The 46,251-nt window shown below is 73.1% G+C and carries 42 protein-coding genes and 2 pseudogenes (1 of these 44 only partly in view); 19 read left to right on the forward strand and 25 right to left on the reverse strand.

Features of this window, described 5'->3' with window-relative positions:
• Positions 1-23, forward strand: partial view of a LysR family transcriptional regulator gene (locus ACFYOV_RS24775; protein WP_389090755.1) — the end only. Its footprint begins 862 nt before the window's first position; 23 of the gene's 885 nt are visible here — the last part of the coding sequence; its start codon lies beyond the left edge, outside the window; it ends in the stop codon at positions 21-23.
• A gap of 25 nt (positions 24-48) precedes the next feature.
• Here ACFYOV_RS24775 and ACFYOV_RS24780 read toward each other — a convergent pair.
• The 4 genes and pseudogenes from ACFYOV_RS24780 to ACFYOV_RS24795 all read right to left on the reverse strand — a co-directional run.
• A pseudogene (locus ACFYOV_RS24780) lies at positions 49-402 on the reverse strand (DUF4440 domain-containing protein); the annotation flags it as partial.
• Positions 403-472: 70 nt separating this feature from the next.
• Positions 473-2,605 carry a putative bifunctional diguanylate cyclase/phosphodiesterase gene (locus ACFYOV_RS24785; protein ID WP_389090757.1) on the reverse strand — a complete coding sequence of 711 codons (2,133 nt, stop codon included), beginning with the start codon at positions 2,603-2,605 and terminating at the stop codon, positions 473-475.
• Entirely contained in the window at positions 2,602-3,414 is an 813-nt protein-coding gene (locus ACFYOV_RS24790; protein WP_389090760.1) for an SAM-dependent methyltransferase, read from the reverse strand. Before ACFYOV_RS24790 ends, ACFYOV_RS24785 begins: the two co-directional genes overlap by 4 nt.
• Before the next feature lie 351 nt (positions 3,415-3,765).
• A complete protein-coding gene (locus ACFYOV_RS24795; protein WP_389090855.1) occupies positions 3,766-4,704 on the reverse strand; it encodes an SCO0930 family lipoprotein in 939 nt (312 codons plus the stop codon).
• 755 nt (positions 4,705-5,459) lie between these two features.
• On the opposite strand from ACFYOV_RS24795, the gene ACFYOV_RS24800 reads away from it, so the two are divergent.
• Positions 5,460-5,591, forward strand: coding sequence for a hypothetical protein (locus ACFYOV_RS24800; RefSeq protein WP_389090761.1), 132 nt, complete (start codon positions 5,460-5,462; stop codon positions 5,589-5,591).
• Positions 5,592-5,615: 24 nt separating this feature from the next.
• Entirely contained in the window at positions 5,616-6,380 is a 765-nt protein-coding gene (locus ACFYOV_RS24805) for a hypothetical protein (protein WP_389090762.1), read from the forward strand.
• Between the two features lie 158 nt (positions 6,381-6,538).
• Here ACFYOV_RS24805 and ACFYOV_RS24810 read toward each other — a convergent pair whose 3' ends face one another.
• Positions 6,539-7,036: a hypothetical protein gene (locus tag ACFYOV_RS24810; RefSeq protein WP_389090765.1), complete on the reverse strand. Its 498-nt coding sequence runs from the start codon at positions 7,034-7,036 to the stop codon at positions 6,539-6,541.
• A gap of 332 nt (positions 7,037-7,368) precedes the next feature.
• On the opposite strand from ACFYOV_RS24810, the gene ACFYOV_RS24815 reads away from it, so the two are divergent.
• Positions 7,369-8,037 (forward strand): class F sortase, encoded by a 669-nt coding sequence (locus tag ACFYOV_RS24815; protein ID WP_389090767.1) that lies wholly within the window; start codon positions 7,369-7,371, stop codon positions 8,035-8,037.
• Between the two features lie 28 nt (positions 8,038-8,065).
• Here the strand turns inward: ACFYOV_RS24815 and ACFYOV_RS24820 are convergent, their stop codons facing one another.
• Entirely contained in the window at positions 8,066-8,905 is an 840-nt protein-coding gene (locus ACFYOV_RS24820; protein WP_389090769.1) for a polysaccharide deacetylase family protein, read from the reverse strand.
• A 607-nt stretch (positions 8,906-9,512) separates the two neighbouring features.
• Here ACFYOV_RS24820 and ACFYOV_RS24825 point away from each other — a divergent pair.
• Positions 9,513-9,974 (forward strand): universal stress protein, encoded by a 462-nt coding sequence (locus ACFYOV_RS24825; RefSeq protein ID WP_389090770.1) that lies wholly within the window; start codon positions 9,513-9,515, stop codon positions 9,972-9,974.
• Positions 9,975-10,079: 105 nt separating this feature from the next.
• The gene (locus tag ACFYOV_RS24830) at positions 10,080-11,492 is read left to right on the forward strand and encodes an amino acid permease (RefSeq protein ID WP_389090771.1); all 1,413 of its coding nucleotides are present in this window, start codon (positions 10,080-10,082) and stop codon (positions 11,490-11,492) included.
• 18 nt (positions 11,493-11,510) lie between these two features.
• Here the strand turns inward: ACFYOV_RS24830 and ACFYOV_RS24835 are convergent, their stop codons facing one another.
• Positions 11,511-12,326, reverse strand: coding sequence for an alpha/beta fold hydrolase (locus ACFYOV_RS24835; protein WP_389090773.1), 816 nt, complete (start codon positions 12,324-12,326; stop codon positions 11,511-11,513).
• Positions 12,327-12,506: 180 nt separating this feature from the next.
• Between ACFYOV_RS24835 and ACFYOV_RS24840 the strand changes: the two genes are divergently transcribed.
• Positions 12,507-12,929, forward strand: a complete 423-nt coding sequence (locus ACFYOV_RS24840) for a MarR family winged helix-turn-helix transcriptional regulator (RefSeq protein ID WP_389090858.1) — start codon at positions 12,507-12,509, stop codon at positions 12,927-12,929.
• A gap of 37 nt (positions 12,930-12,966) precedes the next feature.
• On the opposite strand, the gene ACFYOV_RS24845 is transcribed toward ACFYOV_RS24840, so the two are convergent.
• The gene (locus tag ACFYOV_RS24845; RefSeq protein WP_389090776.1) at positions 12,967-14,121 is read right to left on the reverse strand and encodes a CapA family protein; all 1,155 of its coding nucleotides are present in this window, start codon (positions 14,119-14,121) and stop codon (positions 12,967-12,969) included.
• 212 nt (positions 14,122-14,333) lie between these two features.
• On the opposite strand from ACFYOV_RS24845, the gene ACFYOV_RS24850 reads away from it, so the two are divergent.
• From ACFYOV_RS24850 to ACFYOV_RS24860, 3 genes are all read left to right on the forward strand, one after another.
• On the forward strand, positions 14,334-14,882 hold the full coding sequence (locus ACFYOV_RS24850) for a sigma-70 family RNA polymerase sigma factor (protein WP_389090777.1): 549 nt from the start codon (positions 14,334-14,336) through the stop codon (positions 14,880-14,882).
• Positions 14,883-15,018: 136 nt separating this feature from the next.
• Complete coding sequence (locus ACFYOV_RS24855; RefSeq protein ID WP_389090780.1) at positions 15,019-15,540, forward strand: hypothetical protein; 522 nt, start codon at positions 15,019-15,021, stop codon at positions 15,538-15,540.
• A 152-nt stretch (positions 15,541-15,692) separates the two neighbouring features.
• Positions 15,693-16,343: a zf-HC2 domain-containing protein gene (locus tag ACFYOV_RS24860; protein ID WP_389090782.1), complete on the forward strand. Its 651-nt coding sequence runs from the start codon at positions 15,693-15,695 to the stop codon at positions 16,341-16,343.
• Positions 16,344-16,463: 120 nt separating this feature from the next.
• Here the strand turns inward: ACFYOV_RS24860 and ACFYOV_RS24865 are convergent, their stop codons facing one another.
• Positions 16,464-17,327 carry an Fpg/Nei family DNA glycosylase gene (locus ACFYOV_RS24865; RefSeq protein ID WP_389090784.1) on the reverse strand — a complete coding sequence of 288 codons (864 nt, stop codon included), beginning with the start codon at positions 17,325-17,327 and terminating at the stop codon, positions 16,464-16,466.
• Between the two features lie 134 nt (positions 17,328-17,461).
• Positions 17,462-19,549: a SpoIIE family protein phosphatase gene (locus ACFYOV_RS24870; RefSeq protein WP_389090785.1), complete on the reverse strand. Its 2,088-nt coding sequence runs from the start codon at positions 19,547-19,549 to the stop codon at positions 17,462-17,464.
• Between the two features lie 246 nt (positions 19,550-19,795).
• Here ACFYOV_RS24870 and ACFYOV_RS24875 point away from each other — a divergent pair, with 246 nt between their 5' ends.
• The 4 genes from ACFYOV_RS24875 (at position 19,796) to ACFYOV_RS24890 (ending at position 24,799) form a co-directional block, all read left to right on the forward strand.
• Complete coding sequence (locus ACFYOV_RS24875; protein WP_389090788.1) at positions 19,796-21,220, forward strand: lipase maturation factor family protein; 1,425 nt, start codon at positions 19,796-19,798, stop codon at positions 21,218-21,220.
• A gap of 312 nt (positions 21,221-21,532) precedes the next feature.
• Complete coding sequence (locus tag ACFYOV_RS24880; protein WP_389090790.1) at positions 21,533-22,591, forward strand: alpha/beta hydrolase family protein; 1,059 nt, start codon at positions 21,533-21,535, stop codon at positions 22,589-22,591.
• Positions 22,592-22,775: 184 nt separating this feature from the next.
• Positions 22,776-24,128 (forward strand): amidase, encoded by a 1,353-nt coding sequence (locus ACFYOV_RS24885; RefSeq protein ID WP_389090792.1) that lies wholly within the window; start codon positions 22,776-22,778, stop codon positions 24,126-24,128.
• Positions 24,129-24,370: 242 nt separating this feature from the next.
• Entirely contained in the window at positions 24,371-24,799 is a 429-nt protein-coding gene (locus ACFYOV_RS24890; protein WP_389090794.1) for a VOC family protein, read from the forward strand.
• A 15-nt stretch (positions 24,800-24,814) separates the two neighbouring features.
• Here the strand turns inward: ACFYOV_RS24890 and ACFYOV_RS24895 are convergent, their stop codons facing one another.
• Together ACFYOV_RS24895 and ACFYOV_RS24900 are read right to left on the reverse strand one after the other, a co-directional pair.
• Positions 24,815-25,297 (reverse strand): GNAT family N-acetyltransferase, encoded by a 483-nt coding sequence (locus tag ACFYOV_RS24895; protein WP_389090796.1) that lies wholly within the window; start codon positions 25,295-25,297, stop codon positions 24,815-24,817.
• Positions 25,298-25,348: 51 nt separating this feature from the next.
• Complete coding sequence (locus ACFYOV_RS24900; protein ID WP_107416040.1) at positions 25,349-25,522, reverse strand: hypothetical protein; 174 nt, start codon at positions 25,520-25,522, stop codon at positions 25,349-25,351.
• Between the two features lie 475 nt (positions 25,523-25,997).
• Between ACFYOV_RS24900 and ACFYOV_RS24905 the strand changes: the two genes are divergently transcribed.
• Entirely contained in the window at positions 25,998-26,471 is a 474-nt protein-coding gene (locus tag ACFYOV_RS24905) for a hypothetical protein (RefSeq protein ID WP_389090799.1), read from the forward strand.
• Here the strand turns inward: ACFYOV_RS24905 and ACFYOV_RS24910 are convergent.
• The 5 genes from ACFYOV_RS24910 to ACFYOV_RS24930 form a co-directional block, all read right to left on the reverse strand.
• Positions 26,450-27,925, reverse strand: coding sequence for an SDR family NAD(P)-dependent oxidoreductase (locus ACFYOV_RS24910; RefSeq protein WP_389090801.1), 1,476 nt, complete (start codon positions 27,923-27,925; stop codon positions 26,450-26,452). The genes ACFYOV_RS24905 and ACFYOV_RS24910 overlap by 22 nt on opposite strands.
• A 103-nt stretch (positions 27,926-28,028) precedes the next feature.
• Positions 28,029-29,426 carry a wax ester/triacylglycerol synthase family O-acyltransferase gene (locus ACFYOV_RS24915; RefSeq protein WP_389090803.1) on the reverse strand — a complete coding sequence of 466 codons (1,398 nt, stop codon included), beginning with the start codon at positions 29,424-29,426 and terminating at the stop codon, positions 28,029-28,031.
• Between the two features lie 374 nt (positions 29,427-29,800).
• Positions 29,801-31,021, reverse strand: a complete 1,221-nt coding sequence (glgC, locus tag ACFYOV_RS24920) for a glucose-1-phosphate adenylyltransferase (RefSeq protein ID WP_389090806.1) — start codon at positions 31,019-31,021, stop codon at positions 29,801-29,803.
• Between the two features lie 51 nt (positions 31,022-31,072).
• Positions 31,073-32,224 carry a glycogen synthase gene (gene glgA / locus ACFYOV_RS24925; protein ID WP_389090808.1) on the reverse strand — a complete coding sequence of 384 codons (1,152 nt, stop codon included), beginning with the start codon at positions 32,222-32,224 and terminating at the stop codon, positions 31,073-31,075.
• Between the two features lie 38 nt (positions 32,225-32,262).
• A complete protein-coding gene (locus ACFYOV_RS24930) occupies positions 32,263-32,973 on the reverse strand; it encodes a (2Fe-2S)-binding protein (protein ID WP_389090860.1) in 711 nt (236 codons plus the stop codon).
• A 339-nt stretch (positions 32,974-33,312) separates the two neighbouring features.
• On the opposite strand from ACFYOV_RS24930, the gene ACFYOV_RS24935 reads away from it, so the two are divergent.
• Positions 33,313-34,482, forward strand: a complete 1,170-nt coding sequence (locus ACFYOV_RS24935) for a DMT family transporter (RefSeq protein ID WP_389090811.1) — start codon at positions 33,313-33,315, stop codon at positions 34,480-34,482.
• Positions 34,483-34,511: 29 nt separating this feature from the next.
• Here the strand turns inward: ACFYOV_RS24935 and ACFYOV_RS24940 are convergent, their stop codons facing one another.
• Positions 34,512-35,774 (reverse strand): transglycosylase family protein, encoded by a 1,263-nt coding sequence (locus ACFYOV_RS24940; RefSeq protein ID WP_389090813.1) that lies wholly within the window; start codon positions 35,772-35,774, stop codon positions 34,512-34,514.
• A gap of 448 nt (positions 35,775-36,222) precedes the next feature.
• Between ACFYOV_RS24940 and gndA the strand changes: the two genes are divergently transcribed.
• Positions 36,223-37,662, forward strand: coding sequence for an NADP-dependent phosphogluconate dehydrogenase (gndA, locus tag ACFYOV_RS24945; protein WP_389090816.1), 1,440 nt, complete (start codon positions 36,223-36,225; stop codon positions 37,660-37,662).
• Between the two features lie 475 nt (positions 37,663-38,137).
• Here gndA and ACFYOV_RS24950 read toward each other — a convergent pair whose 3' ends face one another.
• From ACFYOV_RS24950 to panD, 3 genes are read right to left on the reverse strand one after another with little or no spacing between them, the layout of a single operon-like run.
• On the reverse strand, positions 38,138-38,890 hold the full coding sequence (locus tag ACFYOV_RS24950; protein ID WP_389090818.1) for an aspartate/glutamate racemase family protein: 753 nt from the start codon (positions 38,888-38,890) through the stop codon (positions 38,138-38,140).
• Between the two features lie 20 nt (positions 38,891-38,910).
• Positions 38,911-39,255: a GNAT family N-acetyltransferase gene (locus tag ACFYOV_RS24955; RefSeq protein WP_389090820.1), complete on the reverse strand. Its 345-nt coding sequence runs from the start codon at positions 39,253-39,255 to the stop codon at positions 38,911-38,913.
• Between the two features lie 36 nt (positions 39,256-39,291).
• Positions 39,292-39,711, reverse strand: a complete 420-nt coding sequence (gene panD / locus ACFYOV_RS24960; RefSeq protein WP_389090822.1) for an aspartate 1-decarboxylase — start codon at positions 39,709-39,711, stop codon at positions 39,292-39,294.
• Between the two features lie 302 nt (positions 39,712-40,013).
• Between panD and ACFYOV_RS24965 the strand changes: the two genes are divergently transcribed.
• Entirely contained in the window at positions 40,014-40,376 is a 363-nt protein-coding gene (locus ACFYOV_RS24965) for a hypothetical protein (RefSeq protein WP_389090824.1), read from the forward strand.
• A gap of 226 nt (positions 40,377-40,602) precedes the next feature.
• Here ACFYOV_RS24965 and tgmB read toward each other — a convergent pair whose 3' ends face one another.
• The 4 genes from tgmB to ACFYOV_RS24985 all read right to left on the reverse strand — a co-directional run bounded on the left by tgmB (position 40,603) and on the right by ACFYOV_RS24985 (position 45,400).
• Entirely contained in the window at positions 40,603-41,721 is a 1,119-nt protein-coding gene (gene tgmB / locus ACFYOV_RS24970; RefSeq protein WP_389090826.1) for an ATP-grasp ribosomal peptide maturase, read from the reverse strand.
• On the reverse strand, positions 41,721-41,966 hold the full coding sequence (tgmA, locus tag ACFYOV_RS24975) for a putative ATP-grasp-modified RiPP (protein ID WP_389090828.1): 246 nt from the start codon (positions 41,964-41,966) through the stop codon (positions 41,721-41,723). Before tgmA ends, tgmB begins: the two co-directional genes overlap by 1 nt.
• Before the next feature lie 97 nt (positions 41,967-42,063).
• Positions 42,064-42,282: a hypothetical protein gene (locus ACFYOV_RS24980; RefSeq protein ID WP_389090830.1), complete on the reverse strand. Its 219-nt coding sequence runs from the start codon at positions 42,280-42,282 to the stop codon at positions 42,064-42,066.
• Between the two features lie 202 nt (positions 42,283-42,484).
• Positions 42,485-45,400 carry a BTAD domain-containing putative transcriptional regulator gene (locus tag ACFYOV_RS24985; protein WP_389090833.1) on the reverse strand — a complete coding sequence of 972 codons (2,916 nt, stop codon included), beginning with the start codon at positions 45,398-45,400 and terminating at the stop codon, positions 42,485-42,487.
• Between the two features lie 116 nt (positions 45,401-45,516).
• Between ACFYOV_RS24985 and ACFYOV_RS24990 the strand changes: the two are divergent.
• A pseudogene (locus tag ACFYOV_RS24990) lies at positions 45,517-46,086 on the forward strand (non-reducing end alpha-L-arabinofuranosidase family hydrolase); the annotation flags it as partial.
• Positions 46,087-46,251: the final 165 nt, after the last annotated feature.

Genomic DNA, 46,251 nt, shown 5'->3' on the forward strand with positions numbered 1-46,251 from the left:
AGCGGATGCTGCGGGAACGATGACCCGGACGAAGGTCTGTTCGACGTCCGGCGGCACCGGGGCGCCCTGGTGGTGGTACATGCGCCGCCCGGTCCGCTCGTCGCGCCTGCGCCACAGGGAGGTGCTGCGGGCCCGGCGCCCGTCGAAGCAGGTCTCGTACGTGAGGTGCACCAGGCTGGGGGCGAGGAGGACGCCTGTGATATCCGGCGCCTCGTGGACCGGGCCGTCCGCCGAGCTGCCCGGGCGGTCGGGCAGCCACGCGATCCTGTCCTCGTAGGCGTGGCGCCGGCCCGAGGCGCCCACCTCGGTGAATTCGGGGTCCAGCAGCCGCGCGACCTCGGTCCGGGAGGAACGCACGACGGGGTCGAGGAGGCGCAACTCGCCCCCGATCGCCGCTCTCACCTCTTCTCCCCGTCGGTCACCCGGGCATGATCGCCCACGTCCCGCCGCTCCCTCGAGCGGCCGTCGGCCGTCACCGCGTCGCGTCCACCAGGGCCAGCTCGTGCAGCCGGTCCGGGGGGCCCGGGCGGGCGTAGTACCAGCCCTGGGCGGTGTCGCAGCCGAGGACACGGAGCTGTTCCGCCTGGGCGCCCGTCTCCACGCCCTCCACGGTCACCGCGAGGTCGAGGCTGTGGGCGAGCGAGACGATCCCCTCGACGATCTTGAGGTCGACCGGGTCCGCCGGGAACTGCTGCATGCTCTGGGTGAAGGAACGGTCCAGCTTCAGGACGCTCACCGGCAGCCGCCGCAGATTGGCGAGGTTCGAGTAGCCGGTGCCGAAGTCGTCCAGCGCTATGTCCACGCCCATCTCGGCCAGTCGGCGCAGCGGCTTCAGCAGGTCGTCGTCCGCGCCGATCAGCGCCGACTCGGTGACCTCCAGGCACAGCGCGTCGGGGGTGACACCGCTGCGCTCCAGGATGTCGACGGTGTCCTGCACCAGCCCGGGATGGGTCAGCTGGCAGGGTGAGAGGTTGACGTTGATGCGCAGCGGGCCCTCGCAGCCGTGCCGCTCCCGCCACGCGCGGGCCTGGCGCACCGACTGCTCCAGCACCCAGCGGCCCAGCGGCACGATCAGCCCGGTGTGCTCGGCCAGCGGGATGAACCGGTCCGGGGACAGCACCCCGTGCTGCGGATGCAGCCAGCGCACCAGAGCCTCGGCGCCGCGGACGCTGCCGTCGCCGAGGTGCACCAGCGGCTGGTACTCGATGAAGAACTCGCCCCGCTCCAGCGCCGCGGGCAGCGCCGTGGTGAGCCCGTGCCGGGTGATGGCACGGGCGTCGGCCTCCGGGTCGGCGAGCTCGAAACGGTTGCCGCCCGCCGCCTTGGCCCGGTACATGGTGATGTCGGCGCTGCGCAGCACCTCCGCGGCGCTGCGCTCCCCCGCGGGTCCCTCCACGATGCCGATGCTGCCGCGCACGGTCAGCTCCCGCCCGTCGATGCTGATCGGGGCGAGCAGCGCGTTCATGATGCGGCCGGCCAGCTCGTCGACCGTGCGGGGGGTGTCGGGGCCGGTGGTCAGCGCCACGAACTCGTCACCGCCGAGCCGGGCCACCATCTCGCCGGGCGCGGTGGCGCAGGACTGGAGGCGGTCGGCGACCTCCACGAGCAGCCGGTCCCCGGCCGCGTGGCCGAGGCTGTCGTTGACGGTCTTGAAGCCGTCCAGGTCCAGGTAGCACAGGCCGAACCGCCGGCCCTCGCCGGCGCTCAGCGCCTTCTCCAGACGCTCGAAGAAGAATGTGCGGTTGGGCAGGCCGGTGAGCGCGTCGTGGGTGGCCTCGTAGCGCAGCCGCAGGTTGAGCAGGCGGCGCTCGGTGGTGTCCTCCATGAGGGCGAGCTGGTACTGCGGGTTGCCGTCGGCGTCGCGCAGCAGGGAGACGGTCAGATTGGTCCACAGGACCGTTCCGTCGGGGCGGTAGAACGCCTTCTCGAGGTGGTAGTGCTCGCGCTCGCCGCGCACCAGTTCCTCGTAGAGCCGCCAGGTCTGCGGCGCGTCGTCGGGGTGGGTCCACTCCATGACGTTGCCGCCCATGGTCTGCGCGGTCAGGCCGAACATGCGCCGCAGCGCGCCGTTGACCTGGAGGATGTTGCCCTCCAGGTCGGCGATGCCGATCCCGATGGCCGCGCCCTCGAAGACCGCCCGGAACCGGGCCTCGGTGGCGTGCAGCGCCTGCGCCACCACGCCCTGCGCCCTGAGCGCCGCCTGCGCGATGGCCTCCTGCTCGGCGAGGGTCCGCTCGCGCAGCGCCTGCGCGAACCCGGCGGCCATGGCGTGCTGGAGCCTGGCGCAGCGGGTCCGCAGGGTCTCGCGGTCGCCGTCCTGACCGCAGTACAGGACGAGGTAGGCGTCCACGCAGTCCAGGGTCCGGCAGAGCGCCTCGGGGTCGGTGCAGTGCGCCGTCACCAGGGCGGCGCCGACCGCCCGGCCCGCCTCCGCGTCGAAGGCCCGGGCCACCAGCGCCTCGCTCAGCGTGCGGGCCAGCGGCAGCAGTTCCCGCTCGAACTCGGGCCGGGTGGACGAGGTCGAGGTGACGGGGAACACCGCCCGGCTCCAGATCGTCGCGAAGCGGCGCAGTCTGTCTTCCGGCCCGTCCGGTTCCGCGCTCACGCCTTGTGCCCCACGCCCGCGAAACCGGAGAAGGCGTACGGGTCCTCGTCCTCCGGCGCGGTGTCCGGCCGCCACCGCGGCATCGGCACCAGTCCGGGTTCCACCATGTCGTACCCCTCGAAGAACCGCGCGATCTCCTCGCGCGAGCGCATGATCAGCGGATTGCGGATGTCCTTGTACACATCGACCGCGCCCCCGGCCCGCTCCGGCGGCAGCGGGATTCCCTCGTACGAGGCGTGGGTGAGTACGAGCATGCTGCCGGGCGGGAGCGCCTCGCGCAGTTCGGCCACCGCCGTATAGGGGTCGTCCGCGTCTTCCACGAAGTGAAGTATGGCAACGAGAAGCAGTGCCACCGGCCGATTCGGCTCGATCAGCCGCCGTACCTCGTGACTGTTCAGGATTTCCTGGGGCTTTCGGAGGTCGGCGGCCACGATGTCCGCCTGGTCGTTGCCCTCCAGAACCGCCTGGCTGTGCGCCACGGCCACCGGGTCGTGGTCGACGTACACCACCCGGGCGGCGGGATCGGCGGCCTGCGCCACCTCGTGGACGTTGCCGAAGGTGGGTATGCCGGAGCCTATGTCGAGGAACCGGGTGATGCCCCGGTCGACCGCGAAGCGCACCGCGCGGTGCAGGAACGCCCGGTTGGCCTGCATGATCTTGGGCAGTCCCGGCATGAACTCCATGGCCCTGCGGGCCGCTTCCCGGTCGACCTCGAAGTTGTGCGAACCGCCCAGGTAGTAGTCGTACATCCGGGAAACGCTCGGCACCGTGATGTCGATGCTCCGTGGGGCCCAGGCGGGACGTTCCATGTATCTCTCCAAGGCGTAGGCGATCCGGTGTTCGAGCAGAGGCTACTGATCGCCCGCCAATGGGGCGACCTGAAACGGAAATTGACCATCCGTTCCCGGTCACTGCCACTGGCACGTGCCGAATTGGCACCCTGCGGGGACGCCACGAGAAGTGGCCGAGGCATTCCGGAGAGTTCCGACACGCGGAGAAGTACACGGCTGACTGCGGGGAGAAGAGGACAAGGGGAGAAGAGCGCCGGAAATTTCCTGAGTTCCGGTGAACCACGGCAAAACGGTCCGCCCCTCCGCAGGCTTGCGGAGGGGCGGACCCGGGTCGGCGGTGCCGGAGTGGACGACACCCTGGGGAGGTTGCTACTTCTCCGGCGCGCCGACCGGCTTTCCGTCGGGCCGCACGGCGAACCACGTGCCGCCGACGCCCTGACCGTTGGTGTCGCCGGCGGCCTTGTCGCCGGCGAAGGTGTAGATGGGCCAGCAGTTGATCGTCTGCTGGGCGGCTCCGTCCGGGCGGGTGAAGGTCATGTAACCCTTCTTCTGGATGCCCTCGGTGTCCGCGAAGTCGACCGGTGACACCACGGGCCACTTCTCCAGGCAGGCGCCGGTGCAGGCGGAGACCGGCTTCGGCCAGGCCTCGTCCTTCATGAACCGGTACACGGTCATGCCGTTCTTGTCCACGACGATCTCGCCGAGCTCCGGGTCCTGGCGGGTGGACAGCCCGGGCTGGTCGGCCGCCTGCGCCTTCTTGCCCTCGGGGTTCAGCGCGTACCACTTGCCGCCGACGCCCTGCCCCTTGACGTCGCCGGCGTTGACGTCCTTGACGTAGCGGTAGGCGGGCCAGCCGCCGATGGTGAGCTGCTTGGTGCCGTCGGCCCGGGTGACCTCACCGAGCAGTGAAGCGTCGATGCCCTTGCCGGCCTCGGCGTCGTCGGCGGGCACCGGCGGCCAGGTCTTGGCGCAGTCGCCGTCGCAGTTGGACTTCGGCGGCTCGGCGGCGTCCTGGTCGAAGCGGTACAGGGTCAGGCCGAGACCGTCGGTCACCACCTCGCCGAGTTCGGCGTTGGTGGACACGGCCAGCTTGCCCGCGGCATCGGAGGGGCCGGTCGAGGCCTGCGCCCCGCCGGCCTCCTCCTTCTGGGCCCCGGCGTCGATGCCCGCGTAGTCGCCGGCCCCGGCCGTGGCCCCCACGTTCTGGCTGCCGGGCTGTGCGGGAGTGTCCTGACCGCACGCCGTCGTCAGGGCCAGCACCGCCGCGGCGCTCGCCACGAGTGAGGCGGTCCGCCAGGAGGTCTTCATCGTCAACTCCAGATCATCGCAAGGGTGTTGCAGCGCCCTGCTGTGCCGCCGCTCGACGATGGGTACGCACGGGAGCACCGGTTGTGTTCAACGGCGGCCCGAATTCTTTCCGGAACCCGTCACTCCTGAGGGCGCCGTCCCGCACATCCGTCCCCCCTGCAGGACCGGCGGGAGTGCGCGAGTCGAACCGGGACCCGCCGGTAGTACCCCCTTCGGGGCAATCACCCCGCTCCCGGGCATGGCCCGGTGGCCGACGCCTCATGATCCTCGTCGTGCAAGGACTCGTACCGCCCCGATCCGCCCTTGCCGTACGCGCGTTGGCCGCGGCGGCACTGACCTGGGCGCTCGTCGGCGCACCCGGCGCGGCGGTGGCCGACGCCTGCGCCTACGCCTCGACCGGGCCGGACGGCATCCAGGCGGTGGCGGTCGCGGGAGACGTCGGCACGCCGCTTCCCCCTCCGTGCGGGACGCCCCCGCAGACCCCCCCGCCGACCCCCACGCCGGTCCCCACCCCGACGCCCACCCCGACGCCCTCGGCCACTCCACCGCCCCCGAGGCCCACCCCGACGCCGCCCCCGCCACCGCCCCCGGAGCCCGGCCCCACGGCGGCACCCGAGCCGCCGCTCCCTCCCCGCCCGCCCGCGGCCCGCCCGGCTCCGCCCCCCGCCCGTCCGGCCCCGCCTCCACCGCGCCCGGCACCGCCACCGGCCCGGCCCGCCGCGCCCCCTCCCCCACCGCGCCCCTCCGCGACGCCCGTGCACTACCCGCGGTACCGCTCGGCCGCGCCGCCACGGCGGCCCTCGGGCGGCGCCACCGCACCGCTCACCTTCGTCCTGCTCATCACCACGCCCGCGGTGGTCGCCGTCGCCGCGCTGCGTCCGCGCTGACACTCGATCGCCCTGGAGGCCCTCTTGCCGGAATGGCTTGTTCTCACCCTCGCGATGCCGGCCGCCTGTGCCGTGGTGGTCGTCATCACGCTCCTGCGGCACCGCAGGGCGGCCGACGACGAGGATCCCAGCGAGACCCCGGACGTCATCGAGTACATGACGATGTGGATCGGTGTGGTGTACGCCATCGTCCTGGGGCTGGCCATCGCCGGGGTCTGGGAGGGACGCGGCGCCGCCCAGGAACAGGTGCGGGCGGAGGCCGTGGCGCTGCACGAGATCACGGAGCGGGTCCGGGTCTATCCGGCCGACGTACGGGACCGCATCCGCGACGATGTCAACGCCTATGTCGGACATGTCGTCCGCACCGAGTGGCGGACCATGGCCGACGAGGGGCGCGTCACCGAACGCGGCACCGCCCTGCTGGACCGCGTCCGCCGGGACGTCACCGACTACGAGCCGCGCACCGACTTCGAGGCGCAGGCGTACCAGCCGCTCGTCGACCAGGTGGCCGCCGCCGACCAGGCACGCAGCGCCCGCGCGGAGTCGACCGGCAAGACCATGCCGGGGGTGGTGTGGTTCGGGCTGATCACCGGGGCCGTGGTCACGGTGGGGATGATCTTCGCACTGCAGATCCGGCGCACCCGCAGGGAACTCGTCCTCGCCGGGGTGTTCTCGGCGCTGATCGCCTTCCTGCTCTTCCTCATCTGGGACTTCGACGCACCCCACAGCCGGGGCATCGCGGCCTCGGCCGACCCGTTCCTGCACCTGTTCCCGCACCTCGGGGGCTGACGGGCCCGCGTGCTCCCGCACCTCGGGGGCCGACGGCGCGGCGCCGGTGACCGCCCGGCGCGTCACCCGTCACGGCTTCGCCCCGGACCCCGCTTGCGGGTCCGGGGCGAAGCCCGTCGTCAGGTGCGAAACGGCTTGCGTGTGAGGGGGACGTGGGCTCAGATCCGCTTCTCGGCGCGGCGGCGCATCCAGAAGAGACCGCCCCCGGCCACCGCTGCGGTCACCAGCGCGCCGCCGATGGCGATGTCCGTCGGCGTCGCCCCGCTGGTGCTGCTGCCGCCGATGCCGCCGCGGACGCCGCCGATGACCGTGAAGGCGGCCGGCCGGGTCAGGGTGCGGCCCGAGCAGTGGACCGTGATGTCGTACGGACCGGGGCGGGCGTCGGCGTGGACGGTGGCGGTGCCCTTGGCGGTGCCGTGGGCGCCGCTGATCGGTGTCAGGGTCGTCCTCGGGAACGCGTTGGAGGTCGCGTGGCCGCCGTTCGGGCAGCCGTCGACCGTGATGGTCAGCTGGCCGCCGCGGGCGATGACGCTGGGCAGGGCCACGATGTTGGACGGGCTGGGGGCCCCGCCGCCGTCCGCGACGGCCGCGGGGGCGGCGAGCACGAGGACGGCGACCGCCGCACCGGCGGCCGCCAGGGCACGTGAGTTGCGCATGTGATCCTCCGCGGAAGACGCCCCGGGTCCCGTCCCCGGTCGATCGGCGAGAAAGCGTCTCCCAGAAAGACCCTCAGGTGCCTTGACCTGCACCGCACTTCGACGATGGTCCGTCCCGGTGAGGGGACACTCCGTCAGGCCACCGCACCGTCCGACATCGCCGCAGGTCACGGACCGTCAGAGGATCTTCTGGCGGACACGCCTCGGATGGCGCACCGGCGAGCGCCCCGACACCCGTTCGCCGCTTCCCCGTCGCCGGTCCCGCGCACGCGACTTAGCGTTCTGGCATGCGCGAGTGACGCGGCGACGGCCGCGTCGAGAGGGGATGGCGAATGTCTGCTTTCGAGCCGGCCGAAGCCGAAGAGGAGGCCAGGCCGAGGAAACGCGCCCCGTGGGGCGTGATAGCGCTGGTCCTGCTCACCGGTCTCGCGCTCATTCGCAACGGTTCGGGCGAATTCGACGTCGGCCCGCCGCAGCCGGCCAGCGCCGCCGCCGCGGACACCGATGTCCCCGCCACCGTCCCGGCCGGGTCGACGCAGCCGCTGCCGTACGCGGTCCCGGACCGGGTGACGATCCCGGCGATCCAGGTGGACGCGCCGGTGATCCCGGTGGGTCTGGACGCGGAGGGCTGGGTGGACGCGCCGCCGCCGGAGGACCCGAATCTGGCGGGCTGGTTCACCGGCGCCGTCTCCCCCGGCGAGAAGGGGACGGCGGTCGTCGTGGGCCATGTCGACAACCAGCAGGGCCCCGCCGTCTTCTACGGACTCGGGGCGCTGAAGAAGGGGAATCGCGTCGAGATCGCGCGCAAGGACGGAAGGACCGCCGTGTTCGAGATCTACGGCGTCGAGGTCTTCGCGAAGCACGACTTCCCCGGCGACCGGGTCTACGCCTCGAAGGGTGCGGCGGAGCTGCGGGTCATCACCTGTGGCGGCGGCTTCTCCCAGCAGAACGGCTACGAGGGCAACGTCGTCGCCTTCGCCCGCCTGACCGAGGTCCGCTGAGCGGACCCGGCCGGGCGGGCCGGTCCGCTCAGGCGGGCTGCCGGCGCGGCACGGTGACGTGGTAGCCGGAGTCCAGCAGTTCCGGAAGGTAGTCGCGCAGGGCCCGGACGCTCTGGGAGCGCTCGCCCCCGGCGTCGTGCGAGAGCACCACGACGCCGGGGGCGGCGCCGTTCTGGACCCGGGCGGCGATGGTGCGGGCGCCGGGGGACGTCCAGTCGAGCGTGTCGACCGTCCAGGCGAGCGGTTCCATGCCCAGTTCGGCGCCCAGTTGGAAGGCGGCCCGGTTCCAGGCCCCGTAGGGCGCGCGGAACCACTCGGGGCGTTCTCCGTAGGCCGCTTCGACGATGTCACTCGTGCGTTCCATCTCGACGCGGATCCGGCTGCGGCGCAGGCGGGTGAGCAGGGGATGGGACCAGGTGTGGTTGCCGACGACGTGGCCCTCGTCGGCCATGCGGGCCAGCAGGTCCCGGTTGGCCGCCACCATCTCCCCGCAGACGAAGAACATGGCCCGCACGTCGTACTTGGCGAGCGTGTCGAGGATGTCCGGGGTGTAGCGGGGGTCGGGGCCGTCGTCGAAGGTCAGCACCATGGTGCGGCCCCGCCCGGACACCCGCAGCAGCGGTGCGCGCCGCACCGGGGGCAGTCCGGGCACGCTGGGGGGCGGGCCGTAGCCGGTCAGGGGTTGGAGGCGGTACGCGGACGGCTTGAGCGGGCGCCGGGCGGCCCGGGGGCCGGCGGCGGGTGCTGCGGGGCTCGCGGTCTCTTTCCCGCGGCCCGTGACGAACAGTCCGGCCGCTCCGGCCGCCCCCACCGCGGCGGCGCCGACGGCGAACGCCCGGCGCCGCGTGAGCAACTGATGCTTGTGCATGACTCATCAGTCGCCCGGCGGCAGGCCGACGCACCCCTGCGACACCGGTGCGGCGGCACGATTCCACCCGCTCGGCCCAGTGTCGGCGCCGTGGTAGGGGGGAAGGCGGCGGCGCCGGTCCCGTCCCCTCCGGCGGGACCGGGCGCCGCCGTGGACGGGCGGCCCTCCTGCGGTGGCGGGCCGCCCGTCCGCCCACCGGGTGCCCGTTCCCCCGGAGTTAGTCCGGGACGGCGGAGACGAAGGTCTCGGTGAGGCGGGGAACGACGACGGCGGGAACGACCGGTCCCGTGACCCGCAGGGGCCGTGGAGTGCCCGGGTCCGGCGTGGCCCAGGGGGCCGTGGAGTGCCCGGGTCCGGCGCGGCCCAGGGGGCCGTGGAGTGCCCGGGTCCGGCGCGGCTCGGCGCGGCAGGACCGCCGCGTACCGGACCCGCGGGTCGTCGGCCCGCCGGGCCCGCGCGGTGGCACTCATGCCTACGACTGTACGAACACCTGTGCAGGCTCGCCCGTCGGGCGGCCGGCCACCGCTGTCCGGCGCGCGCCCGGACGTCCGGCGGCGCGGCCGGTCGCCCGAGGTGGGGCGCGGGACCGTCCGATAGCCTCGCTGCCGTGACGGAACAGCACTCCCAACGGTTCGAACGCGGCACGGACGGGCCCAAGGTGATCGTGGCCGGAGTGGACGGCTCCGACTCGTCGCTGCGCGCGGCGGCCTACGCCGCGGGCCTGGCCCGCCGCCAGGGCGCCGTGCTCGCCGTGGTGTACGTGCAGCCGGTGATGACGGCGAGCGCCGCGCTCGGGGCACCGGTGGCCGAGGCGACCGGCGAGATCGCCGAGGACCTGGTGGCGTACATCAGGGAGGCGGCCGAGCGAGTCAGGGGGACGTTCGACGTCCGCTGGGAGTTCCACACGTTCCGCGGTGATCCGTACAGCGGCCTGGTGAGGGCCGCGGACGACCTCGAGGCGGACGCGGTGGTGGTGGGCGCCTCCGAGCAGGCGGGCCACCGGATCGTGGGATCCGTGGCGGTCCGGCTGGTGAAGGCCGGACGCTGGCCGGTGACCGTGGTGCCCTGACGCGCGCATGCGCCCACGCCCGTGCGTGGCGCCTTCCGTCGGGACCCTGCCTTGGGCATCATGATCCGCCGTCAGCCGTTCGCCGATCGCGAAGAGGTGGGACACATGGCCGCTCTCCGCACGGGTGAGGGCGTTCTCCGCCGCAAACCCATCGAACACATCGAGGAGACGGAGGTCGGCGAGGGAACGCGGCTGGAGCGCACCCTCGGCCTGTGGCAGCTCACCGCCATCGGAGTGGGCGGCATCATCGGCGCGGGCATCTTCACGCTCGCGGGCACGGTCGCCAACGGCACGGCGGGGCCCGCGGTGCTGGTCTCCTTCCTCATCGCCGGCGTCGCCAGCGCCGCGGCGGCGCTGTCGTACGCGGAGTTCGCGGGCCTCATCCCGAAGGCCGGGTCGGCGTACACCTACGGCTACGCGGTGCTCGGCGAGCTCGCGGGCTGGTTCATCGGCTGGGACCTGCTGCTGGAGTACACGGCGATCGTCGCGGTGGTCGCGATCGGCATCTCCGGCTACTTCAGCTTCCTGGTCAATGAGATGGGCGCGGACCTGCCGAACTGGATGCTGGGGGCGCCCGGTACGGGCGACGGTCATCGCGTCGACCTGTTCGCGGCGCTGCTGTGCCTGCTCATCGCCTTCCTGCTGAACCTCGGTATCAGGAACGCCGCCCGCTTCGAGACGGCGGTGGTGGTGCTGAAGGTCCTGGTCGTGCTGCTGGTGATCGCGGTCGGCGTGTTCCACATCGAGACCGCGAACTACAACCCGTTCTTCCCGTACGGGATCGGCGGGGCGTTCACCGGTGCGGCGACGGTGTTCTTCGCGGTGTTCGGCTACGACGCCATGTCGACGGCGGCCGAGGAGTCCAGGGACGCCCAGCGGCACATGCCGAAGGCGATCATCTACTCGCTGGTGATCTCGATGGTGCTGTACGTGGCGGCGTGCCTGGTACTGACGGGCATGCAGAACTACACGGACATCGACCCGGAGAGCGGTTTCTCGACGGCGTTCAAGTCGGTGGGCCTGGGCGGTCTCGCCGACGTCATCGCGGTGGGCGCCATCATCGGCATCCTGACCGTCATGTTCACGTTCATGCTGGGTGTGACGCGCGTCTGGTTCAGCATGTCGCGGGACGGCCTGTTGCCCCGCTGGTTCGCCAGGACCCACCCGACGCGGCACGTGCCCACCCGCGTCACCTGGATCGTCGGAGTGGCGTCGGCCGCCATCGCCGGGTTCCTGCCGATCGGTGAGGCGGCCGAACTCACCAACATCGGGATCCTGCTGGCCTTCGTGGTGGTGTGCGCGGCGGTGATCGTGCTGCGCTACCGACAGCCGGAGCTGCCGCGCACCTTCCGCACGCCGTGGATGCCGGTGGTGCCGGCGGTGGGCGTGGTCTTCTCGATCTGGCTGATCACCTTCCTTCAGTGGCAGACCTGGGCGCGGTTCGCGGTGTGGTTCGCCCTCGGGCTGGTGGTCTACTTCGCCTACTCCTACCGGCACTCGGAACTGGCGGGGCGTTAGGAAGCGGGCGGGAGCGCCTCACAGGCCGCGGAGGAAGTCGAGCAGGATCTCGTTGAAGACCTCGGGCTGCTCCAGGTTGGTGTAGTGCCCGGCTCCCGCCATGGTCACCGAGCGGCCGTCGCGCACGCCGGCGACGAGGCGCCGCACGGCGCCGGTCAGGTCGTCGGGCTCGAGTGAGCCGTTGACGGCGAGGAGCGGCACGTCGATCTGCGGGACGCGGTCCCAGGTGCCGGTGAGCGGCACGTGCCAGTCCTTCTCCCCGGGGGCGTGCTTGGACATGGTGTGCAACGCCATCTCGCGCAGGCGGTGAGGGATCTGCGGGTCGATGTCGTCCAGGGACCGGTGCGGTCCCGCCACCACCCGCAGGAACGCGTTCAGCCAGCCCTCGAGGTCGCCGGAGCCCAGGGTGCGCGCGTACTCGGCCCGGATCTCCCGGTACCAGGCGTCGTCGTACTCGAACTCGCTGGTCGCCGCCCCGCACACGACCACCGCGCGGACCAGGTCCGGGTGTTCGAGCACCGTGTCGGTGGCGATGGCGCCGCCCATGGAGACGCCGACCAGGACCGCGGGCCCGGCGTCGAGGTGCCGCAGCAGGGCGGCGAGGTCCTCGGCCCAGCGGAAGGGGGCCGTGGCGTTGGCGGAGAACCCGTGGCCGCGCACGTCGGGGGCGACGACGCGGTAGTGGGCGGCGAGCGCCGGTATCTGGTCGTCGAAGAGACGGTGGTCGACGAATCCGGAGTGCAGCAGGACCACCAGGTCGCCGGAGCCGCTGTCGCGGTAGGCGAGGTCGCCGTCGGAAGAGGTGAAGTGGCACAGCTCGGAAGCGATACTCATGACAACCAAGGTGTCATCTTCGGGTCCATTTGGCAACCGAGGTGTCATGATGGGCGGGTGGACGACACCGGGAACGACACCAGGAACGACACCAGACACGGCAGCGGGAACGACAGCGACCAGGACACCGGCGAGGACACCGGTACACCCCTTGCTCCCGACGCACTCGGTCCCCGGCTGATGGAGGTGTTCGACCTGGTCGGCCCGCTCTACCGACGCGTGCAGCGCAAGGTCGAGCAGGGCGAGGCCGTCGAGGGACTGTCCGTGGGCGTACGCGCGGTCATGGACCTGCTGCACAAGCACGGGCCGATGACCGTGCCGCAGATGGGCCGTGCCCAGGCGATCAGCCGTCAGTTCGTGCAGCGCATGGTCAACGACGCCGCGGCACGGGGCCTGGTGGAGAGCATTCCCAACCCCGCGCACCAGAGGTCGTCATTGATCCGGCTGACCGAGCGGGGCGGGGCGGCGATCGAGTCGGTGGTCGCCCGGGAGCACGCGGTCCTGCGCGGCGTCGGGGGCGACCTCACCGACGCGGACGTGCGGTCCTGCGTACGGGTGCTCACCGAGATGCTGAGGCTGTTCGACCACGTGGACGTGAACTGACCCGCACGCGAACCGCCTCCGCCCCGGTAGACCGGGCCTACTGGCCCATGACCAGGCCGTCCTTCGCCGCGCCCCTGCTCAGCACCACGTCCCGGATGCGGTCGCGCACGGCCCCGACCTCCGCACCCCGGGCCAGCGCCCGGTTGAGGTCGACCACGCGCCCGGCGTCCACGTCGTAGAACTGGGGGACGAACTCCGCACGGGTCACCTCCCAGCGTCCGCCCGACCGCGCGGGCGGGGTGAAGGTGAAGCGGCCGAGCGTGGACTGGTTGCCGCGCGGGTCCGGCACGCCGTCGTGGCTGGTCATGGCGCCGGCGATCTGGTCGCCCATCCCGTAGACCACCCAGGTGCCGTTGACCTTCTCGTACGCCTGGGGCACATGAGCGTGGGTGCCGAGGATCAGGTCGATGTCGGGGCGTCCGCCGCTGGTGGCGGCGGTGAGCGAGCGGGCCAGGGTGGTCTGCTGCTCGTCGGGGGCGTCCTGCCACGCGGTGCCCCAGTGCAGGGAGACCACCACCACGTCGGCACCGGCCCTCCGGGCGGCCCGTGCGTCGGCGACGATCCTCCCCTCGTCGATGAGGTCGACCGCCCACGGCTGCCCGGGCGGGAACGGCAGGTCGTCGGTGCCGTGGGTGTAGGCGAGGTGGGCGACCTTCGCCGGGCCGGCGGGAAGCAGGGTCACGGCGCGGGCCTCCTGCTCGGTGCGCGCCGAGCCGGCGTGCCGCACGCCCGCCCGGTCGAGGGCGTCCAGGGTGCGGCGGACACCGTCGGCTCCGTCGTCGAGGGTGTGGTCGGAGGCGGTGGAGCAGCCGTCGTAGCCGGTGGCCGCGAGGGCCTCGGCCACTTCGGGCGGGGACGTGAGGGTGGGGTGGCCGGAGTGGTCGCCGGCGGTGCCGTACACGGTCTCCATGTGGCACAGGGCCACGTCCGCGCGGGAGACGACGGAGCGGATGCCGGACAGCATCGGCCGGAAGTCGTGGCCCCGGCCGCCGGCGTCGAAGGCGGCCCGGTCGACGACCGAGGCGTGCGGCAGCACGTCCCCGGAGGCGACCAGTGTGAAGCCGCGGGCGGCGGGGGCCGAGGGAGCGGGTCGGCCGGTCTGCGGTGACCGGTGGTCCCGGGCCTGGCAGGCGGCGCCCGCGGCGAGGACGACGGTCAGGACCAGGGCCACCTGTCGACTGCGTGTGATCATCACTTCACCCCGCTGTAGTCGTATTTACTGACAAACAGGTAAGAAGTGGGATGCGGGACCATGGTGCTCCGACACGCCCATTAGGCCGTCCGGCGTGCGGGAACGACCGCCCCGACCGTTCGTCGAACCGTTCGTCGACGCGATCGACCGTCCGTCGCACGCCCCTGTGCGCGCCCTGTCCCCGCGGGTCCGTGTGCGCTGCCATAACCGCCATGACGGCCGGAACCACACTCACGAACGCGACATCCGCCGAGCACGAGCTCGCCGCACTCCAGCGCGAGCACGGCCGGCCCCTCTTCGCGCTGCTGCTCCGGCTCTGCGACGGGGACCGGCAGCGCGCGGAGGACCTGGTCCAGGAGACGCTGGTGCGTGCCTGGCAGCACCCCGAGGCCCTGCGCGCCGACGACTTCGACTCCGTGCGCCCGTGGCTGCTCACCGTGGCCCGGCGGCTCGCCATCGACGCGCGGCGGGCCCGCCAGGCCCGGCCGGCCGAGGTCGGCGACGACACCGTGCTGGAGAACGCACGGGTGATCTCCGACCATGCCGAACGGGCCGCCGCCATGCTCGACGTCCGCAAGGCTGTGAAGACACTCACTCCCGAGCACCGTGACGTCCTGGTGCTCGTGTACTTCCAGGGGGCGAGTGTGGCGGAAGCCGCGCAGGCCCTCGGCATCCCGCCCGGTACCGTGAAGTCCCGCGCGTACTACGCGCTGCGCGCCCTGCGCCGGGTGCTTCCGGGATACGCCGCCGACCTGCGCTGAAACCGCCGGTCGAGTCAAACCTCCGTAAAGCGCCTTGCCGACGACCCCGGTTGAGTAATCGGCTGTCCTCATCCGTGTTCCGGACCGGGGGCCCGGGTTCGGGCGACGCGCACGCACCGGAGGAAGGCAGGAAGGGATGCTGGACAGAGGTCGAGAGAGCACGGACGGTTCCGGCGGCAATGAACTGACCGTCCCCATGGCCTGGTTGTACGCCGAATACATCGCCGACGAACTGCTGCGCAGCGGCGATCTGATGCCGCCGACGTCCTTCGAGTTCCGCGCCGGGCGGGACGCGCTGGCGCTCACCGTCTTCCTGTCGGACACCGACGGCGAGCTCTCCGGCATCCGGGTGGTCACCCAGCTGGAGACCTGGCTGTCGCTGACCGCGTACGACCAGCCGTGGCAGGAGTGGATCGAGGAGCGCCTGGCCGGCCTGACCGCGGACGCCGCCGCGTCCGGCCGGACCGCGCCGGACCCGGACCTGGAGCTGGCCCGCGCGGCGTGGCGCTGGCTCCAGGAGACGGAGCTGCTCGCGCCCGACCTCAACGCGGTGCCGGGCGGCGGCGCGGTGGCCGGTGAGGACGAGGGACCGAAGGTGTGGACGCCGGCCTGGCAGCTCGGGCTGCCGCTCGGCCATCTCGCCATCCATCTTTTTTAGAATCCGCGGGACATCCGACCAATCCGCGGGCCGCGCGGCTCCGAATCCCGGGGTTGCGATTCTGTGCGTGGCTTGAGTGATTCGGCGGTCTGGTGCGTACCGGTGGGAGCAAGGAGTAACCCCACCCGCACCCAACGGCACGAGGATTCGGCATGAGGTCCCTGGAGAGGCATCGCGACGTCGGCGCCTACGCGCTCGGTGTGCTGGACGAGGCGGAGGCGTTCCGCTTCGAGGACCACCTCATGGAGTGCCCCAGCTGCGCTGCCCAGGTGACCGAATTCGGCCCGACGGCGCGGCAGTTGATGCTCTACCGGCGCTCCACACCGCCCCTGACGCACCCGCTGGCCAAGCCGGGTCCGAGGATGCTGGACGGGCTGCTGTCGGAGATGGCCGCCCGCCGGCGGGCCGGACGCCGCCGGCTGCTGCTCGCTCTGGCCGCGTCGGTGGTGTTCGCGGTGGCCGCGCCGGCCATCGCGATGGTGACCGAGGGCGGCCCGGAGGCGGTGAGCCTCGCGGCGACCGACGAGCGGTCCGGGGTGTGGGCGCAGGTCACGACGGAGGGCGCGGTCTGGGGCAGCGAGGTGGAGCTCAAGGTCAAGGACGGTGCGGGGCCGCGCGCCTGCCACCTGGTGGTGGTCGGCCGGGACGGCTCCGAGGAGACCGTGACCAGCTGGACCGTGCCCCACCACGACGCCCGCCCCAACACGATGAACGGCGGCTCGGCGATGCACCCGGAGGACATCGCCCGCTACGAGGTCCGCACGGCGGACGGCGAACACCTGGTCACGCTGACCCCGCGCTGACCCGGAGTCCCTCCGGCGGGCCGTCGGCAGCACGCACTCCCCTCGACCCGCCGCCCCCGGCGTGCGGAGCCCCGTCCGGCGAACCCGCGCGAGGGAGTGAAGCCCACCGGAGCCGGGCGCTCACTTGAGGAGGCGGGAGAGCCTGCGGTCGGCCAGGGGTTTGCCGCCGGTCTGGCAGCTCGGGCAGTACTGGAGCGAGGAGTCGCTGAAGGAGACCTCGCGGACCGTGTCCCCGCACACGGGGCACGGCTCCCCCGTGCGGCCGTGGACTCTCAGGCTGCTCTTCTTCTCGGACTTCAGCCGGCCGGCGGCCAGCCCCCGCGAGCGTTCCACCGCCTCCGTGAGCGTGCCGCGCAGGGCCGCGTACAGGCGCGCGGTCTCGTCCTCGCTGAGCGACGCGGCCAGTTTGAACGGGGACATCCTGGCGGCGTGCAGGATCTCGTCGCTGTAGGCGTTCCCGACGCCCGCGATCAGGCTCTGGTCCCGCAGGGCACCCTTCAGCTGCCGGCGTTCACCGGACAGCAGCTCCGCGAAGCGCCGCTCGTCGAAGTCCTCCGCCAGCGGATCCGGACCCAGCCGGGCCACGCCGGGGACCTCGTGGGGGTCCGCCACGACGTGTACCGCGAGACGCTTCTGCGTGCCGGCCTCCGTGAGGTCGAAACCCGCGCCGGTCTCGAGGGCGACGCGCAGCGCGAGGGGGCCCTTGCCGGGGCGGGGCGGGCCGCTGGGCAGGCGGTCCCTCCAGTGCAGCCAGCCCGCCCGGGCCAGGTGGGTGACCAGGTACGGGCCGCCGCCGGTCTCCAGGGCGAGGAACTTGCCGTACCGGTGCACGGCGGTGACCTCGTGGCCCTCGACGGCCGTGAGGGGCGGGTCGTAGGTCTTCAGGACGCTGATCGCCACGGGCAGCACACGGACGATCTCACGGCCGACGAGGTGCTCGGTCAGGAAGTCCTTGAGCGCCTCGACCTCGGGCAGTTCCGGCATACGTCCAGAGTGCCACCCGGGGGCGCGGTGTTCAGGTCCGCATCCGCCGCACAGGCTCAAGTCCGCATCCGCCGCACAGGCTCAGGTCCGCATCCGCCGCACAACACGCTGAGGTCCGCGCCCGCCGCACCCGCTCACGACGGCCTCGCCACCACGAACTCGCACCACACGCACTTGCCGCCGCCGCGCGCCTCCACACCCCAGACGTCCGACAGGGCCTCGACCAGGAGCAGTCCCCGGCCGGAGACTCCCGAGTCCCCCGCCTCACGGCGCCGGGGCAGGGCGCTGGAGGAGTCCTCGACCTCCACGCGCAGCCGCCGGTCGCTGCCGGTGAGGGCCCTGAGGGTGACGACCGCGGCGCCCTCGGTGTGCATCAGGGCGTTGGTGACCAGCTCGTCGGCGGCCAGCTCCACCTCGTCGGCGCGGTCCCGGGCGCCCCAGGCGCCGACGGCGGCGCGGATCATGCGCCGTGCCCCGGAGAGCGCCTCGGGATCACCGGGGGCCACGTGCTGCTGGAGCCGTCCGCCCGCGCGAGGGCTGTCCAGTTCCCGGCGTCGCAGCAGGAGCAGTGCCACGTCGTCGTCGCCGCCGCGCTCCTCGGCGACGACGATGAGCCGGTCGGCGAGTTCCCGTACGTCGTCCGGGCCCGCGGCGACCAGCGCGGAGAGCGTCTCCATGCCGTCGTCGAGGTCGGCCCCGGGCCGCTCGACCAGACCGTCGGTGCACAGCAGCAGGGTGTCGCCGGGGTCGAGCTCCATGGTGCCGACCGGGTAGTCGAGCTGCCCGAACTCGGCGGACAGACCGAGCGGCAGGCCACCGGGCACGCACACGCGCCGGCAGGTGCCGTCGGTGCGCCGCACCAGCGGGTCGATGTGGCCGGCCCGCACCATCTGGAGCACACCGGTGGACAGGTCGGCCTCCGCGTACAGGCAGGTCGCCGAGCGGTCGGTGTCCAGCTCGTGCAGGAAGACGGAGGCCCGGGCCATGACCGTGGCCGGCGGATGTCCCTCGGCGGCGTAGGCGCGCAGCACGATGCGCAACTGGCCCATGACGGCGGCGGCGTGCGTGTCGTGGCCCTGAACGTCGCCGATGACGGCCCCGACCCGGTTGCCGGGCAGCGGGATCAGGTCGTACCAGTCGCCGCCGATGTCCCGGCCGACGGTGCCGCCGATGGCGGCCGCGCGGTAGCGGACGGCGACGTCGGCGCCGGGCACGCTGGGGATGGTGCGCGGCAGCATGGCCTGCTGGAGCCCCTGGGCGAGGTCCATCTCCTGCTCGTAGAACATGGCGCGCTGCAGGCTCTGGGCGATGCTGCTGCCGAGGGCGACGAGGATGTTGCGCTCCTCGGGGGTGAAACCGCGCCGGTCGCTGTAGAGCAGGCCCATGGCGCCGATCGGGCGGGCCTGGACGATGAGCGGCAGATAGGCCGCGGAGGTGATGTCCAGGCCGGTGATGTGCGGCCACAGCAGCGGGTAGCGCTCGGCGAACTCCTCCGGCGACTCGATGAAGCACGGGCTGAGGGTCCGTACCGCCTCGCTCATAGGGTACGGCTCGTCTATCCGGGTGACGCGGGTGCCGGGCACGAAGCTGCCGGCCGGTCCCTCGGCGATCAGCCGGATCCGCCCCGCCTCGACCAGGCCCATCACGAGGCTGGTGGCGCCCAGGTGGGTGAGGCCGTGGGTGTCCTTGAGGGCGTCGATGACGTCCTGCACGGTGCGGGCGTGGGCGAGGGCGGCCGTGGTCAGCTGGACGATGTTGGTCTGCTTGCGGCGGGCGTCCTCCTCGGCGGCCTGCTCGCGCCGCGCCTCGCTCTCGCTGAGCTCCTCGGTGGCGTCGCGGACGATGCCGATGATCCGGCGGGGCCTGCCGGTGTCGTCGCGGCGGATGTAGCCCTGGGTGTGTGTCCAGCGCAGGGTGCCGTCGCGGCGGCGGACCCGGAAGTAGGCGCCGTAGTTCTCGCTGCCGTCCTTCAGGGCGTGGGAGACGGCGGCGTCCAGCCGCAGGGCCTCACCGGACGGGACCCTCTTGGCCAGGGTCTCGGGGCGGTCGTCGTACTCGTCGGGGCGCACGTCGAAGATCTCGCGGGCCTGGGCGTCCATCTGCATCACGCCGGAGTCCAGGTCCCAGTCGAAGCTGCCCATGCGGTTGAGCGCCAGGATCGGGTCCGGGTGGTCCGGCCAGTCGTCCGGGAGTGACAGGGCGCTCGCTCCCCGATCAGCCATGGGCCCCACCTTGCCAGGATTCGTCCGATTCCACGACCGCTGCGCCGGGGCGCGTGCACCGCCCGGCACAGCGCGCCCTCGGCGAAGAAGACGCCGGTGGGGCCGCCGGGGATGCGTCGCGCCGGCGGGATTCCCGGGATGGGCGCGGCTTCACCCCACTTCACTCACGCGGGTTGCACAATCCGCGAGGTGGTATGCGCGGGTCAGCGGGTGGGGCGGCGACAATGGAGAAGGGAGCGCACGGCCGTGGAATGGTTCATCGCATCCGACTACTGGCTGAGCCGGCTGGTCTTCCAGCGGGCGCTGGCCGCCCTGTACCTGGTCGCGTTCCTGACGGCGGCGCTCCAGTTCCGTGCGCTGATGGGCGAGCGCGGGATGCTGCCGGTGCCCCGGTTCGTGGAGCGCGTGCCCTTCCGCCGGTCGCCGAGCCTGTTCCACGCCCACTACTCGGACCGGTTCTTCGCGGGCTGCGCGTGGACCGGCTGCGCGGTGTCGGCGGCGCTGCTGGCGGGGCTCGACTCGCTGCTGCCGCTGTGGGGCGGCATGCTGCTGTGGCTCGTGCCGTGGGCGCTGTACCTGTCGATCGTGAACGTCGGGCAGACCTGGTACGCCTTCGGCTGGGAGTCGCTGCTGCTGGAGGTGGGGTTCCTCGCGGTCCTGCTGGGCAACGACGAGGTGGGCCCACCGGTCGTGGTGCTGTTCCTGCTGCGGTGGGTGCTGTTCCGGGTGGAGTTCGGCGCGGGACTGATCAAGATGCGGGGCGACGAGTGCTGGCGCAGGCTGACCTGTCTGGACCACCATCACGAGACCCAGCCCATGCCCGGCCCGCTGAGCTGGTTCTTCCACCGTCTGCCGCGGCCCCTGCACCGCGTCGAGGCGGCCGCGAATCACGTCACCCAACTCGCGGTGCCGTTCCTGCTGTTCACTCCGCAGCCGATCGCCACGGCCGGCGCGCTGCTGATGATCGTCACCCAGTTGTGGCTGGTGCTGTCGGGCAACTTCTCCTGGCTGAACTGGATCACGATCGTGCTGGCCCTGTCGGCGGTCCGGTTCCCGGGCGAGCCGCCGGCGGACGTCCCCGACGCGCCGCTGTGGTACGTGGTCGTCGTCCTCGGGGTGTCCGCGCTGCTGTTCGGCCTCGGTTACCGGCCGGTCCGCAACATGCTCTCCCGCCGCCAGGTGATGAACCGCTCCTTCGACCCCCTCCACCTGGTCAACACCTACGGGGCGTTCGGCAGCGTCAGCCGGGTGCGCTACGAGGTCGTGGTCGAGGGCACCGCGGACGAGGTGCCGAGGGAGGACTCGCACTGGCGGGAGTACGAGTTCAAGGGCAAGCCGGGCGATCCGCGCCGCTGGCCGCGCCAGTACGCCCCCTACCACCTGCGGCTCGACTGGCTCATGTGGTTCGCCGCGCTGTCGCCGGCGTACGCCGGGCCGTGGTTCGGCGCCCTGGTGGAACGGCTGCTCGAGAACGACCGCGACACGCTCAAGCTGCTGCGTCGTTCACCTTTCCCGCCGGACGCGCCGCCGCGTTACGTCCGGGCCCGACTCTTCCGCTACCGGTACACGACCTGGCGGGAGCTGCGGGAGACGGGCGCGTGCTGGAATCGGACGTACGTGCGGGAGTTCCTGCCGCCGACCCGGCTGGCCCGGGCCGCTCACAGGTCGTAGACGCGTGGGGCGGGCCCGCGCGGACCTGGGCGTGTCCGTCGCCGAGACCCGGACCGGCTTCCGGGCGGTGGCGTGCACCCCGGCCGTGGCCACGGCCGGGGTGCACGCAGCACCATCGGTTCGAAGGGCGGAAGCCGGTCTCGGGGGCGGGGAAGCGCGGAGCGCGCAGCCGGGGACGGACGTGGACGGCGGTGGTGGCGCCCGGGCCGCCGTTGGGGTCCGCGCCGTGGAGGGGGCGGGTCGGGTCGTGGCCGCATGTCGGTCGTCGGCGGTCCTTCTCCCCGTTTCGGCCGTCCGGGGGACAATGGCCGCATGCGGCCGAGGGGCACCGCCGGTGCCGCCGCCGGACTGCTGCTGGCCCTCGCAGCGGCCGACTGCACCGGCGGCGAGGACGGCGCCGTGCCGAGGCGCTCTCCCGCGTCCACCGCCGAGAGCCGCCCCGCCACCGAGCGTCCCGGGGCCGAGAGCCCCCGCACCTCTCCCCCACCGGCCCCGTCCCCGGCCGACCCGGTGTCGATCGCCGGCCTCGCCGCGCGCGAGCACACCGGGTCCGGTCTGCGGCTCGGCTCCGTACTCGCCCGCACCTCCGCCTACACGCGGTACGCGGTGACGTACCAGGCCAATGGGCTGACGATCTCCGGGGTGATGAACGTCCCGGAGGGCGACGGCCCCTTCCCGGCGCTGGTGCTCGCGCACGGCTACATCGACCCGGACGTGTACGTGACCGGCCAGGGCATGCCCCGCGAGCAGGACCTGCTGGCCCGCAACGGCCACGTCGTCCTGCACGTCGACTACCGCAACCACGCCGGCTCGGACAAGGACCCGGACAACGACGTGAACCTCCGTCTCGGCTACACCGAGGACGTCATCGGTGCCGCGATGGCGCTGCGCTCCGCCGGCCGCCCGGAGATCGACGGCGACCGCATCGGGCTGCTGGGCCGGTCGATGGGCGGCGGGGTGGTCTACAACACGCTGGTGGTGGCGCCCGGGCTGTTCGACGCGGCGGTGGTGTACGCGCCGGTCAGCGCGCGCCCCGAGGAGAACCTCGACCACTTCCAGCGGCGCTCCGGCGACCCGGTGGTGGCCGAGATCGAGGCCCGCCACGGCACGCCCGACAGCGACCCGGAGTTCTGGCGGCAGTTGTCCCCGCTGACCCACGCCGACCGGCTGACCGAGCCTCTCCTGATCCACCACGGCACCGCGGACGGAACCTGTCCGCTCAGGTGGTCCCGCGAGGCGGCCGCGGCGTTCCGGGCGGCCGGCAAGGACGTCGAGCTGCGCACCTACGAAGGCGAGGGCCACACCTTCGGGTCACGGTGGCGGGAGTCCATGGAGGTCACGATGGCCCACTTCGACCGGCACCTGCGCTGAGCCGCCACGCCCGCCCGCTCCGACCGGCGGCCGGCACCGGCCCACCCGCTCCCGGCCGCGACCCGCGCCCCCGCTCCCGGGCGTCCCGCTACGCGATCTCGACGCGGCGTCCCCGCACGAGGCACAGTTCTCCGTACGTACTCGCCAGTACGCCCGCCCGTCCCCGCACCCCGAGGAGCCGAAGTTGACCAGTTGGGCCGGCCGGACCGCCGTCGAGATCGCCGCCGCCGTCCGGGAGAAGCGGGTCACACCGCGAGAGGTGGTCGCCGAGCACCTCGCACGGATCGGGCGGCTCGACGGACGGATCGGGGCCTTCCGCGTGGTCCGGGCCGTCGCCGCGCTGAGCGAGGCCGAGGAGGTGGCCGCGCGTCCCGACCTGGGCGACCTGCCCCTGGCCGGGGTCCCGGTGGCGGTCAAGGACAACCTGGCCGTGCGCGGCGAGAGCATGCGCGTCGGCTCCGCCGCGACCCCGGACACTCCCGCCGAGCGGGACCACGAGACGGTGGCCCGGCTGCGGGCCGCGGGTGCGGTGGTCGTGGGGCTGACGAACGTGCCGGAGCTGTGTGTCTTCGGTACCACCGAGGGCGTCCACGGCACCGCCCGCAACCCGTGGGACCCGACGCGCACGGCGGGCGGCTCCTCGGGCGGCAGCGCGGCCGCCGTCGCGGCCGGGATGGTGCCGATCGCCCTCGGCAACGACGGCATGGGCTCCCTGCGCATACCGGCCGCCAACTGTGGTCTCGTCGCCGTCAAGCCGGGCGGTACGGTCGTTCCCGCGGGCATCGGCGAGGGCGACTGGTTCGGCATGTCGGAGAACGGCCCGCTCGCCACGACCGTCGAGGACGCCCGCCTGATGCTCGCGGTGCTGGCCGGCACCGGGTCCGTGAGCCGCCCGGGGACCGGCACCCGGCGGATCGCCGTCTCCCTGCGCAGCCCGCTGGCCGGCGTCACCGTCTCCATGCCGTACGCGACGGCCGTGCGGGAGGCGGCGGCGGTGCTGATGAAGGCCGGGCACGAGGTGCGGCGGGCCGATCCGCCGTACCCGGCCTCGCTGGGGCTGACCGCGGTGGCCCACTGGACTGCGGGCACGGCTGCGGACGCCCGGGGGCTCGACGCGCGGCTGCTGGCCCGGCGCACCCGGGTGCACGCGGCCATCGGCCGACGCTGCGAACGGTTCGTGCGCGGGGGCACCGGCCGGGAGCGGCTGCGTCACCGGCTCGAGCCGTTCTTCGCGGAGTACGACGTGCTGCTCACCCCGGCGCTGGCCCGCCGCTCCCCGAAGGCGGCGCCCTGGCACGAGCGGGGCTGGCTGCGCAATGTGCTCGTCAACTCGGCGTACTCCCCGCTGACGCCGCCGTGGAACCTCACCGGCTGGCCGGCGATGGCCGTCCCCTTCGGCACGCTGCCCTCCGGTGCGCCGTGCGCGGTGCAGCTGGTGGGACCGCCGGGGTCGGAGGCGGTGCTGCTGGACCTGGCCGAGCAGATCGAGCGGCGGCACCCGTGGCGGCGGACGGCGCCACTGGACGGGCGCGGCTGAAAAACGCGGTTGCCGTGATCGACGGCCGGGTCCTAGGGTCGGCCGGGTGACTGCCGGGTCGGCCATGGGCCATACATGTGAGGCGCTCCCGGCCTCCGCGTGAGGCCGCCGGGGGTGTGCCCCCCGCGGCCGGGCCGGGTGCGGGGAGGCATCCGCGCCCCGCCCACCTCTCTGCGTTCCCTCCTGCCGCGCCCGTCCTGCGCGCGGCTTCCCGAACAGGCTCGAACCCGGAGACGTATCCCATGTCCGAAGCACAGCAGCGCCCGCACGCGGTCGAACTGCCCACTACGACAGCCCACTTGAACCACACCGTCGTCTTCGCGAGCGACCGGCGGAGCTCGGCGGAGTTCCTCGCCACGATCCTGGGTCTGGAGGTCGGAGCGCCCTTCGGCCCGTTCCTTCCCGTGGACCTGGGCAACGGTGTGACCCTCGACTACTACGAGAAGCGGGACGAGCCGATCCAGGGTCAGCACTACGCGTTCCTCGTGCCCGAGGACCGGTTCGACGCGATGATCGCCCGCCTTGAGGCGGCCGGGGTGACCTACTACGCCGACCCCGGCCACCATGAGCCCGGTCGGGTCAACGATCTCTTCGGCGGTCGCGGCGCCTACTTCGACGACCCGGACGGCCACAACATGGAGATCATGACCCGGCCCTACCTGCGCCCCTGAGTCCGGGGCCGCCGGTCACAGCGACCGGTACATGATGTGCAGCCCGACGAGGCCGTGCCGGGGGTGTTCGTACGCCTCGGGCACGGTCCCGAGGACGGTGAAGCCGAGGGACTTCCAGAGGTCCACGGCCGGGTTGGTCTCGACCACCGCGTTGAACACCATGCCCCGGTAGCCGGCGGCCCCGGCTTCGGCGAGGACGTGCTCGGCGAGGGCGCGGCCGATGCCGCGGCCGGCGTGGCGGGGGTCGACCATGAAGCCGGCGTTGGCGATGCGGGCGGCGGGGCCGCCGTAGTTGCGGGTGAGGTAGGCGGAGCCGACGACGGCTCCGCCGTCGTCCTCGACGACGTAGACCCGTTTCGCGGGGTTCATCCACAGGTTCCGGGCGTCCTCCTCGGAGGTGTCCGGGTCCCAGGTGTACGTCTCGCCCGCGGCGACGACGCGGTGCCAGAACGGCCAGATGTGCGGCCAGTCGCCGGCGGTCGCTTCTCTGATCGGCATGGGCGTGAGTCTCGCACGCCCATGCCGGGGGCGATCACGAAAGGAGGGGGGTCAGTCGACGCTGGGGAGGATGTGGGGCTCGGCGAGGTCGTCCTCGTAGCCCGCGAGGCGGATCGGGGCCGAGCGGGCCCACACGTCTAGGCTGCCGAGCTCCCCGGGCCGGCGGCCCGCGCGCTCCGGGCGTTCCTTGGGGCGCTGATCGCGATTCGTCTTCTCCGGTGTCACCGCGCACTCCTTATGTGTCGGTCACCCTAGGGACGTGCTGCGCCGGTCCTGCCGCGCCTGGCGTCCGACGTCCGCTCGGGACTGGGTCGAAAGCGGTTCGGACGCGGTGGCGCCGGTAACTCGCGGGAGAGCAGGACGTTGTGAACCGGCTTGTCCCATGACGGACCGTGGGTGTGGGTAGGACCCCGTTCTGCTGTCCGTCCGCTTCAGATTAACCAGATGAGCGGGCCCCCGCTCGATGGGGCTGAAAACGGAGCGTAACAATCGCGCGTCGGATCGCTCTCAACGGGTCACAATATGCTCCTATTTCACTATTGATGCCTCTTGGTGCAGTCACTCTTTCGGACTACATGGGCGTCGACGTTTTCGAGAAGGCGGCATGGTCATGGCCCAGTTCAGGCCCCGTTGGCCGGGCCGCAAGGTCGTCATGGTCTGCTGCCGAACGGCAACGGCTGTCTCCCGGGAGGACCGGCGCATGGAACTGCGCAGCGTCGAGGAGCTGATGGACCTGCTGTACGCCTGCCGCGGCACGCGGGACGTCCCGGAGTCCGGTGGCCCTCCGGTCGACGCCCACGACCACGCCCTGCGCACCGCCGCGCTGCTCCGTCGCGGTCGCCCCGCGGACAAGGAGCTCCAGGTGGCGGGGCTGGTACGGCCCGTGGGCCGGCTGCTGTGGCCGGGCGACGGCGCAGGGCACGCGGCGCAGGCGGTGCGTGCTCTGCTCGGCGAACGGGTCGCCGGACTGGTCCGGCTGCATCTCCGGAGCGACGTGTCCGCCGACGACCTGCTCGCCCTGCGGATGGCGGACGAGGAGGCGCGCACCGCCCGTTTCGACGCCGGGGTGCTGGAGGACTGGCGCACCGTGCTGGAACTGCTGTCGGAGCGGCAACTCCCCAACGCCGGTGGTCGGCTGACGGCGCGCCGGCGTCACCACTTGCCGGGCGCGTAGTCCTTCAGGAAGACGCCGTACAGGTCCTCGCCCGCCTCGCCGCGCACGATCGGGTCGTAGACCCGGGCCGCCCCGTCGACCAGGTCGAGCGGGGCGTGGAAACCTGCCTCGGCGAGGCGGACCTTGTCGGGGTGGGGCCGCTCGTCGGTGATCCAGCCGGTGTCGACGGCCGTCATCAGGATGCGGTCCTTGTCGAACATCTCCTGGGCGCTGGTGCGGGTGAGCATGTTCAGGGCGGCCTTGGCCATGTTGGTGTGCGGATGCCCCGCACCCTTGTAGCCGCGGGCGAACACGCCCTCCATGGCGGAGACGTTCACGATGTACGTCCGCCTCGCCGGGGAGGCCGCCATGGCCGGGCGCAGTCGGCTGATCAGCAGGAACGGCGCCGTCGAGTTGCACAGCTGCACCTCGAGCAGCTCGACCGGGGTGACCTCCTCCACGGTCTGCACCCAGCTGTTGGTGTCGTGCAGATCGGGGACGAGACCGCCGGCGTCGATCGCGGTGCCCGCGGCGATGCGTTCCAGGGAGGCCGAGCCGGACACCAGGGCGAGGTCGGTGACGTCCTGGGCGGTCAGCGCACCACCGCCGGCGACCGGGAGCTGGGCGACCGCGCCGGAGCCGAAGGTGCCGATGACCTCGGCGGCGGGCAGCTCACCGGCCGGCAACGGGGCCGACTCGGCGGTGACCAGCTCGCTGTAGGCCTGCGGGGAGCGGCGCACGGTCTGGGCGGCGTTGTTGATCAGGATGTCCAGCGGTCCCGCGGCGGCCACCGAGTCGGCGAGCGCGACGACCTGGGCCGGGTCGCGCAGGTCGATCCCGACGATCTTCAGCCGGTGGATCCACTCGTCGCTGTCGGGCTGGGCCTTGAAGCGGCGGATGGCGTCGTTGGGGAACCGGGTGGTGATCGTGGTGTGGGCGCCGTCGCGCAGCAGTCGCAGCGCGATGTACATGCCGATCTTGGCCCTGCCGCCGGTGAGCAGTGCCCGCTTGCCGGTGAGGTCGGTGCGGGCGTCGCGGCGGGCGCGGTTCTCGGCGGCGCACCGCCGGCAGAGCTGGTGGTAGAAGTAGTCGACCTCGACGTAGCGGGTCTTGCAGACGTAGCAGGAGCGGGGGCGCTGGAGTATCCCCGCGATCCGGCCGGGCGCGACGCGCGAGGAGGGCAGGATGCCTTCCGTCTCGTCGTCGATGCGCTCGGCGGAGCCGGTGGCGGTGGCCTCGGTGACCGCGCGGTCGTGGGCGGTCTTGGCGGCGCGGCGTTCCTGGCGGCGGCGCTGCTTGACGGTGCGGTAGAGGTGCGAGGTGGCCCGGCGGACCAGGATCGCGTCCGGGTGGTCGACGTCGAGCTTGTCGAGTTCCTCCAGCACGCCGAGGCAGACGGCCAGCCGCTCCGGGTCGATGCCGGGCCCGTGTGCCACCGCGTCCGTGGCCTCGGGGCCGTTCTCTGTCACCGTCATCGCCGTCGCCGTTTCCTGGTGTGCCGTCGCGGCGCTCCGTACGCGCCCACTGTCGAACGGGGGATTTTACGGAGCGCCGGGCCGCAGCACCAAACCCGCGGCCTCAGGGATCGCAGGCGGTGAGCAGCGCCTGGACCTCCTCCGACACGGAACGGGCGAGCAGATCGAGGTCCGGGACGGCCGCCGCGTCGGCGACCAGCCCGTAGTGAACGCGCCCGCGGTAGGTGGAGACGGCGACCGCGAGGGAGTGCCCGGGAGCCAGGGGCGCCAGCGGGAAGACCGCGCCGAGCGGGTTGCCGCCGAGCCGCAGGCCGAAGCCGGGCAGCGGGACGCTGGTGACCAGGACGTCGAACCAGAGCCGGGCGGCCTGGCCGACCAGCGGTCCGCCGAGCCGGTGGCCGAGCGGCGGTACGTGATCGGCGAGCAGGGCGACCGCGCCCGCGCCCCGGTGGGGGCCCGCCTCCTTGTTCCGGTCCATGGCGATGCGGACGAGGTCGAGGCGGGCGAGCGGATCCTGCTCGTCGACGGGGAGCCGTATCAAGTAGCCGGAGAGCCGGTTGCCCTGGGGGTGGGCGGTGCGCGGGCGGCGCCGGGAGACGGGGATGAGCGCGCGCGGCGACACGCCCTCGCTGCCGTCGCCGCGCTCGTCCAGCCAGCGGCGCAGGGCACCGGCGACGACCGCGATCAGCACGTCGTTGACGGTGCCGCCGGCGGACTTGCGGATCCGGTGCACGTCGTCGAGGTCGGCCACCACCCCGGCGGTGCGGCGGGTGCCGCTGGGCAGGCAGGCGAGCGCGGGCGAGCTGCGCGCGGCGAGGGTGGAGCGGGCGACGCAGGCGCCGATGTCCAGGGCCCGGCCCGCGTCGGACAGGGCGCCGCGGACGAGTTCGGGCACCCTGCGCACGTCGGGGAGCAGCCCGCGTTCCGGCTCGGTCGGGCCGGGCCGGGGGGCGGGCAGGTCCATGGGGTCCATCAGGGCGGCGGCGAGGGTGAGGGCGCGCAGTCCATCGGCGAGGGCGTGGTGGAACTTGAACAGCACGGCGAAGCAGGCGCCGTCCTCCCCCGGCAGAACGTGGGCCTCCCACGGCGGCCGGGAGCGGTCCAGCTGGCGCTCCATGAGCCGCCCGGCCGCGGCGTGGAAGTCGGCGGCGGGGTCGTGCAGCCGTACGTGGTCGGCGGGGTCGAAGCCGGGGTCGGGCTCCCGTGCGGCACCGCCGAAGGCGAGCGGGCGGCGCAGCACAGAGGCGAGCGGTTCGCCGAGCGGCGGCCACGGGCGGCGCAGCAGCGACGGCCGCGCAGCGAGCGGCTGCCACACGTCGCGGATGCGCATCCGCAGTCCGGGCACGGCCGCGGCTCGGGCGGCGAGCAGGTCGGCCGCGTGGGCGCCCGCATTGGGCGAGCCGGCCGGGAAGACGCCGAGGGCCGCGAGGTGCATGGGGTGGGCGGCGGACTCGATGTTCCAGAACGCCAGGTCGAGAGGGGCGAGCAGGTCTGCGTTCAAGGGCTTGCCTCGCGTCGATGACGGATGGACAGCAGTCAATCGCCCTCACCCGATTACGGTCAAGTACGATCTCGCTACGCTCAGTTAACAGCAGATGAAGTCCCGTCTCCCCCCGGCGGGCCGGCGGGGGGAGACGGGGCTCAGGGCTGACGTGGTCACATCGGTGCGTCGGGTCCTCGTCGGGTGACGAACACCACCCGGACGGCTGCGGGCCGCCGGGGGGACCGCTCACGGTGTCGCGCCCGTACTCGCCCGGAACAACGTTGCCTTGAACACAGCGCGACATAACAGCACGGATTCCGTCGCCCGTCCAGGGACATGTCAAAGGCCCCGGCGGTCTCGCGCACCCGGCCGGGGCCCCATGACGGCGCGCCCTACAGCACGCGCTGCCCCTTGCCCAGGGCGATGACGCCGCCCTTGGACACCGTGTAGAGCTCCGCGTCCCGCTGCGGGTTGACGCCGATCGTCGCGCCGGGCGGCACCTCGACGTTCTTGTCCAGGACGGCACCGCGCACGACCGCGCCCCGCCCGATGTGCACGTTGTCGTGCAGCACCGAGCCCTGGACCACCGCCCCCGGGTCGACCACCACACCCGGTGACAGCACGGACCGGGTGACCTGGCCCCGGATCAGGCAGCCGGCGCTGATGATGGACTCGCTCGCCATGCCACCGGCGTTGAAGCGGGCGGGCGAGAGCTGGCCGGAGTGGGTGTAGACGGGCCACTGGCGGTTGTACAGGTTGAACGCCGGCCGCTCGGCGATCAGGTCCATGTGCGCCTCGTAGTACGCGTCCAGCGTGCCGACGTCCCGCCAGTAGCCCTGGTCCCGGCTGGTCTCGCCGGGGACGTGGTTGGCGCTGAAGTCGTACAGGGCGGCCTCGCCGCGCTCGGTGAGCTGGGGCAGGATCGAACCGCCCATGTCGTGGACCGAGTTCTCGTCCTCCGCGTCCCGTTGCAGCGCCTCGATCAGGGCCTTGGTGGTGAAGACGTAGTTCCCCATGGAGGCGAACACGCACTCGGGATCGTCGGCGAGGCCGGGCGGGTCCGCGGGCTTCTCCAGGAAGCCCTCCACCCTCTGGCCGTCCGAACCCGGGGTGATCACCCCGAAGGCCGAGGACTCCGCGCGCGGCACCCGGATCCCGGCCACCGTGACGCCCGCGCCGCTCTCGATGTGCTGGGCGAGCATCTGGCGCGGGTCCATGCGGTAGACGTGGTCGGCTCCGAACACGGCGACGTACTCCGGCCGTTCGTCGTAGATCAGGTTGAGCGACTGGAGGATCGCGTCGGCGCTGCCCAGGTACCAGCGCGGACCGAGGCGCTGCTGGGCCGGCACCGGGGTGACGTAGTTGCCGAGCAGGCTGGACATCCGCCAGGTGGTGGTGATGTGCCGGTCCAGCGAGTGCGACTTGTACTGCGTCAGCACGCAGATGCGCAGGATGTCGCCGTTGACGAGGTTGGACAGCACGAAGTCCACCAGGCGGTACGTGCCGCCGAAGGTGACCGCCGGTTTGGCGCGGTCCGCCGTGAGGGGCATCAGACGCTTGCCCTCGCCACCCGCGAGCACGATTCCCAGGACCGAAGGACCCCCACGACGCATGGCCGCTCCCCTCACGCAGAATTTCCCCATCCCTGCCCCGGTCGGGGCCGGCTAAGCCTGTTCGAGGATCTCCTCGTAGAGCCGGACGGTACGGCGGGCCACCGCGTCCCAGCCGAACTCGCCGACCGCCCGTTCCCGTCCCGTGGCGCCCATCCGCCGGGCGGCCTTCGGGTCGTCGAGAACCGAGTCGAGCGCATGCGCGAGGCCTGCCTCGAAGTCGTCGTCCATGTCCACGAGCAGCCCGGTGACGCCGTCCTCCACGACCTCGGGGATACCGCCGACCCGGGAGGCCACCACGGGCGTGCCGCAGGCCATCGCCTCCAGGTTGACGATGCCGAGCGGCTCGTACACCGACGGGCAGACGAACACGGCGGCGTGGGTGAGCAGCTGGATCACCTCGGGGCGCGGCAGCATCTGCGGGATCCAGTGCACGCCCTTCCGGACCCGGCTCAGCTCCTCGTACAGTTCGCGGAACTCCCGGTCGATCTCGGGCGTGTCCGGGGCCCCGGCGCACAGCACGACCTGGGCGGCCGGGTCGATGCCGCGCACCGCCCGCAGCAGGTGGGGCACGCCCTTCTGCCGGGTGATCCGGCCGACGAACAGCACGTAGGGGCGGGAGCGGTCCAGGCCGACGCGGTCCAGGGCGTCGGTGCCGGGGTCGGGTCGGTACAGGCTCGTGTCGATGCCGTTGTGCACCACGTGCACCCGGGCGGGGTCCAGCGCCGGGTAGCAGCCGAGGATGTCCTCGCGCATGGCGCCGGAGACGGCGATCACCGCGTCGGCGGCCTCGATCGCGGTGCGCTCGGCCCAGCCCGACAGCGCGTAGCCCCCGCCGAGCTGCTCGGCCTTCCAGGGGCGCAGCGGCTCCAGGGAGTGGGCGGTCATCACGTGCGGCACGCCGTACAGCAGCTTGGCGAGGTGCCCGCCGAGATTGGCGTACCAGGTGTGGGAGTGGACGAGTTCGCTGCCCTCGAGTGCGGCCGTCATGGCGAGGTCCACGGAGAAGGTGCGCAGGGCGTCGTTGGAGCCGTCGAGCGCGGACCAGGGGCGGTGGCGCAGCACGCCGTCCGCGCGGCCCTCGCCCCAGCAGTGGACCTCCAGGTCCACCAGCGGGCGCAGCTCCCGGGCCAGGAACTCGACGTGGACACCCGCGCCGCCGTACACGTCCGGGGGGTACTCCCGGGTCAGCAGTCCCACTCGCACCCGTGAACCCCCTGTCTGAACGGCCGTTCCCCTCATGGTCACCCAGATGGGGCGCGTGGGGAAGGGCGGGGCGGCCGTGCGAGGCAGCAGTCGCCGCAGACGCCCGAGCCGGGGACCCGGTAGTACAGGCAGCAACTGCGGCGGCGGAAGGCGGTGAGCGGGCCGGTTCCGGCGCCCTCGAGCAGCGGGTGGGCGAGCAGTTCGCGGGCCAGGGCGAGGGCCCGGGCGCCGGCGTCGGCCCGTCCGTGGGCGCCCGCCCAGCGGTCCAGTTGCCGGGCGGAGGCGACCAGGGCGGAGGCCGCGTTGCCCCGCAGCAGCCCCGGGGCGAGACGGTGGCGGGAGCGCAGGGCCGCCGCGAGGGGGGCGAGGTGCCCGTGCAGGACGAGGTCGGCGACGGTGCCCGCGTCCGCGGGCAGCGGGCGCACTCCGGTCAGCCACAGGTCGTCGGGGGCGCTCGCCCCGGGGTCCCAGCGCAGTAGACGGGGGTCGAGGTCGGGGACCGTCCCGTACCGGGCGGCGCAGCCCAGCGTCACGGACCACAGGCGGGCGGCGAGCCCCTGGTGGGCCACGGAGGCGGCGACCCGCGCCTCGGGGGCGCGCAGGGAGCGGGCGACCGCGGCCACCCGGGAGCCCAGGGCGTCCCCGTGAACGCCCGGCGGCTCGGCGCCGTATACCTGTGCGAGGGTGGGCAGGGGCCGTCCGGCCGCGCCCGCCGTGCGCAGGACGAAGAACCCGCCGAGCGGGCGCAGCGCGGCGAGATCCGGGTCGGGCCCGGGGCCGGGATCGGGACGGGAGCCGGGATCGGGACGGGAGCCGGGAGCGCGGCCGGGTTCGGGAGTTGGGGGGTGTTCACGGTCCACGGAGTGCAGTAGTACCAAGACCCCTAGGGGGCGCCGTCAGGGACCCTCCGCCCCGCGGCACCCACCCTGGGGATGACCGGGGGGTCGTCGTACTCCATCGGCAGTAGGACTCATTGAGTGCTCAGGGACGACGACGGGAACATCCGGACACGGCATGGTGTTGGTTATGGAAGCCGACCTTTCGCCGCGCCGGGCCCAGCGCCCCGGCCTCACGCAGAGGAGCAGCCGATGAGCGCCCTCGCGTTGTCCGTGCTGCTGTCGTTCGTGTCCGCGGTGGCGTACGCGGGCGGGGCGATCGTGCAGGAACAGGTCGCGCTCACCTCTCCCGGCGAACAGTACGCGCCCCTGCGCCGGCCCGGCTGGTGGGCGGCGGTCGCGCTCAACGGCCTCGGCGGACTCCTGCACGTGGTGGCGCTCGCCTACGGCCCGCTGAGCCTGGTCCAGCCCCTGGGAGCCCTGACCATCGTCTTCGCGCTGCCCATGGCGGCGTTGTTCGTCGGGCGCAGGGCCGGGGCGACCGCCTGGCGGGGCGCGATCATGGCGACCGTGGGTCTTGCGGGCCTGCTCTCCCTGGTAGGCGCGTCCGACGCCCAGTCGCTGGACACGGCGCAGCGGATCGCGGCCGCGGTGACCACGGCCGGCGCGGTCGTGACGCTGATGATCGCCGCCCGCGCGGCGCACCGGCACCCCGCGGTGCGCAGCATCCTGCTGGCCACGGCGTCCGGAGTGGCGTTCGGCATGTCGTCCGTCTTCACGAAGACCGTCGCGGTCGACTGGACCGGCGGGGTCTCGGTGGCGGACCTGCCGTCGCTCGCGGTGATCGGCGTACTGGCCACGGCCGGCATGCTGCTGTCCCAGGCTTCCTACCGGGGCGCCGGACTCGCGGCGCCGCTCGCGACGCTGACGGTCGTGAACCCGGTGGTGGCGGCGGCGGTCGGCATCACGATGTTCGGTGAGACGTTCCGCTACGGGGCGACCGGCACGGCGCTGGCGCTCAGCTGCGGCGTGGTGGCGGCGGGCGGACTGATCCTGCTGACGACGGAGCGGCTGGCCCGGGAGCAGGCGCAGGATGCCGCACCGGAAGCCGTCCCGGCGGCCGGGTCCGCGGTGCCGGAGCCGGTGTCCGAGGCGGAGACGGGCGACCCGGTCTTCGAGGCGGTGCCCGTGGCGAAGCCGCCGACGGCCGACGGGGTGGTTCCCGACCCCGCCGAAGAGCTGCTGGCGGCGCTCGAACTGCCGGCGGACGTACGTCTGGCGGCCGCGGCGCCCGTACCCTCGCCGGCCGCGCCGCACGAGTCGACGCCGGTCCTGCCGCTGGTGTCCTACGCGCCCTTCTACGGCGGCCCGTACGTCCCGGTGCCGGCCGCGGACCGGCACCGGATGCGCATCAAATCCTGACGCCCGCGGACCCGGTGGGCCGGTGGGCGTCAGAGTCTGACTCCGCCCGCTCTCAGATAGGCCACCGGGTCGATGTCCGAGCCGAAACCGGGCCCCGTCCGCACCTCGAAGTGCAGATGCGGGCCCGAACTGTTGCCGGTCGAGCCGGAGCGACCGATCCGCTGGCCCGCGCCGACCGACTGCCCGCTCCTGACGGAGATCGCGGAGAGGTGGGCGTACTGGCTGTAGCGGCCGTCGGTGTGCCGGATCAGCACCTGGTAACCGAATGACCCCTCCCAGCCGGCGCTGACGACGCTGCCCGCGGCGATCGACTTCACGGTGGTGCCGGTCGGCACGGGGAAGTCGACCCCGGTGTGGTAGCCCTTCGACCAGGCCGATCCTGCCTTGTGGTACGGCGTGCCGAGAGGGGCGGCCACCGGGGCGACCAGCGAGCCGCCCTTCGCGGCGCGGTCCGCGCGGTCCTCCTCACGGTCCGCGGCACCCTTCCTGGCGGGTGCCTCGGCCGGCTTCGCGGGTGCCTCGGACGCCTTCCTCGCCGGTGCCTTCGCCTTCTTCCCGGCGGGCTTCGGCAGGGGGCGGCTCGTGGCAGTGCCGTCGGGCAGGGCGAGCCGCTGGCCCGGGACGATCAGGTCGGGATCGGCGCCCACGGTCGCCCGGTTGGCGTCGTACAGGCCGCGCCAGCCGCCCCGGACGCGCTCGTCCTCCGCGATGGTGGAGAGGGTGTCGCCGCGGACCACGGTGTACATCTCGGCACGGCCCGCGCGGGACTGGGGTGTGGTGTGCGGCTTCACGTCCTCCACGGAGGTCCGGCCGCTCCTGCGGCCGTCCCCGTCGGCTGCCTTGCCGCTCTTGCCGCTCTTCCCTGCCGAGCGGTCGCCCCGGTCGCCGGCCGGCCGGATGTCGGGGGTCTCGCCGCCGCGGGTCAGCCCGGCCCGCACCGAGCACACCGGCCAGGCGCCGGGGCCCTGCCCGTCGAGCACCTTCTCGGCGACGGCGATCTGCTGGTCCTTGGTGGCGAGGTCCGCGCGCGGCGCGTACCGGGTGCCGCCGTACGCCTCCCAGGTGGACCGGGTGAACTGGAGCCCGCCGTAGAAGCCGTTGCCGGTGTTGATGTTCCAGTCGTTGCTGGACTCACAGGCGGCGACCTTGTCCCACGTGTCCACGTCGGCCGCCTGTGCGGCGCCGGTTCCCATGAACGGGAGCGCCATCCCCGCACCGCCCGCGGTGACGGTGAGTGAGGCACGGTTGATCCTGTTCGGCTGATACCGGCGGTGCCGGCCGCGCACGGCCATGGAGCCCCCCTCGACAATGCGTCAGGAGGGGCAAAAGTAAGCGCCGCGAACCGGCCGTGACAAGACGCCTCTCGGCCGCCCGGATGCGCCAAGTGGCCGGGATTCTTCGTTGGGTTGCGCCTGGGGTGCCCCCGCCGGGCGGCGTGTGCGCGGGCGGGCGTGGGGCGCGTGTCGGAGGGGCCGCGGGGCGCGGGCGTCGAGCAGCCCGGGGCCGGGGCGCCGTCGGCGAGGGACGGCGGGAGCGGGCATCGAGGGGCGGAGGGAGCAGGCGCCGGTGGACGACGGGTGGGGGCGCTGAGCAGGGCGGGGCCGTGGCGCGTATCTGCCTGCGCGGTGTCCTGTACGACCCGCGCGTGCGTGCGGGGAAGCGGCACGTCAGGATGGGCGATGGCACGTCCGGCGGCCACCGACCGGCAGCACCGATACCGACGTCACTAGGAGCAACGCAATGAGCAGTTCAGCGCAGATCGGCGTCACGGGTCTCGCGGTCATGGGCCGCAACCTCGCGCGCAACTTCGCCCGCAACGGCTATACGGTCGCGGTGCACAACCGGACGGCGGCGCGTACCCACGCGCTGGTCGAGGAGTTCGGGCACGAGGGCAGCTTCGTCGCCGCCGAGACGGCCAAGGAGTTCGTGGCCGCGCTGGAACGCCCGCGACGGCTGGTGATCATGGTGAAGGCCGGCGAGCCGACGGACGCGGTGATCGAGGAGTTCGCCCCGCTCCTGGAGCCCGGTGACATGATCATCGATGGCGGCAACGCCCACTTCGTCGACACTCGGCGCCGCGAGCGCGAACTGCGGGACAAGGGCATCCACTTCGTCGGCACCGGCATCTCCGGCGGTGAGGAGGGCGCGCTCAACGGGCCGAGCATCATGCCGGGCGGCTCCGAGGAGTCGTACGAGTCCCTGGGCCCGATGCTGGAGAAGATCTCCGCGAAGGCGGCCGACGGGGCGCCCTGCGTGACCCATGTCGGCCCCGACGGAGCCGGGCACTTCGTGAAGATGGTGCACAACGGCATCGAGTACGCCGACATGCAGTTGATCGGTGAGGCGTACCAGCTGCTGCGCGACGTCGCCGGCTACTCCCCCGCGCAGATCGCGGAGATCTTCCGCACCTGGAACCGGGGGCGGCTGGACTCGTACCTGATCGAGATCACGGCCGAGGTGCTCTCCCACGTGGACGCGGCCACCGGCCGGCCGTTCGTGGACGTGGTGGTGGACCGGGCGGAGCAGAAGGGCACGGGCCGCTGGACCGTGCAGATCGCCCTCGACCTGGGCGTCCCGGTGTCCGGCATCGCGGAGGCCGTCTTCGCCCGCTCGCTGTCCGGTCACGCGGCGCTGCGGGAGGCCTCGCGCGGGCTCGCCGGTCCCCGGGCCACGCCGCTGAGCGAGACGGAGGCCGGGGCCTTCGCGGACCGCGTGGAGCAGGCGCTGTACGCGTCGAAGATCGTGTCGTACACGCAGGGCTTCCACGAGATCGCCGCGGGCAGCGAGGAGTACGGCTGGGACATCGACCTCGGTGCCGTCTCCGCGATCTGGCGCGGCGGCTGCATCATCCGCGCGGCCTTCCTGGACCGCATCCGCGCCGCCTACGACGCCCGCGCCGACCTGCCGAGCCTGCTGTCCGACGAGACGTTCGCCCGGGAGATCACCGACGCGCAGGACGACTGGCGCGAGGTCCTGGTCGCCGCGACCCGCCAGGGCGTACCGACTCCGGGCTTCGCCGCGGCGCTCGCCTACTACGACGCCCTGCGCGCGGAGCGCCTCCCGGCGGCGCTCACCCAGGGGCAGCGCGACTACTTCGGCGCGCACACCTACCGGCGCACGGACCGCGAGGGCTCGTTCCACACGCTGTGGGGCGGGGACCGGTCGGAGGTGCGGGCGTAGGCGCCGCTGCCGCACGAGGACGGGGCGGTGGACGGCCCGACGGCCTGTCCACCGCCCTTGTGCCGCCCCGTGCGTGCGGGGTCGTCAGCTCAGCGGGGGGCCGGGCTCGGGGTTCGGTACGGGTTCGGGGCCCGGCGGGATCGGGGACGGCGGGGGCTCGGGCGGCCCCGGAGCCGGAGGGGTGGGCGGCGGCCCCGGAGCAGGGGGCGGCCCGGGCGTCGGGGGCGGCCCCGGATGCGGCGGGACCGGGTGGGGCTCGGGGGGCGTCGGCTCGGGGCCCGGGGGCGGTTCCGGGGGCGGGACCGGGTGGGGCTGGGGCTCGGGGGGCGAGGGGTCCGGGCCGGGGGTGGGTCCCGGAGTGGGGCCCGGCGGAACGGGGTCCGGATACGGGTTCGTCATGGCGGATGTCCTCCGGCCAGTCGGTCGACTTCGGCTCTGGACTACTCCCCCGCCTACCCGGCGGCCGCGTCCCCAGTCACTCGCCGGCAGGACGGGGAGGGGCCAGGTGGCGGACCCCCGCCCTCCCGGCCATGCCCGGGCTGCCTCCCGTCGCACGACTGGGGGCGGGGCCCGCCGCCACCGCGTTCCCCGCCGCCGCGTTCGCTGCCTCCGCGCCCGCCGCCAGGCCCGGGCGGGGGCTGGAGAGGACCGGGGTGCGAGTCGCCGTGAGGCGTCCGGCCGGGGCCATGGACGCCTGGGCGAGGAGGACGACGTCGGCGCCGGTGACCGCGTCGGCGGCGCTCGCGACGCGGCGTACGTACGCGGCCGTGTCGCCCGCCAGGAAGCGGTCCCAGGCATCCTCGACCAGCAGGGCGCGCACCGTCACGCGGCGGCCTGCGCGGCGGGCCTCCTCCTCGACCAGGGCCTCCGTCGGCGCGAGGGTGCTCTCCAGGGCGGCGAGGACGACGACGCGCGGACCCGTGGCCACGGCCGCGGCCGCCATCGGCCGGTCGACCCTGAGGACGGGCACGCCGGCCTCCTCCGCGCACGCCTCGGCGACGGCGCCGAGGGTCGAGCAGGTGCACAGCACGGCCCGGGCACCGTCGGCGACGGCCTCCAGCACCCTCGCCCGCACGTCGTCCGCGACCGCGCCGGGACCTCCGGCCCGCGCCCGGGTCAGCAGGTGCTCGGCGACCGAGTGCCGCAGTACCAGGCCGGGGTGGTCCTCGTCGCGCAAGGCGTCGAAGACGGGCACGTGGACGGGTGAGGTGTGCAGGAGTGCGAGCACGGCCCGGCCGCCCGCCGGGCTCAGAAGCGGTCCGGGTGTGCCCGGACCCAGTCCTTCCCCGCGCGCAGCAGCTCCGGGTCGGCCGCCGGGGCCTCGTCGGGGTGCCGCTCGGCCCACTTGACGACATAGGGGCACAGCGGTGCGACGGGGACGCCCTCGCGCCCGGCGACGGCGTAGAGCTCGCGGGCCAGGGAGCCGGCGATGCCCTTCCCCTCGTGGGCGGGTGCGACGACCGTGTGCACCGGCACGAGGGCGCGCTCCGGCGACTCGAGGACGAAGTACTCGACGTGTCCGACGACCTCGCCGTCGACCACCGCCTCCAGACGTCCGGCCGCCCGGTCGTCACGGATCCCGGTGTCGCCCATGGGCACGCTCCTCGTGCGCTGCGTCGGTGGGCCCCGTCAGGCCGTGACGGCCTGCGGGCTGCGCTGCTGGTCCGAACCCGGCACGGGCTCGGACGGGTCGGCGCCCAGGGCCACGATGCGGTTGTCGCGGTCCACGTGCACGATCCGGGGTTCCAGGGCGCGTGCCTCGGCGTCGGTGACCTGAGCGTAACTGATGATGATCACCAGATCCCCGGGGTGGACGAGGTGGGCGGCGGCGCCGTTGATCCCGATCACGCCGGAACCGCGCTCGCCCTCGATGACGTACGTCTCCAGCCGCGCCCCGTTGGTGATGTCCACGATGTGCACGAGCTCGCCGGGCAGCAGGTCGGCGGCGTCCAGCAGGTCGGCGTCGATCGTCACCGATCCCACGTAGTGCAGGTCGGCCTGGGTCACGGTGGCGCGGTGAATCTTGGACTTGAACATGGTTCGAAGCACGGAGACACTCCCGGTTTGTCTGCTCCCTGCCTGCTCATTGCAGGTCAAGGGCGGTCATCGGAGCGTACAACGATTCGCAGGCCCGGTCAGCAGTCCCCGGGTGTTCCAGGGCTCACACCGACTCGCCGCCGACCGCTGCCGGCCTCCTGCACCTCCGTGCCGGAGGCACGAGCCTCGTCCTCGACTGGGCGGGCCCCGACTGCCCCGGATCCTCCACTGGGGGGCCGACCTGGGCGGCCCGGAGGGAGACACTCCCGACGACGGGAGCGTCCTGTCCGCCCTGGCCAGGGCGAGCAACCGAGTTGGGCACGAGCGTGCCCGACGTCCCGGTCCCCGTGAGCGTGCTGCCCGAGCAGTCGGCCGGCTGGCTGGGCACACCGGGGCTGTGCGGGCACCGTGAGGGCGCCGACTTCTCCAGTGCGTTCAGCGTCCGGGAGGTGCTCTTCCCGGCCCCGCGCTCGCTGGCGGTCGAAGCCGAGGACGAGCGGGCCGGGCTCGCGTTGCGATGGGAACTGGAGCTGACCGGGTCCGTTCTCGTCCGCCATCGCGCGGTACTCACCAACCATGGCCGTGTCCTGTCCGTGCTCGGCGTCCAGGCACCCACCCTCCACCCGGAGAGGCTCGCATTGATCGAGGTCAGGCGGCGGACCGTACCCCGGGCGTGACGCACCCGTACGTGGGGGCGGGGGCGCGGTCGCCCGGTTCCACCCCCGCACGGGCCCCGGCATCCGTCGGACTCCACGGCGGCGGGCAGGCGTTCCTCATCGGCTCGGGGAACTGGGCGGAGAACCAGTGCCCGGACAGCGGGGCCGCGAACAGCGCCCTGACGGCGACCGGTGCCAAGGGAGGTACCCGCGGACGGCCCCCCGGGGGAACCTCCGGGACGGGCACCTACTCCCTACAGGGCGAGGCCTGCAGCGGCTCCGGAACGTCGCCGTGCTCCTGCACGGTGACCGGTGGCCGATCACCGCTCGACGGACGGGGCGGGAGCAGGCCCGGCTGCCGGGGACGCGCCTGTGCACCGTTGTCTGCAGGGGCCGGTTCGTCTCCACGGCCCTTCTGCAGTTCATCGGCGAGGGCATGGCCGATCGAGTCGGTCACCGGGTCGGGTTGCCACGCCCACTGTCCGTTGGGGTTGCACTCGAGGAAGTACCAGTCGCCGGCGGGCGTGACGGCGAAGTCGAAGGCGCCGAAGACCAGTCGGAAGGCGTCGAGGTACGCCGACACCGAGCGCGCGATCCGGGCGGGGACGGCGATCGGCGTGCACTCCATGAGCGACTGCCGTTGCCGCCAGTCCAGGTCCGGACTGTCGATGCGGACCGCGAACACCCGGCTGCCGACAGCGGTGAGCCGTACGTCGAACGCCTTCTCCACCTTGGCCTGGAACAGATGCGGGCAGACGGCCACGGCGGGCGTGATCTCGTGCGGGCGCACTTCGCGAACCCATACCTGCTGTGCCGCGCCGTCGATCGCACAGGGCGTGTTCCACAACGGCTTGTAGACCACGGCACCGGAGTGCCGGGCGGCGAACTCGCGGGCCTGGTCGTGGTCGTTGGTGATCAACGTGGAGGGGACGGACAGGCCGCAGCGCTGTGCGGTGGCCAGCTGGGCCGGCTTGTGCTCGGCCGCCCGGTTGTTCCACGGGTGGTTGACGTAGTGGGCTCCGGGAAGTGACGCCAGGATGCCGCCGACGCCCCACAGGGACTGGGAGGCAGCGAACCGGCGCTCCTCGCCGTCCAGTTCGGGTGGCCCCTCGTAGGGGGAGGGACGGCGTGTCCAGACGGAGCGCACCGCGGTGAGGTCGAGCTCGCGGGTCGGCGTGCGCAAGGTGCCGCGTTGATCACCGGTTCGGTACGTGGCGGTGAGCGCGGCACCTGTGTGCAGGTCCGTGCCGGGGTCGAGACGGACCACGGGGACCTGGCGTTCTGCGAGGATGCGCAGGACCACGTCGGCGGTCACGTCGTGGAGGCCGGTCAGTACCAGCACCGACCCGGTCGGGCTCGTCGTCATCAGTCGTGGTCGGAGTCCGACGAGCTGTCCGAGTCATAGCTGTCGGCGCAGCTGGTGCTCGTGGAGCTCGACGTGCCGCTGCCCGTCTGGTGGTGGAGCTCGACCGCCCGGCCGCGTTCGTCGATCACCACGGCGATCTGGGTCTCCGGGTCGATCACCGCGGTGAGCGGGGGAACCGGCCGGGTCTCGGCATACGGTGCCATGCGGGTCATGCCCCAGGGTGCGCCGGCGTTCGGTGTTGTCATTGTTCGTCTCCTTCGCTTCCGACGGTTCGGGGGTTCGCTAGCGTCCGACTGTTCGGGGGCTCGCTTCCTCGGTGGGGGGAGGTCTCCGGGTCCGTGCTCACTCCCGGCGCATGAAGTCGATCTGGACCGACGCGAGGAACGGCTCCACGCTGACGCACTCCCAGCCGATCGGCTCCACGGCCGCGATGATCTTGTCGATCTCCTTGCGGATCGCCTTCATGGACACTCTGGCGCGGCTGTCGATGTCGAACCCGGCGACGAAGAGCGCGTCGCCTCTGCCGTAGGCGGTTCTGGCGTCCGAAACGAGTTTTTGCATACGCCAGGCATGTAACAGCCCCATGTGGGTCCTCTTCGTCGTGGATGCGGGCACGGCTCACACGGTGAGCGATGAGTCCATGCTGGCGAGGGGCGTTGAAATGCTGATGAAATCCCGGTTCGCCGGGCGGGTGCGGCAGCGGCAGCGGCAGCGGCAGCGGCAGCGGCAGGGGGATGGGAACAGCCTTCGTTACGGCTTCTGCCTACGCGGGTTCACCGGATGCGGTGCGGGAGCGGGCGACGGCCCGTTCGAACCGGTCGCGCGCCTGGACGAGGTCCTCCGTCGCGGCCTGGCGCCAGCCCAACCGGTTACGGATCTCGGCCTTCAGCCCGGCGCCGGGCCGTCCGCCGACCGCCGCGCGTGCCTCGGCGTGGAAGCGGGCCGCTCCGGCAGGGTTGCCCAGGCACTCCTCTGCGGCGGCGAGTCTGCCGAGGACCGCGGCGAGGAGCGGGGCGTCCCCCGCGCGCTCGGCGAGTTCGGCTGCCCTGGTCAGCGCTTCGACGGCCGGCACGTGGTGCCCGCGGTCCAACTGGAGCGTCCCCATGCGGAAGAGCGTCTTGCTCAGGATCCGGGGCCTGCCGGTCCTCTCTGCGAGACCGACCGCTGCCGCGTAGCACTCCTGCGCCTTGGCCCCCTCTCCCAGCTGATGGTGGACGGCGCCCACATTGGCCAGGTGCATCACGGCGAGCCAGTCGTCCTCCACCCCTCGGGACAGGTCGGCGGACTCGGCCAGGAGCGCGGCTGCCTCGGCCGGCTCCCCTGCCGCGTTGGCGAAGATGCCGAGGGAACCCAGAGCCCGTGCCTGCTCGAGGACATCCCCTGTGCTGCGGCTGATCCGAAGCGCTTCGCCCAGCCAGCGGCGCGCCTGCCCGTAGTGACCCTGCAGCCCGTGGGCGATGCCCATGCAGGTGCGCAGTTGGGAGACCAGGCGCTGGTCGGTGAGCTGCTCCGTGAGCGGCAGCACGATCTCGACGGCGGTCCGGCACTCGTGGTACCGGCCCTGCCGGGTGAAGTAGTCGCACAACCCCTCGGCGAGCCGGCCGGCGTCGTCCACGTGGCCGGCGGCCGCCGCCTGGGCGACCACGTCGACCAGTTCGCCGCCCGCCGCGTCCAGCCAGGCCGACGCCTCCTCCCCGTGGGCGAAGGGCGCCGTGTCGGCCCTCGGACCGGTGGGGAACGCAACGGGACCCCAGTCGCTCGCTCGGCGGGCGGCGGCCACGTAGAGCCGGAAGACCCCGGCTCGCGCCGCGGCGACTTCTGCGGGGTGCGCGGCGGCGACGTGCCGGGCGTAGACCGCGACCAGGTCGTGCAGGCGGTAGCGTCCCGTGACGGCCTCCTGGACGAGACTCGCCTCGACCAGGCTCTCCACGACGCGCTCGGCGGCGGACGGGGTGAGACCGAGCAGGGCGGCCGGCGTCAGCCGGTCGAAACTCACGGTGGGCGAGAGGCCGAGTACGCGGAACGCCCGACGCTGGGCGTCGGGAAGCTGATCGTAGGAGACCTGGAAGGCCGCCTCCACACCGCGGTCCTCGACCGCGAGTTCCGCGAGACGGTGCTCGTCGTCGGCCAGCCGGACCACCATGCGCTCCAGCGCCCACAGCGGTCGGCTCTGCATGCGAGCCCCGACGACCCGCAGGGCCAGCGGCAGCCGGTCGCACAGGCGGGCCAGTTCGCGCACCGCGGCACGCTCCGGTTCGGCCCCCGTGCCGCCGACGACACCGGTCAGCAAGGCCTCCGCCTCGTCCGTGTCCAGCGGACCCAGCGAGATCCTGCGATCGACGTCGAGGCCGGTCAGCCGCCGGCGGCTGGTCACCAGCACGAGGCTGCCCGGACCGGCGGGCAGCAGGGGGCGTACCTGTGGTGCGGCGCGTGCGTCATCGACAACCACCAGGAGCCGGAGGAAGGCGGTGGCCGCTCTCCAGGACGCCGCCAGGCCCTCGACGCCCCCCGAAGGAGCGTCGTCGCCTGCCGTGAGGTCGCCGACCACCCGCAGCAGCCGACGCAGCACGCGCTCCGGCACGACTGGTTCCCGCCCCTGCCGGTGACCGTTGAGGTCCACGAACAAGCAGCCGTCCGGGAAACGGTCGCGTACCGCCCGCGCGGCGCGCACCACGAGCGCGGTCTTGCCGACTCCGGCCATGCCGTCCACCGCACGGACCGTCACGGCCTGCTCGTCCATCGGCGCGAGGAGCGCGTCCAGCTCCTGGTCGCGCCCGGTGAAACCGGCGACGTCGACCGGTAGTTCGTCCCGCGGGCGCCGAAGGGGGCGCGCGGCCGGCGGGCGGCGCTCCGTCGACCGGGCTGCCGGCGGGGGTGCGCCGACGAGGAGACCGTCATCAGCGCGCAGCACCGCCTCGTGCACCCGCCGCAGTTCACGGCCCGGCTCCGCGCCCTGTTCCTCCACCAGACGGCGGCGCACCCTGGCGAAGACGGACAGCGCATCGGCCTGCCGGTCGGCGGCATAGAGGGCGCGCATCAACAGGGCGGCCACGGACTCGTTGTGGGGGTGCGTCGCGGACAGGGCGAAGAGCTCCGCGACGACCTCGGCGTTCTGGCCCAGCCGCAGTTGGTACTCGACCTTGTCCCGCACCAGCGCGAGCCTGTACTCCGACAGCCGTAGACGCTCCGCCTCGGCGAACGGCCCGGGGAGCGCCGACAGGGGTTCACCGTGGTACAGGTCGAGAGCGGCGGACCACGCACTGACCGCGGCGGCCGGATCACCGGAATCCCGCGCGCGGTGGGCCTCTTCGACGATCTCTCTCAGCCGGGCCACGTCCGTCCGCACGCTTCGCGCGTCGAAGCGGTAACCGCCCCGGTCGGTCACGATCACGGACCCGGAGGTACTCCCTGCTCCCGGGTCCAGCCGCCGGCGCAGCTGGTGCACATAGACCGGGACGACCTTGGCACCGGTGCCCGGCGGCTCCGGCCCCCATACACCGTCGAGCAGCTGCTGCCGGCTGACGGTGGTGCCCGGCCGCAGCAGCAGCGCCGTCAGCAGGGCCTGTTGGCGCACCGGGCCGAGGTCCAGCCGCATGTCGCCGCGCCAGGCCCGGAGCGGGCCGAGGACCGCGAACCGGAGCGGACTGCCGTGCGTCGACAGCTCCCCGTTGGATGGCACGCCGGGAAGTATAGGGCCGCGTTCGCCCCGTGGCCGTCCTCCTGTCACGTCCGTGGACCGGACCGTTGTGAGGGCGTCCGCCGGCGGCCCGTGCCGAGCGCGAGGGCCGCCGCGACGGCGGCTGGTCGTCGGAGCAGGTGCTCTGCTCCGGAAGCATCTCCGGCTCCGGTACGGGCCCCATCGACCAGACACTCATCGGCGACGGCACGAACATGTACCTGTTCTTCGCCGGCGACAACGGCAAGATCTACCGGGCCGGCATGCCGATGGGGAACTTCCCGGGCAGCTTCAGGTCGACCTCGACCGTGGTCTTGAGCGACACGACGAACAACCTGTTCGAAGCCCCGACGGTCTACAAGCTGCAGGGCCAGAACCGCTACCTGATGATCGTCGAGGCGATCGGCTCCCAGGGCCGGTACTTCCGCTCCTTCACTGCCACCAGTCTGAACGGCTCGTGGACACCCCAGGCCGCGACCGAGAGCAACCCTTTCGCCGGCAAGGCCAACAGTGGCGCCACCTGGACCAACGACATCAGCCACGGCGAACTGATCCGCACCAGTGCCGATCAGACCATGACCGTCGACCCCTGCCATCTGCAGTTGCTCTACCAAGGGCGCAGCCCCGACTCGGGCGGTGACTACGGTCTCCTGCCCTACCGTCCGGGTCTGCTGACCCTGCAGCGCTGACAGCGCCGGGGGTCCTGCTCCGTGGGGGAACAGTGGCGGGGGGGGGGGGGGGGCGGGCCCCCCCCCCCCCCCCCCCACCCAACCCCCGGCGCGGCACCCCCCCCCCCCCCGGCACAAGGTGAAATAAACGCCACCCCGCGCCCCCCCCGCCCGCCCCCCGGGGCG

It is taken from the genome of Streptomyces sp. NPDC005931, from assembly GCF_042871235.1.
Lineage (GTDB): Bacteria > Actinomycetota > Actinomycetes > Streptomycetales > Streptomycetaceae > Streptomyces.

Excerpts from the sequence above, each read along its gene's own strand:
- ACFYOV_RS24870 (WP_389090785.1), bottom strand. The coding sequence starts at position 19,549 with ATGGCTGATCGGGGAGCGAGCGCCCTGTCACTCCCGGACGACTGGCCG.
- ACFYOV_RS24795 (WP_389090855.1), bottom strand. The coding sequence starts at position 4,704 with ATGAAGACCTCCTGGCGGACCGCCTCACTCGTGGCGAGCGCCGCGGCG.
- ACFYOV_RS24865 (WP_389090784.1), bottom strand. The coding sequence starts at position 17,327 with ATGCCGGAACTGCCCGAGGTCGAGGCGCTCAAGGACTTCCTGACCGAG.
- ACFYOV_RS24895 (WP_389090796.1), bottom strand. The coding sequence starts at position 25,297 with ATGCCGATCAGAGAAGCGACCGCCGGCGACTGGCCGCACATCTGGCCG.
- ACFYOV_RS24855 (WP_389090780.1), top strand. The coding sequence starts at position 15,019 with ATGCTGGACAGAGGTCGAGAGAGCACGGACGGTTCCGGCGGCAATGAA.
- ACFYOV_RS24905 (WP_389090799.1), top strand. The coding sequence starts at position 25,998 with ATGGAACTGCGCAGCGTCGAGGAGCTGATGGACCTGCTGTACGCCTGC.
- ACFYOV_RS24790 (WP_389090760.1), bottom strand. The coding sequence starts at position 3,414 with ATGGAACGTCCCGCCTGGGCCCCACGGAGCATCGACATCACGGTGCCG.
- glgC (WP_389090806.1), bottom strand. The coding sequence starts at position 31,021 with ATGCGTCGTGGGGGTCCTTCGGTCCTGGGAATCGTGCTCGCGGGTGGC.
- ACFYOV_RS24910 (WP_389090801.1), bottom strand. The coding sequence starts at position 27,925 with ATGACGGTGACAGAGAACGGCCCCGAGGCCACGGACGCGGTGGCACAC.
- ACFYOV_RS24850 (WP_389090777.1), top strand. The coding sequence starts at position 14,334 with ATGACGGCCGGAACCACACTCACGAACGCGACATCCGCCGAGCACGAG.
- ACFYOV_RS24815 (WP_389090767.1), top strand. The coding sequence starts at position 7,369 with ATGTCTGCTTTCGAGCCGGCCGAAGCCGAAGAGGAGGCCAGGCCGAGG.
- ACFYOV_RS24845 (WP_389090776.1), bottom strand. The coding sequence starts at position 14,121 with ATGATCACACGCAGTCGACAGGTGGCCCTGGTCCTGACCGTCGTCCTC.
- ACFYOV_RS24840 (WP_389090858.1), top strand. The coding sequence starts at position 12,507 with ATGGAGGTGTTCGACCTGGTCGGCCCGCTCTACCGACGCGTGCAGCGC.
- tgmB (WP_389090826.1), bottom strand. The coding sequence starts at position 41,721 with ATGACGACGAGCCCGACCGGGTCGGTGCTGGTACTGACCGGCCTCCAC.
- ACFYOV_RS24890 (WP_389090794.1), top strand. The coding sequence starts at position 24,371 with ATGTCCGAAGCACAGCAGCGCCCGCACGCGGTCGAACTGCCCACTACG.
- ACFYOV_RS24830 (WP_389090771.1), top strand. The coding sequence starts at position 10,080 with ATGGCCGCTCTCCGCACGGGTGAGGGCGTTCTCCGCCGCAAACCCATC.
- ACFYOV_RS24980 (WP_389090830.1), bottom strand. The coding sequence starts at position 42,282 with ATGCAAAAACTCGTTTCGGACGCCAGAACCGCCTACGGCAGAGGCGAC.
- ACFYOV_RS24810 (WP_389090765.1), bottom strand. The coding sequence starts at position 7,036 with ATGCGCAACTCACGTGCCCTGGCGGCCGCCGGTGCGGCGGTCGCCGTC.
- ACFYOV_RS24820 (WP_389090769.1), bottom strand. The coding sequence starts at position 8,905 with ATGCACAAGCATCAGTTGCTCACGCGGCGCCGGGCGTTCGCCGTCGGC.
- ACFYOV_RS24835 (WP_389090773.1), bottom strand. The coding sequence starts at position 12,326 with ATGAGTATCGCTTCCGAGCTGTGCCACTTCACCTCTTCCGACGGCGAC.
- ACFYOV_RS24955 (WP_389090820.1), bottom strand. The coding sequence starts at position 39,255 with ATGGGCGACACCGGGATCCGTGACGACCGGGCGGCCGGACGTCTGGAG.
- ACFYOV_RS24860 (WP_389090782.1), top strand. The coding sequence starts at position 15,693 with ATGAGGTCCCTGGAGAGGCATCGCGACGTCGGCGCCTACGCGCTCGGT.
- ACFYOV_RS24935 (WP_389090811.1), top strand. The coding sequence starts at position 33,313 with ATGAGCGCCCTCGCGTTGTCCGTGCTGCTGTCGTTCGTGTCCGCGGTG.
- ACFYOV_RS24880 (WP_389090790.1), top strand. The coding sequence starts at position 21,533 with ATGCGGCCGAGGGGCACCGCCGGTGCCGCCGCCGGACTGCTGCTGGCC.
- ACFYOV_RS24940 (WP_389090813.1), bottom strand. The coding sequence starts at position 35,774 with ATGGCCGTGCGCGGCCGGCACCGCCGGTATCAGCCGAACAGGATCAAC.
- gndA (WP_389090816.1), top strand. The coding sequence starts at position 36,223 with ATGAGCAGTTCAGCGCAGATCGGCGTCACGGGTCTCGCGGTCATGGGC.
- tgmA (WP_389090828.1), bottom strand. The coding sequence starts at position 41,966 with ATGACAACACCGAACGCCGGCGCACCCTGGGGCATGACCCGCATGGCA.